The sequence below is a fragment of the Caldicellulosiruptor bescii DSM 6725 genome (assembly GCF_000022325.1).
Lineage (GTDB): Bacteria > Bacillota > Thermoanaerobacteria > Caldicellulosiruptorales > Caldicellulosiruptoraceae > Caldicellulosiruptor > Caldicellulosiruptor bescii.
Genome location: NC_012034.1, coordinates 1,663,601 through 1,721,271, shown reverse-complemented (window position 1 = coordinate 1,721,271; position 57,671 = coordinate 1,663,601). Strand labels below are relative to the sequence as shown.

Annotated in this window: 41 protein-coding genes and 4 pseudogenes (2 of these 45 running past the window's edge); 41 read left to right on the top strand and 4 right to left on the bottom strand. The window is 33.2% G+C overall.

Annotated elements, in window-relative coordinates; translation table 11 throughout:
* The 5 genes from ATHE_RS08110 to cysK all read left to right on the top strand — a co-directional run.
* Positions 1-804, top strand: the 3' portion of a protein-coding gene (locus tag ATHE_RS08110; RefSeq protein WP_015908052.1) for a Nif3-like dinuclear metal center hexameric protein. 297 nt of this gene lie to the left of the window's left edge; only the last 804 of its 1,101 coding nucleotides appear in the window; the start codon falls outside the window, past its left edge; it ends in the stop codon at positions 802-804.
* 43 nt (positions 805-847) lie between these two features.
* Positions 848-2,869 carry an NAD-dependent DNA ligase LigA gene (ligA, locus tag ATHE_RS08105; protein ID WP_015908051.1) on the top strand — a complete coding sequence of 674 codons (2,022 nt, stop codon included), beginning with the start codon at positions 848-850 and terminating at the stop codon, positions 2,867-2,869.
* A gap of 6 nt (positions 2,870-2,875) precedes the next feature.
* Entirely contained in the window at positions 2,876-4,519 is a 1,644-nt protein-coding gene (locus ATHE_RS08100) for an ABC1 kinase family protein (RefSeq protein ID WP_015908050.1), read from the top strand.
* 20 nt (positions 4,520-4,539) lie between these two features.
* Complete coding sequence (locus ATHE_RS08095) at positions 4,540-4,848, top strand: phasin family protein (protein WP_015908049.1); 309 nt, start codon at positions 4,540-4,542, stop codon at positions 4,846-4,848.
* A 97-nt stretch (positions 4,849-4,945) separates the two neighbouring features.
* Positions 4,946-5,872, top strand: a complete 927-nt coding sequence (gene cysK, locus ATHE_RS08090; RefSeq protein WP_015908048.1) for a cysteine synthase A — start codon at positions 4,946-4,948, stop codon at positions 5,870-5,872.
* Between the two features lie 10 nt (positions 5,873-5,882).
* Here the strand turns inward: cysK and ATHE_RS08085 are convergent, their stop codons facing one another.
* A complete protein-coding gene (locus ATHE_RS08085; protein WP_013430092.1) occupies positions 5,883-6,266 on the bottom strand; it encodes a hypothetical protein in 384 nt (127 codons plus the stop codon).
* A gap of 35 nt (positions 6,267-6,301) precedes the next feature.
* Positions 6,302-7,240 carry a KaiC domain-containing protein gene (locus ATHE_RS08080; protein ID WP_015908047.1) on the bottom strand — a complete coding sequence of 313 codons (939 nt, stop codon included), beginning with the start codon at positions 7,238-7,240 and terminating at the stop codon, positions 6,302-6,304.
* A gap of 299 nt (positions 7,241-7,539) precedes the next feature.
* Between ATHE_RS08080 and ATHE_RS08075 the strand changes: the two genes are divergently transcribed.
* The 17 genes and pseudogenes from ATHE_RS08075 to ATHE_RS07995 form a co-directional block, all read left to right on the top strand.
* Positions 7,540-7,743 carry a hypothetical protein gene (locus ATHE_RS08075; RefSeq protein WP_015908046.1) on the top strand — a complete coding sequence of 68 codons (204 nt, stop codon included), beginning with the start codon at positions 7,540-7,542 and terminating at the stop codon, positions 7,741-7,743.
* Positions 7,744-7,973: 230 nt separating this feature from the next.
* A complete protein-coding gene (locus tag ATHE_RS08070; RefSeq protein ID WP_015908045.1) occupies positions 7,974-8,270 on the top strand; it encodes a UPF0175 family protein in 297 nt (98 codons plus the stop codon).
* Positions 8,254-8,748: a DUF3368 domain-containing protein gene (locus tag ATHE_RS08065; protein ID WP_015908044.1), complete on the top strand. Its 495-nt coding sequence runs from the start codon at positions 8,254-8,256 to the stop codon at positions 8,746-8,748. The genes ATHE_RS08070 and ATHE_RS08065 overlap by 17 nt, the downstream gene beginning before the upstream one ends.
* An 83-nt stretch (positions 8,749-8,831) precedes the next feature.
* A complete protein-coding gene (locus ATHE_RS08060; protein ID WP_015908043.1) occupies positions 8,832-9,035 on the top strand; it encodes a hypothetical protein in 204 nt (67 codons plus the stop codon).
* Positions 9,036-9,049: 14 nt separating this feature from the next.
* Positions 9,050-9,988, top strand: a complete 939-nt coding sequence (locus ATHE_RS08055) for a DUF4846 domain-containing protein (protein WP_015908042.1) — start codon at positions 9,050-9,052, stop codon at positions 9,986-9,988.
* 333 nt (positions 9,989-10,321) lie between these two features.
* Positions 10,322-10,957 (top strand): nuclease-related domain-containing protein, encoded by a 636-nt coding sequence (locus ATHE_RS08050; protein ID WP_013403044.1) that lies wholly within the window; start codon positions 10,322-10,324, stop codon positions 10,955-10,957.
* Positions 10,958-11,018: 61 nt separating this feature from the next.
* Entirely contained in the window at positions 11,019-11,774 is a 756-nt protein-coding gene (locus tag ATHE_RS08045) for a hypothetical protein (RefSeq protein ID WP_013403045.1), read from the top strand.
* 241 nt (positions 11,775-12,015) lie between these two features.
* Positions 12,016-15,213 (top strand): NACHT domain-containing protein, encoded by a 3,198-nt coding sequence (locus ATHE_RS08040; protein ID WP_015908041.1) that lies wholly within the window; start codon positions 12,016-12,018, stop codon positions 15,211-15,213.
* A gap of 36 nt (positions 15,214-15,249) precedes the next feature.
* Entirely contained in the window at positions 15,250-17,307 is a 2,058-nt protein-coding gene (locus tag ATHE_RS08035; protein WP_013403047.1) for an ATP-dependent nuclease, read from the top strand.
* Positions 17,273-19,198, top strand: a complete 1,926-nt coding sequence (locus tag ATHE_RS08030) for a UvrD-helicase domain-containing protein (RefSeq protein ID WP_013403048.1) — start codon at positions 17,273-17,275, stop codon at positions 19,196-19,198. The genes ATHE_RS08035 and ATHE_RS08030 overlap by 35 nt, the downstream gene beginning before the upstream one ends.
* A 238-nt stretch (positions 19,199-19,436) precedes the next feature.
* Entirely contained in the window at positions 19,437-22,679 is a 3,243-nt protein-coding gene (locus ATHE_RS08025) for a DUF499 domain-containing protein (protein WP_015908040.1), read from the top strand.
* Positions 22,672-23,274 carry a DUF3780 domain-containing protein gene (locus ATHE_RS08020; protein ID WP_015908039.1) on the top strand — a complete coding sequence of 201 codons (603 nt, stop codon included), beginning with the start codon at positions 22,672-22,674 and terminating at the stop codon, positions 23,272-23,274. The genes ATHE_RS08025 and ATHE_RS08020 overlap by 8 nt, the downstream gene beginning before the upstream one ends.
* Positions 23,275-23,314: 40 nt before the next feature.
* Positions 23,315-26,209 carry an anti-phage-associated DUF1156 domain-containing protein gene (locus ATHE_RS08015; protein ID WP_015908038.1) on the top strand — a complete coding sequence of 965 codons (2,895 nt, stop codon included), beginning with the start codon at positions 23,315-23,317 and terminating at the stop codon, positions 26,207-26,209.
* Positions 26,210-26,288: 79 nt separating this feature from the next.
* On the top strand, positions 26,289-28,958 hold the full coding sequence (locus ATHE_RS08010) for a phospholipase D-like domain-containing anti-phage protein (protein WP_015908037.1): 2,670 nt from the start codon (positions 26,289-26,291) through the stop codon (positions 28,956-28,958).
* Complete coding sequence (locus ATHE_RS08005; RefSeq protein ID WP_015908036.1) at positions 28,958-30,706, top strand: DUF262 domain-containing protein; 1,749 nt, start codon at positions 28,958-28,960, stop codon at positions 30,704-30,706. The genes ATHE_RS08010 and ATHE_RS08005 overlap by 1 nt, the downstream gene beginning before the upstream one ends.
* Before the next feature lie 273 nt (positions 30,707-30,979).
* A complete protein-coding gene (locus tag ATHE_RS08000) occupies positions 30,980-32,923 on the top strand; it encodes an ATP-dependent nuclease (protein ID WP_256861317.1) in 1,944 nt (647 codons plus the stop codon).
* A 344-nt stretch (positions 32,924-33,267) separates the two neighbouring features.
* Positions 33,268-33,543 (top strand): annotated as a pseudogene (locus ATHE_RS07995) (UPF0236 family transposase-like protein); the annotation flags it as partial.
* Positions 33,544-33,551: 8 nt separating this feature from the next.
* Here the strand turns inward: ATHE_RS07995 and ATHE_RS07990 are convergent.
* Positions 33,552-34,793: pseudogene (locus ATHE_RS07990) on the bottom strand (IS256 family transposase).
* 71 nt (positions 34,794-34,864) lie between these two features.
* Between ATHE_RS07990 and ATHE_RS07985 the strand changes: the two are divergent.
* From ATHE_RS07985 to ATHE_RS07955, 6 genes and pseudogenes are all read left to right on the top strand, one after another.
* Positions 34,865-35,297 (top strand): annotated as a pseudogene (locus ATHE_RS07985) (UPF0236 family transposase-like protein); the annotation flags it as partial.
* Between the two features lie 116 nt (positions 35,298-35,413).
* Entirely contained in the window at positions 35,414-36,808 is a 1,395-nt protein-coding gene (locus tag ATHE_RS07980; RefSeq protein ID WP_041727155.1) for an ATP-binding protein, read from the top strand.
* 19 nt (positions 36,809-36,827) lie between these two features.
* The gene (locus ATHE_RS07975) at positions 36,828-37,376 is read left to right on the top strand and encodes a hypothetical protein (protein ID WP_015908030.1); all 549 of its coding nucleotides are present in this window, start codon (positions 36,828-36,830) and stop codon (positions 37,374-37,376) included.
* A 3-nt stretch (positions 37,377-37,379) separates the two neighbouring features.
* Positions 37,380-38,264 carry a tetratricopeptide repeat protein gene (locus ATHE_RS07970; RefSeq protein ID WP_015908029.1) on the top strand — a complete coding sequence of 295 codons (885 nt, stop codon included), beginning with the start codon at positions 37,380-37,382 and terminating at the stop codon, positions 38,262-38,264.
* Positions 38,265-38,836: 572 nt separating this feature from the next.
* Positions 38,837-39,710, top strand: a pseudogene (locus ATHE_RS07960) (DNA adenine methylase).
* 15 nt (positions 39,711-39,725) lie between these two features.
* Positions 39,726-40,019 (top strand): PD-(D/E)XK nuclease superfamily protein, encoded by a 294-nt coding sequence (locus ATHE_RS07955; RefSeq protein WP_015908027.1) that lies wholly within the window; start codon positions 39,726-39,728, stop codon positions 40,017-40,019.
* A 186-nt stretch (positions 40,020-40,205) separates the two neighbouring features.
* Here ATHE_RS07955 and ATHE_RS07950 read toward each other — a convergent pair whose 3' ends face one another.
* Positions 40,206-41,528 (bottom strand): ATP-binding protein, encoded by a 1,323-nt coding sequence (locus ATHE_RS07950; protein ID WP_015908026.1) that lies wholly within the window; start codon positions 41,526-41,528, stop codon positions 40,206-40,208.
* A 446-nt stretch (positions 41,529-41,974) separates the two neighbouring features.
* Between ATHE_RS07950 and ATHE_RS07945 the strand changes: the two genes are divergently transcribed.
* From ATHE_RS07945 to ATHE_RS07890, 13 genes are all read left to right on the top strand, one after another.
* Positions 41,975-42,340, top strand: a complete 366-nt coding sequence (locus tag ATHE_RS07945; protein ID WP_015908025.1) for a hypothetical protein — start codon at positions 41,975-41,977, stop codon at positions 42,338-42,340.
* A gap of 185 nt (positions 42,341-42,525) precedes the next feature.
* Positions 42,526-43,161, top strand: coding sequence for a TetR/AcrR family transcriptional regulator (locus ATHE_RS07940; protein ID WP_015908024.1), 636 nt, complete (start codon positions 42,526-42,528; stop codon positions 43,159-43,161).
* Between the two features lie 82 nt (positions 43,162-43,243).
* A complete protein-coding gene (locus ATHE_RS07935; protein WP_015908023.1) occupies positions 43,244-43,942 on the top strand; it encodes an ABC transporter ATP-binding protein in 699 nt (232 codons plus the stop codon).
* Entirely contained in the window at positions 43,942-46,173 is a 2,232-nt protein-coding gene (locus ATHE_RS07930; RefSeq protein WP_015908022.1) for an ABC transporter permease, read from the top strand. Before ATHE_RS07935 ends, ATHE_RS07930 begins: the two co-directional genes overlap by 1 nt.
* Positions 46,174-46,932: 759 nt before the next feature.
* Complete coding sequence (locus tag ATHE_RS15140; RefSeq protein ID WP_015908021.1) at positions 46,933-47,067, top strand: hypothetical protein; 135 nt, start codon at positions 46,933-46,935, stop codon at positions 47,065-47,067.
* A gap of 81 nt (positions 47,068-47,148) precedes the next feature.
* Complete coding sequence (locus tag ATHE_RS07925; protein ID WP_015908020.1) at positions 47,149-48,438, top strand: radical SAM/SPASM domain-containing protein; 1,290 nt, start codon at positions 47,149-47,151, stop codon at positions 48,436-48,438.
* Entirely contained in the window at positions 48,439-49,149 is a 711-nt protein-coding gene (locus tag ATHE_RS07920) for a CPBP family intramembrane glutamic endopeptidase (protein WP_015908019.1), read from the top strand.
* A 47-nt stretch (positions 49,150-49,196) separates the two neighbouring features.
* Complete coding sequence (locus tag ATHE_RS07915) at positions 49,197-50,882, top strand: ABC transporter ATP-binding protein (RefSeq protein WP_015908018.1); 1,686 nt, start codon at positions 49,197-49,199, stop codon at positions 50,880-50,882.
* A 40-nt stretch (positions 50,883-50,922) separates the two neighbouring features.
* A complete protein-coding gene (locus ATHE_RS07910) occupies positions 50,923-51,384 on the top strand; it encodes a hypothetical protein (RefSeq protein WP_015908017.1) in 462 nt (153 codons plus the stop codon).
* A gap of 34 nt (positions 51,385-51,418) precedes the next feature.
* Positions 51,419-53,035, top strand: coding sequence for an efflux RND transporter periplasmic adaptor subunit (locus ATHE_RS07905; protein WP_015908016.1), 1,617 nt, complete (start codon positions 51,419-51,421; stop codon positions 53,033-53,035).
* 19 nt (positions 53,036-53,054) lie between these two features.
* Positions 53,055-54,263, top strand: coding sequence for an ABC transporter permease (locus tag ATHE_RS07900; RefSeq protein WP_015908015.1), 1,209 nt, complete (start codon positions 53,055-53,057; stop codon positions 54,261-54,263).
* Positions 54,264-54,291: 28 nt separating this feature from the next.
* The gene (locus ATHE_RS07895; RefSeq protein ID WP_015908014.1) at positions 54,292-54,969 is read left to right on the top strand and encodes an ABC transporter ATP-binding protein; all 678 of its coding nucleotides are present in this window, start codon (positions 54,292-54,294) and stop codon (positions 54,967-54,969) included.
* A gap of 40 nt (positions 54,970-55,009) precedes the next feature.
* Positions 55,010-57,671, top strand: partial view of a hypothetical protein gene (locus ATHE_RS07890; RefSeq protein ID WP_015908013.1) — the 5' portion only. It continues 506 nt past the right edge of the window; only the first 2,662 of its 3,168 coding nucleotides appear in the window; the start codon lies at positions 55,010-55,012; the stop codon falls past the right edge of the window.

The window sequence follows — 57,671 nt, the reverse complement described above, 5'->3', positions numbered from 1 at the left end:
CACACCAGTGCAGATGTCTCGAAACATGGTATAAACTACTGGCTTGCCAATCTCATAGGTCTTGAAAACATTGAGGGTTTGAACATCAAACAAAAAAGTGGGTATTTTAAAGTTGTTGTGTATGTACCAGTAGACTATGTACAAAATGTGTTAGAGGCAATGGCAAATGAAGGTGCGGGCTTTGTTGGGAAATACAGCCATTGCTTTTTTGCAGTCGAAGGTGAAGGAAGTTTTAAACCTCAAGAAGGTGCAAAACCTTTTTTAGGACAGGTGGGGAGGCTTGAAAAGGTTAAAGAGGTAAGACTTGAGAGCATAGTGCCTGAAGATAAGCTCAAAAATGTAATAAAATCGATGTTAAAAGCTCATCCTTATGAAGAAGTTGCATATGACATATACCGGCTTGAAAATGATATATCATATGAAAGTTTAGGAGTTGTTGGAGAGAGAGAGGTTTTGGCAAAAGAACTTATCTTAGAGCTAAAACAAAAACTAAACCTTGATTTTGTAAAAGCAAGCATTCAAAAAGATGCTTTTAAGAAGATAGCCATTGTCAGTGGTTCTGGTAAAGACCTTATAAAAGATGCATATTTCAAAGGTGCAGACTGTCTTATCACAGGCGAAGTTGGTCACCACGGGATTTTGCTGGCAAAGTCGCTATCGATGAGTATAATAGAGCTTGGACATTATGAGAGCGAGAAGGTGTTTGTGGATATCGTTTACAGCCTTTTTGAAGACTTTAAGAAAAAAGATGATCTGAAAATATATAAATCCAAAATCAATACCAGCTTTACAAACATTTACTAAACCTAAATTTTAAAATTGTAAACAAAGAGGGTGAAAAAGGCACATGAGCGAGTTTATAAGAAAGAGAATAAGAGAACTTGTTGATCTTATCAATTATCATGATTATAAATACTATGTTGAAGATAATCCAGAGATCAGCGACTATGAATATGATATGTTATATCGTGAGCTTGTTGAGCTTGAAAAGCAATACCCTGAATATGTGTTTCCAGATTCTCCTACTCAAAGGGTTGGTGGAAAGGTAAAAGAAGGTTTTAAAGAGGTTGTGCATCGTGTGCCGCTTCTTTCGCTTTCAAATGTGTTCAATGAAGGGGAACTTTACGATTTTGACAGAAGACTAAAGGAACTTATTGGTACATCTAATTTTGACTATGTTGTTGAATACAAGATTGACGGGCTATCTGTTGCGCTTGAATATGAGAATGGTCTTTTTATCAGGGGTGCAACTCGTGGAGATGGCAATGTAGGTGAGGATGTGACAGAAAACTTAAAGACTATAAGGTCTATTCCGCTAAGGCTAAAAGAAGACATCTCCATTGTTGTTCGTGGAGAGGTGTTCATGCCCAAGGATGAGTTTATAAAGCTCAACCAGGAAAGGGAAGAGAATGAAGAACCTCTTTTTGCAAATCCACGAAATGCAGCGGCAGGGTCGCTTCGTCAGCTTGACCCAAAAATAACAGCCCAAAGAAAACTTGATATATTTGTCTTCAATATCCAGTGGTGTGAAAAAGAGCTTGAAACACATGCACAAGCGCTTGAGTTTTTAAAGCATCTTGGTTTTAAAGTTTCACCTGACTATGTTGTTTGCAGGGATATTAAAGAAGCATTTGAAGCTATAAAGAAAATTGAAGAAAAAAGGGACTTGCTTCCTTTTGAGATAGACGGTGCTGTTGTGAAGCTGAACCAGCTAAGACTGAGAGATGTTGCGGGGGAGACTGCAAAGTCGCCCAGATGGGCTGTTGCTTACAAATTTCCGCCTGAGAAAAAAGAAACAAAGCTATTGGATATTGAGGTCAATGTTGGACGCACAGGTATTCTAACACCCACGGCAATTTTGGAGCCTGTAAGAATTTCAGGTTCTGTTGTTTCAAGGGCAACTCTTCATAACATGGATTATATAAGGCAAAAGGACATTAGAATTGGCGATACAGTAATAGTGCAAAAAGCTGCAGAGATTATCCCTGAGGTTGTTGAGGTTGTGTTTTCAAAACGAACGGGGCAAGAAAGAATTTTTGAGATGCCAAAGAAATGTCCTGTTTGCGGAGCAGATGTTATAAAATTTGAAGATGAGGTTGCATACAGGTGTACAGGTGTTGAATGCCCTGCTAAAAGTTACAGGTTAATCTTACACTTTGTTTCGCGCGATGCAATGGACATCGCCGGCATGGGCGAAATGGTTGTAAAAACCTTGTTTGAAAAAGGTCTTATAAAGACTCCTGCTGATATTTATTATTTGAAGTTTGAAGACTTGGTAAATTTAGAGCGTTTTGGAGTAAAGTCTACAAATAATTTGTTGAAAGCTATACAAGCATCTAAAAACAGACCATTAGACAGGCTAATATATGCGCTTGGGATAAGGCACATTGGGCAAAAAGCTGCAAAAACTCTTGCTGAGCATATATCGTCTATAGATGACCTTTTTACTATAACAGAAGAGCAGCTTTTATGTCTTCCTGACTTTGGTGAAAAGATGGCAAAAAGCGTTGTGACATTTTTCAGGCAGGAGCAGACAAGACACCTAATAGAAAGGCTAAAAGCTGCTGGTGTAAATACAGTTTCTGAAAAGAAAGCAAAATCGGATATTTTAAAAGGCTACACATTTGTTTTGACAGGGGCTTTGTCAAAGTATAGCAGAAATGAGGCAAAAGAGATTTTAGAAAGTCTTGGTGCAAAAGTGACAGAAAGTGTATCTAAAAAGACAACAGCTGTGATTGTAGGTCAGGACCCTGGTAGCAAATTTACAAAAGCTCAGCAGCTTGGTGTTAAAATTTTGAACGAAGAAGATTTTGAAAAGTTAGTAAAAGCTTTGTCGCGCGAGGAAGCAGAAAAGATTTTAATGGAGTGAGTTTGTTTGCAAAACAATAGAAGAAAAACAATTAACAGGTTGAGACATATAATAAATGTCTTTGTAAAACACGGGTTTGGCTATGTCTTTAGTAGCACTCCGCTTGTAAAATTTAAAAGGTTTTCTGAAAACAAAGTAAATAGAGGACAGAGGCTTAAAAATGCTTTAGAAGAGCTTGGAACAACATTTATCAAAATGGGTCAGCTTCTTGCTAACAGACCTGACCTTGTGCCAGAAGACATTATAGCAGAGCTTAAAAATCTTCAGGAAAACGTAAAATCATTTTCCTTTGCTGAGGCAAAAACTATTTTGGTCCGAAATGGTATCTTTGATAAGTTTGAATATATAGAAAGAGAACCAATTGCAACAGCTTCAATTGGTCAGGTCCATATAGGTTATATAGATGGCAAAAAGGTTGCTGTGAAAATAAGAAGACCTAATGTTGATAATGAGGTTAAAACTGATATAGAGATATTAAAAAGAATAAGTGCAATTTTGGACAAGTACTCACCAGTAAAAAATATTGTCAGTTTTTCGGATATAGTAAACGAAGTTGCAAATGTGCTTTTAAAAGAGATAGATTTCAGGTTTGAACAAAACAACATAAAAAAGTTAAGGAAAGCTTTTTCAACCAAGGTGGTTATTATTCCTGATGTGTATGATGATCTTTGCTCCGAAGAGGTTCTTGTTACAAGTTTTGTTGAGGCAAATACTCTGGGAAGCATAGATGCAGAAAAAATTCCACTTGATAAGAGGCTGAAGCTTGGCAAAAAGCTTGTAAATCTGTATCTTTCACAGATATTTGAGCTGGGAGTATTTCATGCTGACCCTCATCCAGGTAATATTTTAATTACAGATAATCACGATATTGCCTTTGTAGACTTTGGAATGGTAGGTTACCTTAGCAAACAAGATAGAGAAGGTCTTTCTAACTTGCTTTTGGGAATAGTTCTGAATGATAAGAAAAGAGCAATAAAGGCTTTCAAAGAGCTTGGAATAATTCAAAAAGGCATTGATGCCAACAAATTTTACAATGATATTGAAAGTATAGTGAATCATTATATAAACCAGCCCATCAGTTCTATAAAGGTAACAGATGTGTTCAATGATGTCTTTAAGCTTACGTTTAAGTACAAGCTAAAAATTCCCCACCAGTTTGTTTTTTTTGGCAGGACGCTCAGCCTTCTTGAAAATGACATTGCTCTTTTGAAAGTTGATTTAAATATTTTAGAGGCGATTTTGCCGTATGTAAGCAGGCTTGTGTTAAAAAATAGGCTGTCTAAACTTAGCATTTCAAATTTGTTTGAGATTCTGGTATCTTACCTTAGTTTGTTTGAATTTTTGCCTAAAAAGACAGAGACAATATTAGAAAAGCTTGAAGAGGACGAACTTACAGTTAACATCGAGATTAAAAACATAGACAAGATTCTGCACCAGATGGAAAGACTTGCAAACAAAGTTTCGCTTTCGGTTATTTTTCTTTCAGTTAGTATAATAATTGCAGGCATGACAGTTGGAGGTTTGCTTTCTCCCGCCTTGTACAAAACAATCTTATCAGCATGGTATTTATGGGCTTTGAGATTGGGTATATTAATATTGATTGTTCTTATTATCATCATGCTTGTTATGATTATCAGAAAAGAAAAATAATATTTGTGGAGGTGTGAGAAGTGAAGGATTTATTAGAAAAGGTTATCAACATCGGACTTGGAGTTTTTGCCATCTCAAAAGAGAAAGTAGAAAAATTTGTGAATGAGCTTGCTGAAAAAGGTGAGATTAGCAAAAATGAAGTACAAGAAATGGTAAATAAGATTATGGAGAAGGGCGAAGAGCAGAGAAAGGACCTCAACGACTATATTGCAAAACAAGTTGAGAACATTTTAAACAAGATGAACCTTGCAACAAAGTCAGAAGTTATTTCAGAGGAGAGAATAAGAGAGATAATAAGAGAAGAGCTGTCAAAACAAAAGAATGAATAGAAAAACTTTTCTTTTTAATTTTTTTTGACATTTTGAAAAAAAAGTAATATAATTAAATTAAAACATACTATTTCGATTGGAATTAGGGGGTATACAGGTGATATATAACAGTATCGTGGAGCTAATTGGGAAAACGCCTCTTGTGAGGCTAAATAAGCTTTCAAAAGATCTTGATGCAGAAATAGTAGCAAAAATAGAATATTTTAATCCCGGTGGAAGTGTAAAGGATAGAATTGGTCTTGCTATGATTGAAGATGCTGAAAAAAGAGGCCTCATAAACAAAGAAACTGTAATTGTTGAACCAACAAGCGGTAATACAGGAATTGCTCTTGCAATGGTTTGCGCTGTTAAAGGTTATAAGCTTATTTTGACAATGCCAGAGACAATGAGTATCGAAAGAAGAAAACTGCTTCGGGCATATGGGGCTCAAATTGTTTTGACACCTGGTGAGAAGGGTATGAAAGGTGCAATTGAAAAAGCTTTTGAAATTTATAATTCAACCCCTAATGCATTTATGCCACAACAGTTTGAAAACCTTTCAAATCCTGAAATTCACAGAAAAACAACTGCACTTGAGATTTGGAATGATACAAATGGTAAAATTGATATATTTGTTGCTGGAGTTGGCACAGGTGGAACAATCACAGGAGTTGGTGAAGTTTTGAAGGAGAAAAAGCCGTCTGTTAAGGTTGTGGCAGTTGAACCTTATGACTCTGCAGTTTTGTCAGGAGAAAAGCCTCGTCCTCACAAAATACAGGGGATTGGTGCAGGGTTTGTGCCGAAGGTATTAAATACAAAAATATATGACCAAATAGTCAAGGTAAAAGCCGAAGATGCATATGAGATGTCAAGATATTTAGCAAGAGAAGAAGGCATCTTGGTGGGGATATCATCTGGTGCAGCACTCTATGGTGCTTTAGAGGTTGCAAAAAAGCAAGAAAATAAAAAGAAGATGATTGTTGTTCTTCTTCCAGACACAGGAGAAAGGTATTTGTCTACTGATTTGTTTGATGTCGGGATGTAAAATTTTGGCTCTATGCCTCTTGATGCGACATAGAGCCTTTTTCATTTTCTTCTTTCCATTTTTTATATGCAATCTTTGCTATACCGCCTGCAATATGTGTCTTTTCGCTACTTTCACCACTTTCTAACTTGATTTTTGCATATTCAGGTTTGCTTTGCAAAATTGCCTTTGCTGTTTGACTGCTGATTCCTAAAAACTCAGCAATTTCATCTGCTGATTTATTCTCTTCGTTATGAAGATAAATCACAAATATTGCTTCCATCAACGATGCAAGCCATGTAAGTCTTTTATACTCAACAAGTTTTTTAGGACCACCTAAGATGTCTATAGCAATCATAAATATTTCTTTTATCACCTTGTCCATGTCTTGTTTTAAAAGCTCAATCCTTTTCATGGCTTGCACCTCCTTTGTTTTACCAGTTTTTTATCTCATTCCTTTTCACCAGAGTTTTGGTTGGTGAGAGTAGAAAGAGGATACAGCACTTTGATAAGCCCAGTTTGGTCTATTTCAAACACATATGTCTTTGAGTCATGACCGCACATTCTGCAGCCATCAACCCTCAAAAGACGTATAACCTCACCAATTGGTTTTTTGAAAGTAGAACTGTCAAACTTGTTCATGATAATCTGTTTTGAAAATACAATTGTACCATCTACAATGTGGCTCACAGCATATCCACCTGCAGCTTCAGCTGATAGGTGTTCTTGTCCACTTCTCTTTTGTGAAATCATAAGAGTGGTGAGTTTTTTAGACTTTAAGAAATTATAAATTGTCCTCACAATCTCACGGGCGTAAATTTCCTTTGATTCAAAAAATCCAGTAATAGAGTCAATAACAACATTTTTTACATTAAACTTTGATGCGGCATTATCAATAGTCTTTATAAAGTTATTTATATTTCCGCGGATGTTAAAATCTCTTGTCACGTCAAGTATATAGATATTTTCTTCCACTTTAGATTTGTCAATGTTCATTGCATTTGCGCGAAATAACAATGATGAGTACAAAAACTCAGCAGGTGTCTCAACAGTAACATACAGAACACTATTTCCCTCATTTGCCTGCACTACAGCAAACTGTTCAGCAAAAAGGCTTTTACCTGTATCTGCAACACCACTTACGTTTATCACCGAGTACGCAGGAATTCCGCCAAGTGGTTTTATTACAGGTTTTCCCTGGTCTTTCGAAAACTCAAGCTTGTAAAATAGTTTGTCTATCCCTTCAACTCCTGTCTTTACGCCAAAAAGTTCAGGTGCAGCTTTAGATAGGTCTTTGAGCTTCACAGCATCTTGTATGTGATCCATCTCTTGGGTTTTTGGAGTTGCTGACTCATGAGTTTTCTGAGCTGTGGTCTCCTTTGCTGCCATTTGATGCCACCTCCTTTCTTTCTTTAAAGGAGGATTATACAACCTTCCAATATTAAATATTATTACAAATTAATACTTTGTCAAGGTCAGAAAAAGTCAAATTTCTTAAAATTTTTTTGATTTTTTCGGACATTTGCTCTTTATTGGGGTTTTTTCTTCTGAAAATTATTATTTGCTCTTTTTCTTAATTTCTGAAATGCAAAACTATTGATGTTGATTCGAAGGATTTTTTGTTATAAAATGTTATTACTATAAATATTCGAGGTTGGTTTTTATATTTCCAATTAGGGAGAGATAAAATAAAATTTGGTATGAGAAAACCAAGCATAAGAAAGAGCATAGCTGCAAGGACAAGCGTCAAAAGGTTTGTCAGGCATAATTTGGGATTGAAAGCACCAAGAGGATATGGATGGATAACAAATCCTAAAAAATACATGTACAACAAAATCTATAACAGAACAACTTTTAACATATTTCCACTTTTGAAAAAGTTGTTTAAATGAAGTTCCAATACAATGCATACACGATTGAGAATAGCAATATTTAGTATTCAATAAACTTTTTAATAGCACCTTAAGTGGCAGTTTATAAAAGTTAAGGTGTATGGGTTTGGGGAGCAGGAAAAACATTTTTAGTAGAGAGTCTTTTTTGGTAAAATAAAGATGCTGGATGAAAAAGATGTTTCTGAGTGAAAAATATGATTTAATTAAGATTATAAAGGAGATGATTTTAGATGGAAACAAGCAAATTTGAGTTTGAACTTCCTAAGGAAATTATTAATTATTTGCCAAGTAATGATGAAGAGTTTTTAAAGAAAATTAAGGAACTTATAGTTTACACATTAGTAAAGGAAGAAAGGATTTCATTTGGTAAGGCAGCTGAAATACTTGGGATGAATAAAATAGATTATTTGGCTGATTTAGGTGCCTTGGGCATAAACTATTTTGACCAAACCATTGAAGAAGTAATTAAAGATAAAGAGAATTTAGACAAGTTGTTGGAGGATTACAAAAGTGATAGTAGTTTCTAACACAACTCCAATTATTGCCTTTGCAAAAATAAACAGATTGGAAATTTTAGAGTATTTATTTGGAAGAATTTATATTTCAGAAGGAGTCTACAAAGAACTTATATCTAATAAAAAGTTCATCTTCGAGATTGAACAGATAACCAAGAGTAGTTTTATAATTGTAAAAGAAGCCAAAAATCGGTTAGCAGTGGAATTAATTCAAAAAATGCATGGTTTAAACATGGGTGAAAGCGAATCAATAATACTATTTAAGGAATTAGGTGGAGACCTTTTAATCATGGATGAAAAGAAAGGCAGGAAAGTAGCATCTTCTTTGGATATAGAACTTACAGGAACATTAGGTATTTTATTGAAGGCAAAACAGGAAGGCATAATCATTGAGTTAAAACCCATATTAGAAAAGTTAATTGAATCAAATATTAGGATAAGCCATGAGCTATATAAGGAAATTTTGAAAAGTGCTAACGAAATGTTCTAATTTAAATATTTCAAGAAACTTTTTAAATCAAATGATATGATTAAGAAAATGGTAGAAAAATAATTAGAAAGGTGGTCAATAAAATGAAATTTGGTATGAGAAAACCAAGCATAAGAAAGAGCATAGCTGCAAGGACAAGCGTCAAAAGGTTTGTAAGACATAATTTGGGCTTGAAAGCACCAAGAGGATATGGATGGATAACAAATCCTAAAAAATACATGTACAACAAAATCTATAACAGAACAACTTTTAGCATATTCTCACTTTTGAAAAAGTTGTTTAAGTAAGGAGCTTAAGTAAAATGTCGATGTTGAGAAGGCTGATATATTTTTCAACAGCAGCTGTTTTTATTTTTTCTTTAATGGTTGGTTGTACAACTGAACGATCTCACTTGAAAAAAACTGAAATTGCAAAAAAGCCAAGCTTAGAAGAAAATGAAAATATTACTTTTACAACCAATAAATCGGAGCAAAGTTACAAAGAAAGTCTGATAAATAGCCATGGTAAAACAATAAGTGAAAGAATAAAAGTACCAGAAGGATATGAAAGAGTTAAAGTTCAGAGAGGTTCTTTTGCTGAATTTTTGAGGAATCTACCACTCAAGCCCCATGGCGCAAAGGTAAAGTACTACAATGGTGAAGAAAAACCAAACGACGTATATGCTGCAGTAATTGACATGGATGTTGGTCCAAGAGATTTGCAACAGTGTGCTGATGCTGTCATAAGGCTCTATTCAGAGTATCTTTATAAAAATAAGCAGTATGATAGAATTCACTTTAACTTCACAAATGGTTTTAGAGCTGATTTTAAAAAGTGGATGCAGGGGTATAGAATAAAAGTTGAAGGTAATAGAGCTTATTGGATAAAAGCTACTGGATATGATGATAGTTATGAATGTTTTAGAAAGTATCTTGACATGGTATTTGCATATGCTGGAACACTGTCACTTTCTCGGGAAATGCAAAAAATACCTCTGAGTGATTTGCAAATTGGAGATGTATTTTTAAAAGGTAGCGACCCTGGTCATTGCGCTATTGTGGTTGATGTGGCCCAGAATCCGAAGACAGGTGAGAAGATATTCTTGCTTGCACAAAGCTATATGCCAGCCCAAGACATCCACATCTTAAAAAACCCAGCAAATGATGATGACAATCCATGGTATTCAATAAACTTTGGTGATGTCTTAATAACACCAGAGTGGCAGTTTACAAAAGATCAGGTATATAGATTTGGGGAGTAGAGAGATGAGCTGAATATCCAAGAACATTTAGCTTTTGTACCCATTTTGTTTCCATGCGACACGTTTAAAATTTGAATGATAGAAAGACCAAAGTTTTTCTGAGTAATTTAAAAAAATTTAGTTTAAAAGATTATAATAATTCTTTCTTCATTGAGATATAAACACAAATATTTCAAGCTCATCGATACAGTTAATTTTAATATATCTATTTTACTAAGTTATGGTATAATGTAAATAAGATAGTAATTTTATGCTTTTTATATTAGTTTGTTAGAGAAAATAATGTATACTGTCTAATAAAGCCGAATTTTGTTTGTCGAAGGAGGTAAGAGATTGAAGTTAGCTTTTGATCTGCTTTTAGATTTATGGTACATATGGGTTTTGCTAATTATAAGCGCAATATTATCATTGTTGAGACCGAAGATAAAAGGAGCAATAGGTGAAAAATCAGTTTCGTTTTTTCTGGCTCGATTAGACCCTAAAAAGTATAAAGTTTTGAATAACCTTTTGATTAAAGTTGGTTCTAAAACAGTTCAAATAGATCATGTTGTTGTTTCAAATTATGGAATATTTGTTATTGAGACAAAGAATTATCAGGGTTGGATTTATGGTAAAGAATATGATGAATACTGGACGCAAGTTATATACAAAAGAAAAGAAAAATTTTACAATCCGATTAGGCAAAATTATGGTCACATCCAAGCGCTTAAAGAAATATTATCATATTTAGGTGATATAAAATTTATCTCAGTGATAGTTTTTACCACAAAGGCTGATTTGAAAGTTGAGACAAAAACAGATGTTGTTTGGACAACTAAACTTATAAAAACGATAAAGAAGTATAATCAAGAATGTTTGACTGATGAACAAAAAGAGAGAATTTTTCAGAGGCTTTGTTCAATGAATGTTAATAGTTACAAAAATATGAGAGAGCATGTGAGAAGTGTTAATAGAAATAAAGTAAGATAGAGTACAATTAATAAAAATTACTTCAGAAAAAATACCATAATTTTCAGGAGTGGTGTCTTATATGGCTGGATACGATTTTGAGTTTAAGATTAACAATAGACATTTTTCTTTAGCTTTTGATTTTCTCAGATATATGAAAGCTTTTTATGAATTATATGGCTTAGAGTTACAATTTATTTTAACTCGAAAAAGAAGGTTAGTTATTTATGTGACTGTTGATGGAGATTTAGCAGTTATGCAATTGATGAACATGAGTATAAAAAATGCTATAAAATTCTATCTATTAAGATACGAGAAAAAGAAGAAGCTAAAAAGTGTAGCAGTAAATCTAACTGCTCTTTTCTACAAATCGAACTACGAAGGAGTAAAGAAAATCACAGAAGGAATATTTGAAATTGCGACAAGTTTGAATGCACAACCTCATCCATTAGCTCTGCAACCTTCTTTATTGACGAATATGGAATCAAACAAAAAGGCTTCAAAAGAAGTTAGAATAGTAAAGAAAATTCTATTTTTAATTAGTAAGTGGTTTTCAGGTGAGAGTAGTAATAGTGAGATAATAATTTTGCTTGATCAATGTATTGAAACGTGGTTAAAATACAGATTGGGTTTACATAAGAATGCTTCATATGGTTTTAAGAAAGTAGTAAAGGAAGCATTTGAAAAAGGTTTAATTTCAAACAATGAAAAATTAGAATTGGAATATTTACATACTATTAGAAATAGAGTTCAGCATAGAGGTGGTTCTGCAAACAAAGGAAAAGTTATTTTTGTTATTAAATGTTGTATAAAACTCATCAATAAGTACTGTGTATAAAAATCAAACAATGTACAGAAGAAGAAGGTACTGCGAAAACTCTTGGAGAAATGTGCACTCCAATGAAAATTTTTTATAACATGTAGCTTAGAAGATGTCCAAGCAATTTCCAATTTACTTTCTGATGAGATCAACCCGACAAATGTTTTAGACCGTGCTCAAGTTCCAAATAATTGAAATATTTTTTAATGAAGTTTTTAGGAAATTTTACAAGGTATCAATAATGAGGGGTGAAATTTTTATGAGAAAACAACTATATGATGGATTAGTAAGTATATCTGATGATAAGTTTCATAGGTTATGTGATGAAATTTTGGAACATTACAATCCTGAATATTCTAACCTTGACTCACATGGTATGCATTTATATAAAGATAAGCCCGTGCCAGGTACTCCGGATTCAATAAAATTTTTTCCTGACGGAAGCATATATGCTTTTCAATATACAACTTCTGATGAGAAAAGTTTAAAAAATAAACTTCTTAGAGATATAAAAGAAGTGGGTTATTGGGAATATGCTAAAGATGTGCGAAGAGTTGTTTTATGCTGCAATTCAAAGGTCAAAGATGATATTAGAAGAGAATGTAGGGCAGAATGCTCAAAGTATGGTTGGGATTTAGACATAGTAGATATTGATTTAATAATTTCTCTTATTCTTAACAATTATGATGTAAGAGTCAAAGCTAGTAAATATTTTGAGGTCGATGTTTTCTCAATTAACTTGGAAAGCGAACTAAAATATTATATCGAAAATAAGTATCCTCTGCTTGCTTCGAGGGAAATAAGGGAAAACTATCATCGAAAGCTTCTGGAATTTGATATTTATGCACTTGAATTAAAGGCTGTCTCTGTTTCAAATGGGACGGAGATTGACTTTAAAACAAAACAGAACATTATATTGACAGGGGAAGCTGGAGCAGGCAAAAGTACGTTCGTTAAGAGATGGTTTTTAGAATGTTTAAAAGAAAAGAATTTAAAATCTATACCAGTATTTTGTGAACTTAGGAGTTATTGTGGCGAAGCTTTGCCTGAATATATAAAAATTAATATCGAAAAGGGTTTTAATCAGATTAACATAGAGCTTATAAATAGGCTCTTATTAGAAGGTCGTTTTCAAATATTTCTTGATGGTTTTGATGAATTATCTGAAAAATATTTTGAGGAATTTAAGATAAAATGTCTTCAAAACCTAAAGTATAATAAAAACACATTTGTTATTACTTGTAGAAATAATCAAGTTAGTAAAATTGAAAACGTAAATTTTGAAAAGTATATAATGAAACCATTAGAATATAATGCTATATTGAATTTTGTTTCAAGAGTTGTGCCAGAAAAGTTAAATATTATTAAAGATTTTTGTAATAATAATACAAACATCTTAAAATTATTATCAAATCCATTTAATCTGACTATAGTTGTGTCTATAATTAAGACATTAAAACAAGAAAAAAGTATTATTGTTTTCTTAGAAGAAATTAGTAGCAAACCACATTATTTTTATAAAGAATTATTTAATCAAATGCTTAAATGGAATCGTGACATAATAAATAAGTTTAAATTAAAGGAAAAGTTTTTAGCTTATCTTGTTTCATATATTGCTTTCAAAACATTAAATGATATGGAAGTGCGTTTAAATTTATGCTATATTAACAGGCTCATTGCAGATGCTTTAAATGAATTTTCCCTTTTTGGCCAAATTAACATAGATGATGTAAGAGATTGTTTGGTTAGTTGCAAATTTATACAAGAATTAAACGATTATTATCAGTTTGAACATAATAATCTTGTAGATTTTTTTGCTAGTGTGTATATCTTAGAAAAAAAAGATGATTCTGATTTTCTTGCTGATGTTTTCAAAAATCCAGTATTAATGGAGCCTCTATTGATAGCATTTGAAAATGAAAATTCATTTTTTGAAAAAAATATTGAAAATATACCATCCAGCCTTTTTCAAAAAGCAGTCGAAAGAATTGATGATTTTGTAAGTGAGAGAGTAGTAGATTTCGTTAGAAAAGTATTTTCAAATGATGAAGAAAATAATGAAAACTTTGACAAGGCATTATGTATTTGCAGCCGTTTTTATTATGATAAAAGGTTATTAATGGCTGTGTTTGAATATTTGAAAAGTAAAGAGGAGAAGGGTTATAAAGATTTTAGTAGTTTCAGGTTTAAAAATAGTGATATTAATGCCATTTTCAACAGCATGCCTGGAATAGAGGTTTTTAGAAGAATGCGTCTTGCTGAAGTCCTGGACTTATTAACCAATCCTTTTAAATATGGTAAAGCCGCTACAATACTCGCCGCAAGATTTATTAAACATCTTGATAAAGCAAGTGATGAACAATGGGATAAGGTTAAGGATTTTTATTTGAAGTGCTTTAAGTATAAGGATAAGGATTTTTTATATTATATACTTTTAGAGCTAGATTCATATTTTAGAATCAAACCTAAAGGTGTAGAAGAGGTTTATGAGATGTTTAAAAAAACATATAAAGGACATTTTTGGGGTCTTGCAAACAATCTTATTATAGAGGTAATGGAGTTAATGGGAGAACTTAAGCCGTGTGATAATGATGAATTTATAAGAGAACTTGTTGAAAGAGCTTTAAACTGTGAAAAAAATAATGATTATTACATTGGTCAGCAATTGGCAACATTAAACTTTGAAGAAATTGAGTATTTATGGAGTGCTCCTGCCAAGGTACGAAAAATCATTGGGGATGAAGCATATAAGAAAGCTTTACAATTCGCATTTAACGATCCGAAATTGAATGAAAATGAAATAATTTTATCTGATATGTTATTTTATATATCTGAATTTAACGATGATAATACCCTTAAAATATTGAGGAGATACTGTTATTATACATCTGAACACTATTTTTATAATGGGAAATGGGATGGGGTTAGAACATATGCGCTTGAAGGACTATATAGGAAACCTAATGCCCAAAAATTAAATATTTTGCTTTCTGAATTTAAGAACAGCAAGGAATATACCTATAAGATATTTTTCTTGTATGGTATTTATAAGATGTTTATATCTAACGAATCCGAAAAGCTACCTATGATAGCTGCTGAGTATAAAAAGGCAAAAGAATGCTTATTGGATGAATTGGAAAATCCTAATAATCTAAGAGAGGCAATAATTCAAGTATCTGATTTTTATGTACCATTTCGTAGCAGCTATTATTTAACTTACTTTATTCAAGAAATATTATCTTCACTTTTCCAAGAATATGTTTTTGAAATATGCTTTGAGATTTTGAATTCAGAGAATAAAAAAGACTTTTGGGACTATGTTTTAACGATCATAGACTATGTTGGAAATGAAGATTGGTTGAAAAATTTAAATTGCTTCGGTTTAAAAAATCCTGATTACGCAGATAAAGTTGCTAATATTATAAGACAATGGCGGACAAAAAACAGTTGCAAATAAAAGAAGATATAAGTAATTACACAGGAGTGAAATAAAGTGTATATTGATAAAATAAAAATCAGAAATTTTAGATGCTTTGGTCCTGAGGAAACAGTAATTGAATTTGATAAGCTAACTGCTTTAATAGGTGCAAATAGCTGTGGAAAAACAGCAGTTTTACATGCATTAATGAAAATATTTGGGAGTGACAATAAAGAGATTAAACGTTCTGATTTCCATGTACCTAAAAGCATGGATCCGCAAGAAATTGAAAATAACGACTTATACATAGAGGTAAAATTAAGTTTTCCAGAATTGCGGCAAGAGAATACTGAACTCAATAGTATACCATCTTTTTGGAATTATATGGTTATTAGAGAACCTGGCGTTTTACCATATGTAAGGATATGTTTGAAATCTTCATGGCAAAAAAGTAATACTCCTGATGGAGATATTGAAACAGAAATATTATTTATTAAAGCCCCGGAAGGTAGAGAAAAAGACAGCGATTACGAAAAAGCAAAACGAGAGCATTTATCAAGAATTCTATTTGTATATGTTCCGGCTATAAGAGATGTCTCTCCTCAATTAAGAAATGTTTCGAACTCTATACTCTGGAAAATACTCAATAGCATAGAATGGGAGGAAGATTTCAAAAGTAAGATAAGGGAGAAGACGGAAGAGATTGACAAACTTTTTGCAAAAAATCCAGGAGTATCTTTAGTAAAAGAAATTATTAGTAATACGTGGAAGAAATATCATAGGGATTATAGGTATAAAGAGGCACACATGCGTTTTAGTAGGGGAGACTTGGATACTGTTTTAAAGAAAGTTGAAATAGAATTTTATCCAACTTCTGAACCTAAGTCTTATACAGTAAATGAATTGGGCGATGGATTGCGCTCGCTATTTTATTTAACATTGGTAAATTCCCTTCTTGAATTTGAGAATAGAATCCTACAGTCAAAACATTCTTCTAAAAGTCCTTTTAACAAAGAACCTTCGACACTTGTTTTGCTTGCAATAGAAGAGCCAGAAAATCATGTTTGTCCTCATTTATTAGGACGTATTATGGATAACCTAAAAGATATTTCCTCAAAGCAAAATGCACAGGTTATACTTACTTCACATTCGGCAAGTATTATAAGTAGAATTGAGCCTACAGAAATACGTCACCTAAGAATAAAAAATGAGGATTTATGTACTAAAGTTTCAAGGATTATTTTACCAGAACAAATTGATGAAGCATTTAAATATGTAAAGGAGGCTGTAAAAGCTTATCCTGAGATATACTTTTCCAGGTTGGTAATATTAGGTGAAGGTGATAGTGAAGAACTAATAATCAAGAAAATGATTGAAAAGAGCGGTTTGTCAGCTGATAGCTGTGCAATAAGTATTGTGCCACTTGGAGGAAGATTTGTAAATCATTTTTGGAGACTTCTGCAAGATATTGGTATTAATTATATAACATTGCTTGATATGGATATCGAAAGAAATACAGGGGGATGGGAAAAGTTGCATTATATAATGAATCAGCTTATACAAAGTGGCTATGATGAAAAAAGTGTTTTAGCAGATTTATCTAAAGAAGAATTTGACAATATGCCAAATTGGTCATATGACGAATATAGCAGAGAGAAAATAGAAAAGTTTGCAAAACATCTTCAACAATTTGATATATTTTTTTCATTTCCACTTGATATAGATTTTTCAATGTTAAGTACTTATGAGGAAGCATATAAAAAACTTATACCTAAAAAAGGTGGTCCAAGAATTCCTGATAAAATTACAAAAAAAGAAGACTATGCACGTTATATTGACAATGTTGTAAAAAGTGTTTTGAAATCAGATAATGCTACTGGTATAACTTATTCAGATAATGAAAAGGAGTTGATGGTCTGGTATAAATATTTATTTTTGGGTAGAGGTAAGCCAAATACTCATTTTCAAGCTTTGATAGAACTTGGGGATAGTATAAAATCAAACATGCCAGATGTTTTTAAAAACCTTATAAACAGGGCTAAAGAATTATTAGAAAATGACCCCTACTCTGATATATCTAATTTAGGAGATGAAAAATATGCTGATACCAAAGGAACAATGGAAACCTGCTGATGGAATTGAACTTGAAAAAAATGCAGAGATAGTAGTTAAAAGTAATTGCAACTATTTAGTAATAGCTGGACCTGGCTCAGGTAAAACAGAGTTGCTTGCTCAAAGGGCTTGTTTTTTACTTCAAACGGGTATTTGCTATTCACCAAAAAGGATACTTGCAATCAGCTATAAAAAAGAAGCTGCCAAAAATTTAGCAGAAAGGGTTCAAAAAAGATGTGGTCAGAAATTGGCGAATAGATTTGTATCACTAACTTTTGATGCTTTTGCTAAGAGCCTTTTGGATAGATTTCTGTATGGACTTCCTGAAGTATACAGACCTGATGTTAATTATGATATTAATCCTTCTGTATTAAGAGAGGGGAAGCGAAGCATTTTGTTAAGATTTGAGGGAAAAGAACCGAAACATTTACTTACAGGTGATTATGTTGATGGAATTCATAGTCTTTCAATAGAAAATATTATTAATAAAAAAATGACAGATAAAAAGCTTCCCTTTAATAATGAACCTAACAATTTAGAAGAATGGATGATTAACGAATTATGGAAATTATTTTTGAAAGGAGATAAAGATTTTAAACCTGCTCTGACTTTTCCAATGATTTCAAGACTTGCTGAATATATCTTGAGGGAAAATCCTTTTGTTCTTAAAGCATTGCGAGCGACATATTCACATGTATTTTTAGATGAATTTCAGGATATAACAGGAGTACAATATGATTTATTGAAAACTTGTTTTCTCGGGTCTAATGCCGTAATAACTGCAGTAGGAGATAATAAACAGCGAATTATGGAATGGGCAGGAGCACTAAGAAATTCATTTGAATTGTTTGAAAAAGATTTCAATGCCCAAAGAATAAATTTACTGATGAATCATAGGTCTGCGCCGCGTTTAGTTGAATTGCAAAAAGTTTTTATAAAAGAAGCATTTGGTGAAAAAATAGATTTGTCCGATTTAAAAATAGAGAATAGCAAAAAATGGAGTAAAGATGATGGAATATGTGAAGTTTGGATTTTTAATGATTATATTAAAGAAGCTCAAATTTTATCTGAAAACATAAAGAAGTGGCTAAATTCAGAAGATTTAAGTCATAGAGATATTTGTGTTTTGGTAAAACAACGTCCTTCTAAATACACAAATATGCTGATTAAAACATTAGCTGAAAATAGCATGAATGCAAGAGATGAAGGCGAAGTTTCAGATTTATTAAATGAGGAAATAATTCAGTTTATAATTAATTTATTTTCATTAGCATTAAATATTAATGGAAATAATTCATACACATTTGTATACGATTTTATAAAAATATTAAATGGATATGATGATGACACTCCAGAGAGGTTTTTAATTAAACTTGAATCTGAAATAACAGAGTTATTGAGGTTTGCAAACGAAAAACTACTTAAGATTGATAATCAGAAACAAATTGTAGAATTATATAAAATTATAATTAGATATTTAAAAATGGATAGATTAATATCCTATTTTCCGCAGTATAGAAATACAGCATGGTTTAATGATTTAATGAATAAGTCTATTAAATTATTGTGGAATGAATTTGAAATAACAAATAATTGGTCAAAAGCAATAACTAACTTTATAGGAATAAACAGTATTCCTATTATGACTATTCATAAAAGTAAAGGGCTCGAATATGATACTGTTGTATTCATTGGTTTAGAAGATTCAGCATTTTGGAGTATTAAAAATCAACCTGAACAAGATACTTGCGCCTTTTTTGTAGCTTTATCGAGAGCGAAAAGACGTGTAATAATAACTTTTAGTAAATATAGAGATGTCGGAGCAAATCCTTGCCAAACTGCAGAAAATGTTAAAAAATTTTATGAATTACTTGCCAAATCGGGTATTGTAGAATATAGAGATTTTATGTAAGAGAATACTTGAATGTGATTGTTGGTTTAATCTTCGATGGAGAATTGGTATAATAAAATCAATAGCAATATACGAAACTTAACCTGTATTATACATGAGTGAGAAAGTAGAAAGATTTTGTTTAGTGCATCAACTAAATGTCTATAAATAAAAAAATAATTAATTGGCTAATTTAGGTATCGTAAGGATGATTCGTATTCTCATTGAAAAAAATAAAATTCACTGGAGGTAAACACTCATGAAAACTCTTTTCGAGCTTTGTAAACCCAGGGATGATGTGTTCACAACAAGAAGCTCAGAAGATGTTCAGGAAATCTCAGACCTTCTTTCTGACAAAATCAAGCCGGAAAAGTTTTTTGAACAAACATACATAACAAACGGTATGAGAAGATTATTTGATGTTGCATTCAAAAGATTTAGTGGAATTGATGATGAACAAGGTGTAATTGTTCTGCGACAGGCAATGGGTGGTGGCAAGACCCATAACATGATTGCTTTGGGGCTTTTGGCAAAGTATCCGGAAATCAGAAAAAAGATTTTAGGTGATGATTATCCATATATGTACACAGGTAGAATAAGACTTGCAGTATTTACTGGAAGATGGACAAATTCAATCCCATGGGTAGAAATAGCGAACCAGCTTGGCAAGCAAGAGGTTTTGAACAAGTCCCTTCAAAATCATATGTTTGCACCTGGCGATAGAGAGTGGACAGAGCTATTAGCAGGGGACCCGCTTTTGATACTGCTTGATGAGCTTCCGCTATATCTTGAGTATGTCCAGAGTATTCCAGTTGGTGAGAGTAACTTTGGAAAGGTTGTTTCAATTGGGCTTTCGAATCTTTTCAATGCAATCCAGAAAAAAGAGCTTTCAAACGTAATGGTGGTTGTGGCAGACCTTCAAGCAGCGTATGAGCAAGGAGGGAAACTTTTACAAAGTGCTTTAGCAACAGAGCTTGACAAAGAAGCAACCCGTGTTGCCTCTTCTATCCAGCCGGTTGATATGGTCACAAATGATGTATACTGTATTTTGAGAAAAAGATTTTTCAAAGAGTATCCTCAAAACCCTGAAAATGACCCAGATGTAGAAGAGATTGCAAAAGCCTACAAAGAGGTTATTGAAGAAGGTAATAGAAAAGGACAGACTACAGTTGAGCCAGAGCGAATTTACACTGAGATTAAGAGAACATATCCGTTTCATCCTGCAATAATGGAGCTTGTTAGCAGATTCAGGGAAAATGTCAATTTCCAGCAAACACGAGGACTTATTCGTCTTATGAGGCACTACATAAGATATCTTTACAGTGAAGAAGGGAAACTTGCAAAGCAGAAGTATTTAATTGAACCATACGACTTTGACCTGAGCGATTACAACACGCGCGAAGAGATTATAAATATAAAGCAGAGTTTAGAAAATGCCATTATGCACGATGTTTATTCAACAGCTCATATTACAACTGCAAAGGCTATTGACCAAAAGTACAATACTAACTTAGCAAGTGAAGTTGCAAAATTGATTTTGCTGTCTTCGCTGTCTGAAATTACAAAATCTCCATTAGGTCTTACAACAAGTGAGCTTTTTGCATATATGAGCTCTCCAAACAAAGATTTAAGCAGTCTTGCGAACATAATTGAAGAATTTAAGCAAAATTCATTACATACAAGAATTGATGCAAATGACAGAATATATATTACACCAATGGAAAATGTAGTTGCGCGCATGAGAAAATTCAAAAGTATGTATACATTAGATGAAGCGGAGGCAGTGTTAGAGAGGCTTCTTTATGAATATTTTTCACCAAGGAATCTAAACTGCTATCAGAAGGTGTACCAAAAGATTGTCGCTTTGCCAAATGACATATCAAAAATCAATGTGGATATGAACAATGTAACGCTAATTATTTCAAAGCCTTATGACTCAAAAGGGTCTCTTAACCCAGCACTGATTGGTTTTTGGCAAAATCAAACTTACAAAAATAGACTTCTCTTTTTAACAGGTTCTACTACCATGTATAATACGCTTTTAGAGAAAATAAGAGAGTATATGTGTTGGGAAAACGTGCTAAATGAGCTCAGAAAAGAGGGTGTTCCAGAGACTGACACAGAATATCAACGAGCAGAAAATGAACAGAGCAAGATGAAAACTGCAGTTTTAGAAGTCTTGAGAGAGACTTTTAACAAGATTTACTATCCACAGAGGCCATATACTAAACAGAACGCTGAACTTATTTCTGAAGATTTAAAATATCTGCCAGCGAGTGAAAATAGTGATTCTCAAGGTTCAAAAGGGATAGACAGAGTTAGAGCTCTTCTTGGCAACAACCGAGATGGAGAGATTGTCATTCAAAAAGTGTTGCTTAACAAAAAGTATATAGAAGTAAATGACATTGATGAATTTCGCGAAAAGGTAGAGAATTTGCTCTTCACAAGAGAGTCAATGTCTTGGTCCGAGATTGTTGAAAGAGCAGCGCGAGATGCAAGGTGGTTTTGGCATCCACCAGAGGCCCTGGAGAATTTAAAGCGCGAGATGCTTTCAAAAGGTTTGTGGAAAGAAAGTGGAGGGATTGTTTTAAGAGGTGAGGCAGCAAAGGACAAAACAACAGTAAAAGTTCAGTTTGTATCCCCTGACTTTGACACAGGCGAGGTAGTTTTAAAGCTCATACCAATGTTTGGTGATGTTGTACATTATGAAGAGGGTGATAAGGAGGTATCAGAGAACTCACCGGTTGTGCCAAATATTAATGAGTTCAGGACAAAAGCAGTAAAGCTCAGTTTCCTTTGCATTGATTCAACAGGGTATCATCCAAAAGGTGATGTTGTAAAATATGAATGTGAAATTTTACTTGATGACAATATAAGATTTTGCGACCAAGAAGGCAGAGCTCACATAAAAATAAGAACAGCTCCGCAGGCAACTGTAAAGTATACAACAGATGGTTCAAACCCGCGCTATAATGGCAAAGTTGCCGAAAATGGTGATATTACAATTCCAGATAATACAAGGGTAATTAATGTGGTTGCAGAAAAAGATGGTGTTTTTTCAGAGATAAAAAATATTCCTGTGAGAAGAGATGTTACAGGAAACATAGTAATTAAGCAAATAGAACTTGATTATACAAAACCGGTTAAATTAAAACTTTCAGGTAGCAAGAAAATTCTGATTTTTAGTATAGAAGAACTTCAAAGAGAAATTGAACTATTGAAAAATTACAAAGGAAAGTTTGTTGCCTATTCTCTTGATATTTATAGAGATGATGATAACTATATTGTCCTGACATGTAAAAAGCCACAAGGGGTAGAACTAAGCGAGATTTTTACACATATTGAAAAGGTCAAAACCGACTTCTACAATGATGGGATTCAAAACGTGAGAGCTGTTATTACAGAACTGTTATTTGAAGATGCAAAAGACTTTGAAGAATGGATAAAGCAAAAAGGCAAGACGCTTCATGACTTCAAGGAGGCAATAACACAGAATGAGTAAATCTAAAAAGAAAGACGCTGCAGCCTCAATTGGCTTTGGATATGTACCATCTGAGACGCAGCACCATTTTATGGTGGTAATTCCTCAAGGGAAGAACGAGACAGTAAAGGTGTATGAAAGATTTATATGGCAAGAGGGGAAGGAAGCACAAGATATTGATGAGAACAGTCCTCTTCACAACCAGCTCAAAGTAATTGTTCCTAAATGGCTGTGGCAAAGAGTTGCACCGTATATTGCACAGGAGTTCAATTTTCGGCTTGAAAAGGAGGGTTTTAAGAAATCTAAGTGGAAAGTTGGGCAAAATCCCGTTCACAGACTTTTGGGGAAAGAACTTGTGGTTTTGCTCTGGGCACTGGAAGATTGCACTGATGATTCGCAGGTGCCTGTTGCAATTGTCAACTGGCAAGGTTTGCGACCAGAAGAGAGATGGTGGTTGTATGGTGTTACAAATGCTGCAACAGGCAGGGTAAATGACAGAAAAGGTTGGAGAATGGCACTAAAATATGCTTTGCTTGATAATCCAGTAAGTCAAAAACAAATTAAACAGCTTGACTTTGAAAGCATCAAAGAACAAAAAGTTATATATGAAGAGTAATACTGACAGAAATTCTTGACCTAAAAGGAGATGGAAGAAGATGGAGAAATCTTTAATAGAGGTTCAATTTCCAGTTTCAAAACTTTCAAAGGAGGCATTTAAAGAGCGAAAAGCAGGTGCAGGACAGACATTAACAGGACTTGGCAAATGGTGGGGCAGAAAACCTCTTGTGCTTGTGCGTGCACTACTTTTGGGAGTTCTTTTGCCTGCAACAGATGACCCCAAAAAAGATATGAAAATTTTTCTTAAGCTTATGACTATGGATGAAGAGGGCTTGAAGCTGAGAAGAAAAAGTAGCATATCAGCAAAGGATGCTTATGAGTTTGCAACAGAAGAAGAAAAGGCAAAATATTTTGATGTTGCAGATGAGGGGAAAATAAGCTACAAAAAAGATTTAAAAAAAGCTGAGAGGGAAGGATTTCAAGAAAGAATATTTAAAAGGATGCCATATGAACAGAAGCTAAGATATTGCAAGCGTCCCGAAGAGATAGAAAATCTGCCTAAGAGCGCTTGGGATGAGATAAATGAGCATCTTGGAACAAATGCATATTCATATCAAGCCCTTGTTGAAGAGCTTGGCAAAAAAAGATTTGGACAACTTCCAACAGTTGGAGATTGTTTTTGCGGTGGAGGGAGTATTCCATTTGAAGCAGCAAGGCTTGGGTTTGGTGTTTTTGCGTCAGACCTAAATCCAATTGCAATGCTTCTTACGTGGGCAGCTTTGAATCTTTTGAGCCTGCCCGAAGATGCGATTGAAAAGCTAAAAGATTTTCAAAAAAGAATATTTGAGCAGGCAGACAAGATTGTAACTCAGTGGCAGATTGAGCACAACTCAAAAGGGCATAGAGCAAATGCATATTTATACTGCGTTGAGACAATTTGTCCTGAATGTGGGTTCAAAGTTCCTCTACTACCTTCTTTGGTAATTGGCAAAAATTCTAAAACTATTGCTGTGTTGCACGAAAACCCAGCTAAAAAAGGGTTTGATATAGAAATCAAAACGAAAGTCAGCCAATCAGAGCTCGAACAAGCAGCTAAAAACGGAACTGTAAAGGATGGTTATTTAATTTGTCCACATTGTAAAATGGAAACAAGTATTTCGTCAATTAGGGGAGATAAGGTTGATGAGAGTAGCAAAACAATTTGGGGGCTAAGACGCTGGGAAAAACATGAATTTGTGCCAAGAGAAGATGATGTTTTTCAAGAAAGATTGTATTGCATAAGATATGAGGATGAAAAAGGGCAAAGATACTACAAAGCTCCGGATGATGAGGATTTTGAAAGGGAAAAGAAAGTTATAGAACTTTTGAAAGAAAGATTTGAGGAGTGGCAGCAAAAAGGATATATTCCAAGTGATATGATTGAAGAGGGTGAAGAAACAAGCAGATTGTACAGAGAAAGAGGTTGGGCATATTGGCATCAGCTTTTCAATCTACGACAGTTACTTTTACATGGGCTTTTGATGGAACTGATTGACAAAAAGGCAAAGACGAAAGAGGAGAAGATTGTGGGGCTACTGGGGGTTAATAGGTGTGTTACGTGGAATTCTAAGTTATGTCTATGGGACAATACGCGTGAGGATAATGGGAAGAACACATTTTACAATCAGGCATTGAATACGTTGTTCAATTTTAATGTAAGAGGATTGACTGTTTTACCATGGTTTTTAGACAGTTTAAAGCCTTATTTGTTGTCAAATAATCACAAAATAGTTTATCCTACCGATGCCCGCGATGTAAATCAAGCCTGCCACATTTGGATAACAGACCCGCCTTATGCTGATGCAATAAATTACCATGAGCTCTCTGAGTTCTTCTTAGCATGGGATAAGAAGTTTTTGAAAGAAGTTTTTCCAGATTGGTATACAGACAGCAAAAGGGCATTGGCAGTTCGGGGTGACCGCGAACTGTTTAAAACTGCTTTTACGGAGATTCTTAAAAACATAGTTTCTAATATGCCTGAAAATGGCTATTTTGTCCTCATGTTTACACACCAGGACTCACAGGTTTTTGCAGACCTAACAGAAATTTTGCTTAACTCAGGGCTTTTGTCTGTCAATGCATGGAGCATTGCAACAGAGACAGAGGACAATATGTCAGAGGGCAATTTTGTCCAGTCAACTGTGTGTGTTGTTTTAAAGAAGATTGATAGAACTCAACTTGAGCCTGTATTTATTGAAGAGCTATATCCTTTTGGCAAAGAAGAGGTAGAAAGACAGATAAAGCTCATGTATGAGCTTGACAAAGATGAAGCAGAGCCTAATTTTAGTCCAACAGATTTGGAGCTGTCAGGCTACTATGCAGCATTGCGTGTTTTGACATCCTGCAATCTTAAAGCAACAAACCAGAAGATTAAAGAGTTTTTGGATTCCATGCGCGAATATGCAAGCAGCTACATAGTACCAGAAGGTTTGAAATACCTTGGGTTTGACCAAGATACCATTTACGAAATTTGGCGCAAGATGGAAAGCTATGAGAAGTTTTATATAAGAGGCATCGAATTTGAAACAAGGGGTGAAAAAAGAATAGGTGCATATCAAGATGCTGCAAGGAGTCTTGGTGTTGCTGATTATGATGAACTTTTTGCAATTAAAAAATCAAATTCGGCAAGACTGAAGACAGCAAGCGAGCTTGGGCAGGGACTTCTTGATACCAAACATGCGTTTAGTACAACAATCTTGCGCTTGTGTCTTTTAGCGATAAATAGCGCAATAAAAAAAGACCAGGAAATAAATGACACTGCCGAGGCGGTTGCACTTTCACATGAGATGTTAAAGACCAAACTTGGAACAAAATACTGGAACAACAAAACCAAGATAGAGATAATATTCAGATACCTTGCAAGGCTTGAGAAAATTGATGGCATGGAACACTGGCAAAACGACTCAAAAATAGCTTCATATCTTGCTGAGCGTGTGGCAAACGATAGACTGTAAAATTTAAAGCAAGAAGGAGGTGCCAAAAAAGGCAGTATCCTGCAGAAAAAGGGTGCGGGGTATTGCCTTTTTGTAAAATATGCTTGAAAGATATTCGTCACGTCTTATTGACCTTGCAGAGGGATTTTTAAACAAACACCTGAAAAATGCTAAAAGCTATGATAGACTTGCTGGGTACTTTAGCTCATCTATCTTAGAGATAGCAGGTGAAGCAATTGAGAGTATAGAAGGAGTTGCAAGGGTTGTTTGCAACTCTGAGGTTGAGAGCAAGGACGTTTTGGTGGCAAAACTTGCAAAACAAAAGCTTGTCAGGGAATGGTTCAAATCAAAACCTGAGCTTAAGGCTGAACAGTTTCCAGAGAGGTTTAAAAAACTCTATGAACTTCTGAAAAGCGGTAAACTTCAGGTAAGAGTTGTACCAAATGATGTATATGGACTTGTACATGGCAAAGCCGGTGTCATAACTCTATCAGATGGTAGAAAGATTGCATTTGTTGGGAGTGTCAATGAAACCCTACCTGCCTGGAAAGGCAACTACGAGATACTTTGGGCAGATGACAGTATTGAGAGCGTGGAATGGGTGCAAAATGAGTTTGACTTTTTCTGGAATAATCCTTATGCTTGTGAGCTTTGTGATTTGATAATTGAAAATATAGGAAGATTGGCAGAAAGAAATATAGTTAGCATTGAGGAATGGAAAAAAGAGCCTGATCCTGCATCCCCTGTAATAGAAGCACCTGTTTACCGGGAAGGTTTTGGGCTTTGGAATCACCAAAAGTATTTTGTAAAAATGGTGTTTGAAGAGCACTGCAAAGATAGAGCAAGATACATTCTTGCAGATGAGGTTGGACTTGGCAAAACCGCCCAGCTTGGTATGATTGCTCAGATAACAGCGCTCTATGGAGACAAACCTGTTTTAATAATTGTTCCAAAGACACTTTTATGGCAGTGGCAGGATGAGCTCAAAACAATGCTTGATATACCTTCTGCTGTGTGGGATGGGAAAAGATGGATAGTTGAAACAGGGCAAGAGTACAGGCCACAGGCAAATGGCATACCCCCAATCTTACAGTGTCCAAGGCGAATAGGAATAATTTCACAAGGCTTGATTACCTCTAATTCGGATATTGTAGAGCCTCTTTTGGACCTTGAGTATGAATGTGTAATTGTTGATGAGGCGCACAGGGCAAGGCGCCAAAATTTAAATAAGCCCGCTGAAAAGCCAGAGCCTAACAACCTTATGAAGTTTTTACTTGAGCTATCACAAAAGACAAAGGCAATGATTTTAGCAACTGCAACTCCAATTCAGCTACATCCCATTGAGGGTTGGGACCTTCTGTATATACTTGCACAGGGCTCTCAAAAGGTTTTAGGCGATGCATTTAGCCTGTGGCAACTGAGACCTTTAGAAGGAATTGATTATGTGAGGGGAGAAAAAGAAATTTCAAGTAAGGCTTATTACTGGAGCTGGATAAGAAATCCTCTGCCTCCCTCAAGTGAAAATCCATTTACAATTGGGAAACTCAGAAGATCACTTGGTATGGGTGACAATGAGTATGTTTCATATGATGATTATGATGCACTTTTGCCATCCCAGCAGGATATCGTAGATGAGCTTATAGAAGAAAACTTCATGGAAAAGTATAATCCTTTTATCAGACATATTGTCAAGAGGAAAAGAAGTACACTTGAAAATACAGTTGATCCAGAAACAGGTGAGCCGTATCTTAAGAAGATTGATGTTGTCCTTTTTGGTGAAGGTGATGATGAAGGTCTTGTACTTTCTGCACCACTCAAAAAAGCTTATGAATATGCTGAAGAATTTACAAATTTACTAAGGCAGAAAACAGGCGCGAAAGGGTTTTACAAGACACTACTTTTGCGAAGGATGGGCTCTTCTATGCAAGCAGGCTTGAACACTGCGAAAGCAATTTATGAAAAGAGAGCAATTGTTAAAGACGACTTTTCTGAAGAGGATGAAGACGATGAAATGCCTGATAGAATTAGTATCACAGGCAGGGATGAACTTTTCTGTTTGGAAGAAATAATAGATCTTCTTGAATATAACAAAGACAAAGATCCAAAGCTAAACAAAATTTTGCATATCTTAAACGACATGGGGTGGCTTAAAAGAGGCTGCATAATCTTTTCTGAGTACTTTGACACAGCATGGACCATTGCACAAAAGTTGTCTTCAGCTATGCCAGACAAGAACATAGCAATTTATGCGGGTGGTGATAAATCTGGCATAATCAAGAATGGAGTTTATTCAAAGGTAGAACGGGATGAGATAAAAGAGCTTGTGTTAGACGGTAAAATTAAACTTATGATAGGAACAGATGCTGCGGCAGAAGGTTTGAACTTGCAAACGCTTGGTGCTCTTATAAACGTTGACCTTCCATGGAACCCAATAAGACTTGAGCAGCGCCAGGGAAGAATAAGAAGAATAGGTCAGCAATTTGACAAGGTTTATGTGTATAACTTAAGATACAAAGATTCTATTGAAGATAGAATTCATGCAGTTCTGTCTGGCAGAATAAAACTCACCTATGATATGATTGGCTCACTTCCAGAGATTATAAAAGATGAGTGGATGGAAATTGTCAAAACAGTTGAAGTTTTAAATTCCGAGCATCCATTTGATATAAAATATAGAGAGCATGTCGAAAAAGTCGACTGGGAAAGCTGCAAAAAGGTTTTGGACAATGAGCAAAGAAAGGAGTGGCTGTATAGGGGGTGGAGTAATTGATGAATCTCCAGCAAGGACAGATGAACTTATTGGACTTAGTTAGAAAGGCTTATAATGGTGAATGTATGCTTCCCGATTTTCAAAGAAATTTTGTTTGGACAAGATATGACATTGAAGAGCTTATAAAATCACTTCTTCAAGGTATGTTTATAGGAACTTTTTTGATTTTAGAAACAAATCCACAAAGTGTTCCTTTTAAGGTGATTTTTGTAGAAGGGGCAGAGAAAGTAAATCCCCAAATATGTGAGCAACCCAAGATATTAATTTTAGATGGACAACAAAGACTTACATCTTTATTTTACGCTATATATAGTCCTGATATTCCTCTACGCAATTCTGAGAATCCTTATGCATTCTTTATTGATTTAGAAAAACTTGCTGAAGATAACATTGAGGACGCGGTATTCAGCTGGTCAAAAAAATGGAGAGAGTTCAAGGAGATTATTGATGAAAACGGAGATTACAATCTTGAGGTTTTAAAGGCGAAGAAAGTATTGCCATTGACAGTGTTTAAAGATATCCCTGAGTTCTATAGATTATGGTTTGGGGAGTATAAATTGTTATTTAAAGACCAGGAAGCAAATAAAATATTTGCTTATATTGATAACATGATAAAATATAACATTTTTACTCTATCGCTTGGTCTTTCGTATAATGACAAACCCGATGAAATTGCTGCTCTATTTGAAAAAATCAATAGAAGTGGTGTAAAACTTTCTATTTATGATCTTCTTGTAGCAAGATTTTACAAGTTCATAAGACTTCGTGAAAAGTGGGAAGAAGTATTTGAAAATAGTGTTAATATTAAAAAACTTGCAGGAAGAATAGATAACACCACAGTTCCCTATTCATTTATTCAAGCTCTTGCTTTAGCGGCGGACAAAAATATCAGTTCACGAGAAATGCTAAAGATAGATAATAACATTCTTTCAGACCAGAGCTGGGCCAAAGTGGTTGATATTGCAGAAAACAAGGTATTGCCTTATTTGCTTCAGATAAATAACTTTGGCATTGTGGATTTTGAAAAGTGGCTACCTTACTATCCCATTGTCACGATGATGATTGCACTCTTTTTGAAATTTGAGCATCCTGACACAGATAAAATTGAAAAATGGTACTGGAGTGCAGTTTTTTCTGAACGATATTCAGGTTCTACTGAAACTGCTATGGCAAAAGACTTCAAAGAAGTATGTGTCTGGTTTAATAATAATAACTTTTTACCTGAGGTTGTGGAAAAATTAAGAAATCAATTAGAGAGTAATGTATATACCTTGAAAGAGGTAAGGAGAAAGGGAAGTTCAAAATATATCGGAATTTTCAATCTTTTATTTAAAAACGGAGCAAAGGATTTTTATTATCCTGAGAACATTGCTTTTAACCAGCTTGATGACCATCATATTTTTCCAGTGAGCTTTTTGAAAGTCAAAGGTGTGGAGGTTGATGTTGACTCAATTATGAACAGGACATTGATTTTTGAAAATACTAACAGAAGCATATCTCGTCGCAGTCCCGGTGATTACATAAGAAAGATGATTGAAATTCAAAAATCAAAAGGGCTCTCAGAGCAAGAAGCAGAACACAAGGTAAAAGAGATATTAAGGGGCCATTTCATTGATGAAGAAATGTATATATTATTGAAAAACACTACTGATAATCTGACACCTTCTGAGATTAAAGAGAATTTTGAAAGATTTATAAGTAAACGAGAAAAGTTAATTTTGAATGAGATAAAAAGGCTGATATGGTAAGCCAAAAAACTTTTAAGAGAAGCCTGAACGTGATGAAATATGGAAAGTATAGGGAACATATCAAAAAAGTCGACTGGGAAAGCTGCAAGAAAGTTTTGAACAATGAACAAAGAAAAGAATGGCTGATGAGTGGGGGGAGTGAGGAGAGGTGAAAATATAGTGATTTTCGACAGGATTCGACAAATTTTAATTTAAGTAATACGTTATAATAAAAGCCAAATATAACAAATCTAATACTTAGAGAGGAGAAGTATTCAAGTGTATATTAGTAAGATGAGAATAAGGAATTATAAATCATTTTTAGATTCAGGGGAGATAATGTTGGACGAAAAAATTTTTGCATTTATTGGACAAAATAATACTGGAAAATCCACTATATTAGATGCTGTAAAAGTATTTTTTCCCAACTATAAGAAACAAGTTGACAAGAAGGATATTCATAGAGGTATTAATGATAGCATTATTATTGAAATGTGGTTAGGCGGAGTAGAGTCTTTTTTTGAAAATACCCGTACAGATGAAGTTGATAGACAGGTAGAGAAATTGTTAAGTAAAGCTGATGACAATTCTCTATATATAAAGTTAGTATTAAATATTGAAGACGGTACCAACAAAAATATTAGAAAATATTTTGACAAAGACGGAGAAGAGATAAAAGAAGCTACTTTAAAAAAATTACTTCCTGAGTTAGTAGTAATACCTGCCATACGAGATCCAGAAAAAGAAAGTACAGCTGACCGCAAATCATATTTGAGGAGTTTAATTGATATCTTAGATAGTGAATATAAAACTGATATTTTAATAAAAGATGAAGGGGTAGAAAAAAGAGTTAATTACAGTCAATTGAATGATATTCTTACCAAAGAAGCAAGGAAAAGGTGTGAAAGTTTGTCACAAAAAATAACGGAATATTATAACAGTACATTAGGAAACAACAATTTTAGAATAAATTTAGAACCAACAGTGGATATATATAGCGCAACAAAATATAACACTAGCATAGTGGAGATAATAGGGAATGAAAAAATAGAAAATGACATCTTAAATTTCGGAACGGGTTATCAAAGTGTACTTATTCTTTCTATACTACAGACGTATGTGGAAATAGCCCGTAGCGTAGGAAAGTATATATTTGTAATTGAAGAACCAGAAATTTATTTACACCCAAATCTTCAGAGAAAAATGATTGAAACATTAATAAATATTTCAGAAAGAAATCAGGTAATTTTTACCTCACACTCGCCTATAACAATCAGTAATCTACCAAAGAAGAATGTAAAACTTGTCTTAAGAGAAAGAGAGAAATCAATTGTTAAAGAGATAAATCCCAAAGAGGTTATAAATGAATTAGGAATTAAAGCTGATGATTTTCTCGGTAGCAAAGGGATCATCTTTGTTGAAGGTAAAGATGATTTTGAAGTTGTGCGAGAATTAATTTGTAAGCTTGACGATAACTTATTAAACATGATTAACGTAATTCCTGTAAATTCATGTTGTAATCTAAAATTCTTTGCAAATGCAGAATTGTTTCTCAATAAATATTTTGAAATACCTGTTGTTATAATAAGAGATGCTGATACAAATGATCCTGAAAAGCTTAAAAGTGATTTTTTAAAGGAAATGTTTGAATTTATTAAGCAATATGAATTTGCTGATTCGGAAATTGTTGAGAAAAAGAAAAAATTAGTGCAAAATACAAATATTCTTCAGCATTATTCGATAGAATATTATTTTCTTAATGAGCTTTTTTTAAAAGATTATTATGATTATTATCATGATAACCCGAAAAGCTTAGAAATAGCAATTACCTGTTATAAGTGTAAGTACAATCTATTAATAGATAAAGTCCGTAAAAATCAAATGAGTAAAGAAGAATTTGCTAAATTATATCAACCAAAAAGATTTTTAAAAGGGTTTCTGGATAAAAATACTAATGAAAGAGAAAGATATGAGATGTATTTTAAAGAAAAATGGGAAAAATTGTTTGATAGTTGTGCTTGTGAGGATGTTGACGAAAGAAAAAATAATTTCTTCAAAGTGAGAGATAATATTATCCAGAACATATCGATTAAAAGAAAAGGTGAAAAGTCAACCTTTTATACTGATGTTTTAAGGAAACATCATTTGCAGGAATTAGAAATGACGGAACTTAACGAAGTAATTCAGATACTTAAGAATTTTGTTAATACATTAATCAAGAATAATAACAAAAGTTAGTTTGTAGTTATCACTGCTAATTATAAGAAAAGTAACTAATATGCTTTTAATTACCTTTTATAAATATCTTACGGTTAGACAATATATTTGAGTGTCAGAATACCTGAAAGGATTAGCAAATTACTTAAAGTTTTTTCTGGCACTTTAAAAGATGAGAAATGAAATGTTTTTATCATACACTTAATAGAAGAGTAAGGAAAGATACTTAGTGTAAAATATTTATAGGACTTGAGATGGAAAAAATGCTTCCTCCTCTTGGGAAAAATGAGAGAATGATATAAAATAATGAGTAAAAAAAAGAAGAAGAAAACTGAAAGGAAAAACAAACCAAAGGAAGGAGCAAAATGTTTGATAATATTATAGCAAAAATAGAGGAACTTTTAAATAGATTTGGAGAAGGGATAGTGGAGATATTAAGAGGTGAGAAAGATATAGCGATGTATTCAATGGAATTGAAGGAGAAGATGGATGAGATAGGGAAGGAGATGATAAAAGAGGCATGCGGACTTGTAGATGAGATTGTAAGGAATGAAAAGAAGAGGAAGGCAAGGTATGAGGTTGTAAGGAAAGATAAGAGGAGCGTAAAGACAATATTTGGAGATGTGGAATATATAAGGACGGAGACTTGTCAAGAATTTTGTGTTTCCAATTTATAACGCAAATTGTAGAGTTGGGTTATGTTGTTAACGCATTTTCTAATGCTGGGAACTCCATTTTTCTATTTTGTACGGCGTAAGTTCTCCCGCTGTAAGTAAATATTAATTTCTAAGACTTTGGCAGCCTTAAAAGTATCCACCTGAATTTACTTCTTGCCTTTTCAATCATGCTGTTTACACGCAAGGCGGCGTCTGTAGCAAAGAATCTGCTTTCTTAATTCCTCAGGGTATTTCATATGAACAGAATAAAACTCTGCTTTTTCTGATATTGCAGCAATAAAATTGAGGATATTTTGAAAGGTATCCATTACAAAGTTCTTTAAATTTCAGTACAGCTTCGTCAAAATCGAAGGAAGAAATTCTAACTCTGTCTAAACTCTTGTTAAAAGCTGAAAGCTTTATCCTTTGTCATATGTTTTCAGCTATTTCATTGGAGGTGGACAAAAGCAAGCTCAAGGTCAGCAAGAGGATAAGCAAGTTTGACAGCATCTATAATACCAGGGAAGTCATCACTTATGACAATTAGAATCTCTTTTAGCCCTCTTGTAATTAAGTCTTCAAATACTTTCATCCAATCAGCCTTATTTTCTTTGCCGAAGAAAGTGTAGACACCGAAAATGTCTTTTTTACCTTCTAAGTCGATACCGAGGCTGGCATTGCAAGTAGCTTGTTTAACTTTAGAATTGTCCTTAACTTCACTTCTGAATAACCATCGATGATGAGAGCAAAAGCACTTGTTGGTAGTTCTCTTTGTTTGAATAACTGAAGCTCATTTTTAAGGTCTTCTTTGATTTTTAGTATTTCATTTTCGGAATATGGAAGATTCAAAGCTTTCAAAGTTTGAATAAGGGAACGCTCAAGAATAACCATTGATGTACTTGCGACATAAGAAGGGAAGTAGATAAGCTATCAACTCTTTTGTAGCGGAAAGAAGAGAATAGAAGGTCGGAAATTCTAAGGGCGTGTACGAGGGACAGAGATTTCAAGACACAAGGCAGGTGTTGCAAGTTTTCTATCGTAAAAACCATTGCCTTTGTCGTTTTCGTTTTTAGCAAGGTAAACAGTTCTTTCTGATAACATAAAGCAATCGAGCAAGTTTTACTTTTAGCTGTTTTAGAGCTGGGCGAGTAGGATCATCACAGGAAGCAATACATATTTAGCACTTGTTCGATAGCCATATTTTTAGCGGTCTCAAAAATTTCATTTTTCTCCATAATCGTGAACCCCCTTTGGTGATTATTTCAATACTAATTATACAGTGGACACAATTTTATTTTAACTCCCGAAGAGGATAAGTGAAAGTAGGAGATATATAGCTAATTATTGGGATAATATAGTATTAGAGTTAGATAATAGGATTATAAAAGGATGTAGTGCAGAAGGGCATGTAAGCCATGTATTAGCAGATAGGATGAGTTCAAGACTAAGAGGATGGAGCGAAGAAGGAGCAGAGGTTATGGTAAAGTTATTGAGCTTGAAGTATAATGGTGTAAACTTAAGAGAGGCGTATTTAAATGAGATTTGTCGGAAGGCAGAAAAGAGAGACGGAAGTGAACAAGTAGTGAAAGAGATCATGAGAAAAAATATTAAGAGGATAAAGAAGCAGGTTGAGGAAATGAGGAATAATATACTAATTCTGGAGAGGAAAAGTTGATTTATTGTTTAGGGTATTGAAAACCTTAGGTACTGGAGATTTTTTAAATGCAATAGTATTTTAATAAAAAGATTTTCCTACAAACTTCTTAACACTATCGCTTTTAATCCTCATATTGACATGTTGTCCAAGTATAGTATATAATTAAAGCAAATTTTACATACAAAATATAAAAATAAAATGAGTAAGATAGAAGTGCTTCAAAAATTACTTCAAGAAATGCCTGAAAAAAGTGAAGTACTTTATTTGCTTGGGCTTGAATATGCGGAAAATGGTGATAGTACTGCTGCTATGAATTATTTTATAGCAGCGTTGAAGAATTGCAATGAGAAAGATCTTAAGCTTTTAATTGTAGAGGCTATGAGTAGTGTTGTTAAAGAAGAGAAGGCTACAAAAATGGATTTAAAAGAGAATTCTAAAATTTCAGATATACAAGAGGACGAAAAGGTGGTGAAAATTGAAGAGTATTCAAATTCCCAAAAAGAGTGCTTGGAAGTAGACCATGAATTTGAGGCAAATGATGAATTTGATAAGGATGAAGAAATTGTGAAAGAAGAGAAATATGAAGAAGCTGAAAGGGAAGAATTAGAAGAGGAATTTGAAGAAGTCGAAGAAGCAAGCGATAATGATAAATATTTAGAAAATGTTATTGATTTTCAAGTTTTTAGAACTAAAAGAGAAATGTACAAATTTATTAAAGAAAGGGAAGAAAAAGTTACTTTTAGTGATATCGGCGGCTATGAGGAGCTAAAAAACATACTAACTATAAGGATTATAAAACCTCTTTTTAATCCATCTATTTTCCAGAAATTTAGGAAAAGGATAGGTGGGGGTATTCTCTTTTATGGGCCACCAGGCTGTGGCAAGACATTTTTTGCACGGGCTTTAGCAGGTGAGTGTAATTTGCCTTTTTTAGCTGTTAACATTTCTGATATACTTGATCCATATCTTGGGCAAAGCGAAAAAAACTTGAAAGAAGTTTTTGAGTATGCTCGCTTTCACAAACCGTGTGTACTTTTCTTTGATGAAGTTGATACATTTGGCTATAGCAGAGTAAAACAAAGACAGGAGTCCTTACGAGTGCTCACAGATGAATTACTGTTGCAGATGGACGGATTTAAATCTGAAAATGAAGGAATACTTATTATTGGTGCTACCAATACTCCATGGGATTTAGACATGGCTTTATTAAGACAAGGAAGATTTGACAGGCTGATATTTGTTCCACCTCCTGATTTAGAAGCTCGAAAAGAAATTTTCAGAGTAAAGTTGATGGGAAGACCTGTGGATGGTGAGATAAATTACGATTTATTAGCGCAAAGGACTTCTTTTTTCTCAGGAGCAGATATTGAAAATGTAGTAGAAACTGCTGCAGAAGCGATTATAGATGACATATTGAGTGGAGGGAAAGAAAGAGGAATAACTACTGAAGATTTGCTTAAAGCAATTGAAATGGTTAAACCTTCAACTATTGAATGGCTGCGCATCATGAAAAACTATATTACTTTCGCAAATGAAGATGGAAGGTTTGATGATGTTGCAAAGTTTATTAACAAATACTGCAAACATTTATAAATATGGGTGGTGAGAAGAGATGGAGAGGAACCAGAAACTTTTTGAACCCGTATTAGGAAATTATGAGAGTAAAAGAATTTATAAATCTCAAAACTTTTGGTGGGTAGCTATTCTTGCGGGCATTATACCTTTAGCAGCTGTTTGTATTGGAAATTTAAAGACAATGGGTGTCAGCAAGAAAATAATTAATTTGTTTGTATTATTAGCTATTCTATTATATGCCGCTGAAGCTTGTGTTATTACTTATGAAACAATTACAGCAATAAGAGAGAGAAAGACTAAAGAGCAAATTGTTGACATCAGAGAACGGTTAAAGAAATCAAATGAGATTGCGAATGAAAAAAGAAATGATATTAAATCTTACAGGAAAATTATTGTAAGATTATTTAATGTACTATATTTACTCCTTTATAGAATCTTAGAAAAGAGACAGATTGTATATTATAATGCTGTAAAAAATGGTTTTTACAAATCAATGGCAGCTGTTGTGTTTGTAGGAATTATAATACAAGTAGGCATAGGATTAGCTATAGGAGCGGTAGTTGCTGAATTAGTATGGGGGTCATGAGATATGCGGAGAGACCTTGTCTTGCATTATTTAGAAAGTGGAAATTATAAAAAAGCACGTGAAGTTATTCAAAACATTTTACAAGAAGACCCTTTAAATGCAGAAGCATATATTCAACTTTCAGCTATAGAATTGGAATCTGGTAATCTGAAAAAAGCAGAAGATTATGCTAAAGAAGCTCTGAAAATTGATTCTAATAATAAAGTTGCATGGGCTGTTTTAGGGCAGATTTATCACCATCAAAAAGATTATTCTCAGGCTGAGAGATGTTATTTGCAGGCTTTAAAGATAGATAATGTTTATGTAGAAGTCTTAGCTTGTTACAGCGAACTTTTAATTGAAACAGGTTTTATTGAAAAGGGCTTAGAAATTTTAAAATATGCCAAGTCTTTGGAACCCACAAATGATTTAATTTTAGAAAATGAATTCTTTGTAAATCTTTACAATAGAAATTTTGAAAAGGCTAACAAGACAATTAAAAAATTGTTTACATCTTCAAGTAAAATTGGTAGTATATATAAGTTATTAGTTTTGTATGAAGTCAATAGAGGAAACTTCAAAAAGGCGTATAATTATGCTAAGCTTGCTTGGCAAGAATATCCAAATGACCAAGATATGCTTATGGTTTTGGAGTATTTGAAAATGCTAAACTCACCTTTGCTTTATTTTAACCGCCTCTTTTTGAAATTACCACATGAATTATTTTATATCTTATTTTTGGGTGGCTTTTTGTTATTAAGTCTAATAAAAATGTATATACTGGCTGCTGTTTGGGTTACTATATTTGGCTTTGTTTATATGATGATATTTGTAATGCCGATTGTATATAAATTTAGCAGATTTGTTAAAAAAGCTTTTATAGGATTATTTTGTAAAAGGAAATATTAATATTATTGCCATATTTACTTTACATATGACTAACTAAATGAACATCCCAGAGACATTTTCTTGTCATATTAGCACTTTCGACACAGGTGCAAAGATTTTTTTGGATGCTCAAACACAAAATTTTGACTTGAGTGATATTCGCAACTTAAAAATGTTCCAGGTTATAATCTCTTTACATGAGGTGTTTTGAGAGAGATTTTTGAGTTTGAAGAGTATGCTACAAGCATTGCTATAATTAAAGCATGGAAGATTTTATATACTGTAATTCAATCGATGAAGTAAAACAAAAACAACAAATCGGTACTTCATCTGCTAATTTGAAAGTAAAGAGGAAAAATAGACTTATAGAAAGAGAAATTCTGGTCAGAACAGAAAATATAAGTGAATATTCTAAGCTAAATCAGATAGTTATTGATTACTTAAAAGGATTTTAATGGCAATTTGAGTATGAGAGCAACTCATAGATTAAAATTTTGTTTGATATCAAATAAGATATTAATCCTTGCACACCAAACAAATGTATGGTATAATCAAATCAATAGTTAATTTTAAATCTGGAGTATGGTTTTGCAATGAGGACTCAAATAACTTTTTTTTCGCCAAAAAGTTGTGCCCATAGTGAAATGGGCGGGTGGCAAAAGGCAGATAATAAAGAGTTTGCTTGAAAAACTGCCAAGCCATTTTTCCACATATTATGAACCTTTTTTAGGTGGCGGAGCACTTTTGATAGAGCTTTATAATAGAGGAATTTTAAAGAATGCTGTTGTTTCAGATATTAATCTTGAACTCATAAACCTTTACACTGCAATTAAAGATTGTCCAGATGAGGTAGTTTACTATATTAAAAATTTAGATTTTAAAAATGCTAAAGACGATTATTACAAGGCAAGAGAACTTTACAATTCTATTAAAATAAAAAATATGGGTACAATTGAAAATGAAAACTTACTCAAAGCAGTGTTATTGCTCTATTTGAACAGACATTGTTACAATGGGCTTTACAGGGTGAATTCAAAAGGCGAATTCAATGTTCCTTTTGGAAGATATAAAAATCCTAAAATGCCAACCAGCGAAGAAATATTTGCCTTTTCAGAAATGCTACAATCTGTTGAAATTTTACATGCAGACTTTGAAGAAGCAGTAAAAAAAGCATCAAGGTTTGATTTTGTGTATTTTGACCCTCCATACATGCCTGTGTCCAAAACAGCTAATTTTACTGATTACACAGTTGCAGGTTTTTCAAAAGAGGAACAAGTAAGACTGAAAAATGTTTGTGATAACCTGAGCAAAAAGGGTTGTTTTGTTATGGTAAGCAACTCAGATTCAGAGTTTATAAGAGATCTTTATAGAAGTTACAACATTGAGGTAATAGAGGCAAAAAGACTCATTAATTCAAGTACAGAGAAAAAGACTGGTCATAAAGAAGTTATTATAACTAATTATTGAAAAGAAGGTGTTATTGTGTTACCTGGTGGAAGAGGTACTCGGACAGGGAAGGTTCATGAAAAATTGATTCAACAAGCATTGTTAGAAAATTACCCTGATGCATTTAAGGAACAAGTTGTGGTTGGCAATGATCTCTTTGGGAATAAATATAAAGCTGATTTTGTTTTAAATGACGAGATAATTATGAGTGCTAAATGGCAGCAAACACGTGGAACAGCAGAGCAAAAAGTAGATTATGAGATAATCACCTTGGTTAAAATTTTAAAGGAAAATCCAAAGTATAAAAAAGCTTATATTATAATTAGTTGAACAGGATATACTAAGAAAGCAAAAGATTTTTATTTAAATCAAAAACATGTTGACTATATAAAAGAGGGGAACTTGGTAGAAATAATATCTTTTGAAGATTTTGTCAAAAGATCGAATTTGAAATTACTGTAAAAGTAGAGAGATATTAAAAAGCTCAAAAGGGCTAAGTGCGAATCTGTCAGTGTCTTAGCCCTTTTCTATTTTAACCTGTGCCTCATACCAGTCAACAAACTGCTTAGCTGTTCTTGCTGAGCGACCGTTGTAATTCATCTCCCACTGCAGAGCAAGCCTGTGAAGCTTTTCTGTAATCTCAATTCCTCTTTTCTTTGCAATTTCATTAACAATTGCAAGGTATTCTTGCTGGGTTGGGGATGGGTATGTGACTATTATTCCGAATCTGTCGACAAGAGAAAGTTTTTCTTCTAAAGTATCTCTAAAGTGTACTTCATCATCAGAAAGACTGCTTCTGTCGCTGAACCTTTCTTTTACCAAGTGTCTTCTGTTTGAAGTTGCATATATCACAACGTTTTGAGGCATTGCCTCTAAAGACCCTTCTAAAATGGCTTTTAGTTTGGTATAATTTTCCTCAATGTCTTCAAAAGATAAATCGTCTACAAAAATTATGAATTTAAGCGGGACATCTCTTAAGATTCTAATTAGCCTCGGAAAAGTGTAAAGCTGGTCTTTAAACACTTCAACAACTCTCAAACCCTTGTGAGAAAACTCGTTCAAAAGTGCCTTTACAGTTGATGACTTTCCAGTTCCTCTGCTGCCATAAAGCAGGATGTTGTTGACTCTTTGACCATTTAAAAACGCTAAAGTGTTTTCAACAACAATCTTCTTCTGCCTGTCAATATTTACAAGGCTATCTAATCTTATTGGGTCTAAGTTCTCAATGCCAATTAGCTTCTCGCCATCCCATGAAAAACCTTTGTATTTTGCAAAGATTCCAAAGCCATTTTGCCTGTGGAATTCTACAAGCTCTTCAATTAAACTGCTCCAGCAAGTTTCTTTCAAAAATTTTTCAATGATGGTTTTTGTAGAATTGTCAATGGTGTTGTGCAACATGGTATTTGTGTCTTTGAGCTCTAAAAAACTTTCAGCTAAAAAGTTTGGCAAGGCAGCAGATTCTTTTAAATAATCTTTTATCTCTTTTGCAGAAAAGTTTGATATAAACTCAAGGCAGTCTAAATCATAAGCTGCAGCTTTTTTAAGACTTTCGTCTATTGCTATGTTGTTAATACTTTTTGCTGCTAATTTCGTAAAAGTATTTTCGCTAAAGAGAATTTTCTCAATAATGTATTCCTTTAAACTACAGCCTTTCCCAGTTTCTAAAAGATTGTAATAAACTGTGCTATAAAGATTTGCAATTCTTGCAAAATCGTGATTTCCATCGTCGATGAAGCAGATAAGATTGTACAGATTTTCAAGAACATTATCATGCATAAGGTTTCGATAGACTTTTAGGTTTTCAAAACACAGTCTGTAGATCTTTATTTTCTCATTCATCGTTGGTATATCTCCTTTTGTCTATAAATTAAATCTTTTGTAAAGTTTTTAAGTCAGTTATGATTTATTGTCTTTTAATTTTATTTTAGGACAACAGATATCTCTTGAAAAGCTTTTTATTCAAAATAAGTATTTATGTTTTTTTTAACTTCGCATAAAATTTGAACTTTTTCAGAAAAGCGGTTTGAATATAATAAAAAATTAGCTGCAATTTTCCCTTTCTTGTTCAAGTCATTTGGCAGCATGACAGGTTTGTCTTAAACCGACGTAGTACAGTTCCTATCGGAGCAAATTAAAATCCCTCCAAAAATTGAAAATAAAATAAAAGAAAGGAGGTAGATTTAATAAAATGTAAGTTTAAATGTTTCTTGAAAAAGTTGAAGTAAAATTCAAAACAACAACATGAATATCTATGGTATAATAAAATTTCGAAGGAGTGTGATAGTTTGGCAAATGTTTTTTTGTTTTTTATAGGGTTCGTAGGGGGAGTAGCAAGTTTACTTTTGTATCTGAAATTTCATTTTCCAAAAGTGTCAAAAAAATCTTCTATCAAACTTGGACCGACTGTAAGGTCATTTGATGAATTAAAAGAGATGTTCAGCTCTACAAAAGAAGATGTAGAAAATGAGCTAAACAGCTATTTAGAGTTTTCCACAATTGAAAAAGGAAAAAAACTTGCTGAGAGAGTATTTTGCCATGTGACAGTGTGTTTGGGAATACTTGCCTCGTTGGAGAGATTTGGTGTAAATCCAAGTGAAGTTTTAGAAAAATTGAAGAATGAAAATATAGTTCAAGAAAAGTGCAAAAGATAAAGAAACTAATAACAATGACAAGATTGCTGGAGCTGTCCAAGCAGATGAATTGGCAGCTCCATTTGTTTTATATAGCTAACTTACTTCTTGTTATTTTTGCTATGTTACATCATAGAGCTCAATCAAAATAAAATTTTCTTTACATCACATGACCAAAAAGTCATAATAATCTTGAGGTGAGATTTATGCCTAAGCAAACATTCTTAAACCTTCCAGAAGAAAAGAGGAATCTTATAACAGATACGTTAATAAAGTACTTTTCACAAAAACCTTATCATGAGGTTGATATATCAGATATTGCAAAAGAGTGCAACGTTGCAAAAGGGAGCATGTATCAGTATTTTGAAAACAAGAAAGATATGTACTTTTATGCACTAGAAGTTTCTTACCAGAGGTTTTTAGAACTTCTTGAAAAACTTGATATGATGCATGTAAATCTCTTTGATTATTATGAGAATTCATTAGAAACTATTTGGATTGCAATGAAAGAGCTCAAGAGTGAGTACCTGCTTTTGGAAAGAGCGTTTTTTTCACAGGACTCACCTTTTAAAGATGAGATAAATGAGAAATTTTTGAAGCAGTCGAGAGAATTTTTAGTAAAAATTATAAAGTACAATCAGCAGAAAGGATATATAAGGGACGATATTGATCCTGTTATAATTTCTATTTTCTTAGAAGGTGCAAGTTTTTATATGAAAAAATTTGTAATCGAAGAAGCACTAAGCAGAACATCAACAACACTTGATCTTGACATAAGTTATTTTAAAGATGCACTGTCTCAATTTATAAAACTTTTGAAAGAAGGAATAGGGAAAAAATAAATTTCATATTATGACTTGACAGTCATATGACCAGTGAGTCATAATATATTGTACAGGTGAAAAATAAAGGGGATGATTTGGTGTGTTTGTAAAGGTTGAGAATCTTTCAAAGGTCTACAGGATGGGCCAAAATACAATCAAGGCGCTCGATAGAGTAAGTTTTGAGCTCGAAAAAGGAAAAATCTACACTGTGATAGGTCCATCTGGGTCAGGTAAAAGCACGCTTTTTAACATCCTTGGTGGGCTTGACAGGGCAGATGAAGGCAGAGTTTTTGTAGATAGCAAAGAGATAACTGCAATGGACCAAAAAAGGCTTTCTGAGTATAGGCGCGACTATGTGGGTTTTGTATTTCAGTTTTTTAACCTCATAAATGGTCTTACGGTATATGAAAATGTGCTCTCAAGTGCACATCTTAGCAAAAATCCCTTGGATATTGATATGGTATTAAAAATGATGGATGTCTATTCTGAAAAGGACAAATTTCCTTTTGAACTGTCTGGCGGACAACAGCAAAGGGTGGCAATTGCAAGAGCTGTTGTCAAAAACCCTGCATTGATTTTGTGCGATGAGCCAACAGGTGCTCTTGACTATGACAGCAGCAAACTTGTGTTAAAACTTTTAGAAGATGTAAATAAAAAGTTTGGCACAACCATTTTGATAATTACACACAATCTTGCAATTTCTAAAATGGCAGATGCTACGTTGAGGCTGAGGTCAGGTAGGCTTGTAGAATTTTCGGAAAATTCTCAAAAGATTTCTGCTCAAGAGGTGACATGGTGATGGTCATCAAAAAAATTCCCCTGCGAGTAATCAAGAGAGAGTTTTTACAGTTCTTTTCTATAATGCTGCTTGTTGCTATTGCCACAATGACATATACACTTTTTGCTGTGTCAATGCAGGATATAGATTATAACTATGAAATGTTCAAAAACAAATACAATCAGGAAGATGGGAATTTTATTACTACAAAAGAGGTTGATATAAAACTTCTACAAGAAAAATTTAAAATTAATGTAGAACAAAGGCTATTTACTGATGTCCAAAATGACCATTTTACGCTGAGAGTTTTTTCAGTGCCAAAAGAAATAAACAAACCATATATCGAAAAAGGCAGAATGCCATCAAAAGGCGAAATACTCATAGACCCTGCTTTTTACAAAAAACACAAGCTCAAAATAGGGTCAGTGTTGACTGTCGGTAGAGAAAATTTCAAGGTTTCAGGCATTGCTTATCTTCCAGATTATATTTACATCATTAAAAATGACCAAGACTTACTTCCTGATCCTGAGCATTTTGGTTTTGCTCTTATGAATGAAGATGAGATGAGAAGACTTTTCAACATTTTTCCTGTTCATTATTATTGTTTCAAAGGCAAAGTTGAAAACATTGACAAGTTTAAAGAGTTTTTAAATAGCAACTGGGTGCTTTTGAAATTTGTACAAAGAGACCAGAATCCGCGAATAATGTATACAGAGATAAAAGTTAAAAATGCAAAGAACTTAACTCTGCCACTCAGTCTTTTTATAATTCTTGTATCATCTTTTATACTCTTTATTGTCATGCGAAGGGTAATAAATACTATACATGCTGAAATTGGTACAATCTATTCAATGGGATATACACAAAAAGATGTACTAAAAGTCTTCATGAGGTTTCCACTTTATATTTGGCTTTTTGGTTCCATCTTCGGTGTTGTACTTGGGGCTATTGAAGCATCTCCTTTTGCACAGTTTTACAGGTCATATTTTACATTACCAAAGATAAAGTCAATTTTGCCATGGCAGCACATATTTGTTGCGATGCTTCTCCCAGCCATATTTATATTTCTTTCAGGTTACCTTGCAATCAAGAACTTTTTCAACCTCACAATTGTTCAGATGCTTCACGGCGTTGATGAATTAAAATTTGGCAAGCTTCCTTCAATAAAGTTTTTTGACAGATTTGAGTTTGGAACAAGGATTATGCTAAAATATGGCTGGCGTCATATTGGCAGGGAACTAATTTTGGCAGTTGGGATAATCTTTTCAACAATCCTTATGATGTATGGTATGACTGCAAAAGATTCGATCATAACTGCAATAGAAAGAACATATGAAAAAAATTTTAAGTACAATTATCTTTATTCTTTGAATTCTTCTTCTGCCCATCCTGAGATTAAGTTAAAAGCTACATCTGAGCCATACAACCTTTTATCTTTTGACATTGAAGGGACAAAACTGAGTATTACAATTTACGGTATTAAAAGTAACTCAGATATGATAAAGCTGTATGATGAAAATGGAAAAGAAATCTCTGTGTCAAGTGAACTTATCATAACCAAACCTCTTGCAAGCAAACTTGGTATTGGCGAAGGAGATAAGGTCAAACTAAAAAACAAATTTACAGGCAAAGAATATACTTTAAAAGTGAAAAAAGTTGCCGACCTTCTTGTTGGGAACAATGGGTATATGGAACTTGAAAGTTTTAATAAGCTTTTTGGATATAGCAGTGGAGAGTATATTGGAATATTCTCAAAAGAAAAGTTGGAAATTCCACAGAGCTTAATTTTTGAAAGTTACACAAAATCTGAACTTGTAAATACAATAAAGGCATCTGCTGGCGATTTATCAAAGACTATAGGTGTTATGGCGCTAATTGCTGCTGTGCTTGCTCTTTTGATTGTGTATGTTCTGTCTACTTTGACTTTAAATGAAAACAAGAAAAATATAGGAATTTTAAAAATGCTGGGGCACAGTGAAAGAAGTATTTTTAAAATGATTCTCGGTTTTAACTACATTTCGTTTTTTATAGGATTTGTTGCAGGAATTCCACTATCTAAAATTACAATGGATGGGCTTATGAGCACAGTGACAAAAGATATAGATTTTGCAATGAGCCTTGATTTGAGCGTGCAGAGTGTATTGTCTACATTTGTAATACTTCTTTTAGTCTTTCTAATTTCAAGGTTTTTAGCAAGACAGAAAATAGCAAGGGTAATGCCGGTTGAGATATTAAAAGGGCAGCTTGATTGATGTCAAAAGGGCTGGCTTGCAAGAGAAAAAAGCTCAGCCCTTTTTGTTATGTCAAGTCCTTTTTGTCAAACCTTTTACCAGAACAATTTTATTTTAACATCCTGTTCCAAATTTAAATTTAACAAATATTTTACATGATTTTTATTTAGATTTAAAATCTATTTGCTATATATATAGGCGAAAGAAAAAATGGTAGAGAAGAAGTAATTAAAAATAGGTTTTTCTACTGTATACCTTAAAATGAATTTTAACTATATTTAATAGCCACAATTTGCAAATTTACCTTTGTTATAAACCAAAGAAAATTGAAGAAATTTTAAGCTATTTAAAGAAAAGTGTATTCTGAGCTCAAAATTTAGTTGAAAATGGGCTAAAAAAAAAAAAAAAAAAAAAAAAAAAAACGGGATTGACAGAGTGAAAATGTATAAGATAAAATTTGCATAGAAATTCCAAGAAGAAGTTTACAGAAAAAATAGTTCAAGTACAAAATAGCCTAAATAAGAGAATAAAGAAGGCAACATACTAAAAATCAAGTGCGATAAAGAGATGAGGAAAAGATACTATTGTGTAAAGCAGCATGATATAACAGATTGTGCAGCGGCAAGTTTGGCAACAATTTGCTTACAATATAGATAAATTTTACACTATGTATGAGGAGGAAGTGAGATCTTTTTGAAAGTTTTAAAAAGTTTGATAACGCTCATATGAGCGTTTATGCAAAAGACTATATAGATTCGAGTAGAAAGGAGGTGAAGAAAGATGTTGGCAAAAAAGAACACAAAGGTGGGTTGTTCAAGTATTAATATTAAGATTTTTAAATTCGACATAGGATATACAAGGACAGAGACTGAAAAAAGAGGCAACAAGACCATTACTACTACTATTAAGATCTAAGAATTGATACTTTCCAAGGACAAGCCCCTCTCTACAGTGAGAGGGGCTTATTTAAGACTTTTGAAAGAGGAGGATATCTATATGATTAAATCTTACAAAATCAATAAAGATGTTATTATGTTCGCTATAGACGAAATACCTTTTATTGGAAACTATAGAACTGGTTCTATAATTGCTTTAAATGAAAAAGAATTAAGTTTTGTTAAGAGCATTTTGGCTGGTAAGCTAAATAATGAAGATGAATTAGATGACAAAAAGAAAGAGTGGCTTAGTATTTTGAAAGAATGTGATATAATTTGTGACATCAAGGAGTCAATTTGTATGAATGACATAGAAATAGAAAGTATATATTTACATTATACTAACAAATGCAATTTATACTGTAAGGGCTGTTATTCATATGATCAAAATAGAAATGATGAAAGTCAAGACTTATCAATGGAATATTTTTTAGAAGCTGTAAAACAACTAAAGACATACGGTTTGGATAAAATTATTATTTCGGGAGGCGAGCCAACATTAAGGAATGATTTGGATGAGTTTATTAAATATTTGAAAGAAATACTGGATATAAATTATATAGTATTAATAACCAATGGGACAAATTTACCGCATAATTTGTTACATACTATCCGAGAATATGTAGATGATGTTGCTGTCTCGATTGATGGGTATGAGGAAGGAATAACTTTTATAAGACCCACTGGGATACATAAAATTGTTATGAACAACATAGCTTTGTTAAAGGAAGCAGGTATTAATGTAAGCATGATAGCAACTTTACATAGAAAGAATGTAAATTTAATGGACAAATATCAAAAACTAAGTGAAGAAATGGGTATACCCTTAAGCTATAGTATTTTGACTTGCAATAATCAAAATAGAGAAGAATGTAAGGATTTTATGTTTAGTGAAGATATTCTGTCAAGTATAAAGTGGGAAGACATTCTATCAAGTATAAAATGGAATGAAAACATAGATAATACAAATATAAAAAACTTTAGCTTTGAAACTCGATTAAGTTGTGAAGCTGGAAGGAAAATGCTAAGTATAGCAGCTAATGGGGATGTTTATCCGTGTCACATGCTTCACGTTGAGGAATTTAAATTAGGAAATATAAAAGATATGACAGTGGGTGAAATTCTTTGCAGTTCAAAAAGACTAATTTGGAAAAATATAAGCGTTGATATGATTGATGGATGTAATATCTGTAAATTCAAGTATTTGTGTGGTGGTGCATGTAGAGCAAACGCTTATTATTTAAACGCTACTCTGAAAAAGAAAGACCCATACTGCCCTCTTTATTATAATTTTTATGAAACAATCATTAATTTGATAAGAGAATATAATCGAAAGGAAAGAGAGGAGTAAATGAAAAAAGTTAAAAATAATATTGTAAAAAATATAATAACGAACATGGTTTGTAATCTTAAAAATAAAAAGGAAAAAATCTTATATTTATATTTAGAAATAAGCGCACTAATTTTTGTACCTACTATAGTGTATTTGGCTTGGCTTTTGCTTTATTGCGCAATAATGGACAAATCTTATGTGTCTTATGTAGAATATTCTTCTTTAAAGGAGCTATTATTGCAATACTCAATACCATTCACAATTTGCTTTGGATTATTTCCCTTATTATTTATGGTGTTGATAAAAAAGAAAAAGATAAATGAACTGAATTTAACAATTAAAAATAATAAATGGTACTATTTTACATTGATTGTATCTCTATTAGTGGCCAGCTTTGTGTTTTTCTTAGCGAGTAAAAACACAGACATGAATACATTTAGAGAAGTAATTACACACAATTTTTTTGTAAGTTTAACCGAAGAATTGTTAACAAGGGGTATTATATTGAATGAATTGTTAGGTGTGTTTAATCCTTTTACAAGCATTGTCCTTGATGGGTTAGTATTTGGATTTATTCTCCACTGTGGTGGAGATATGACGATTAATACTTTAGTACGTTTTCCCATTGGTTTGATTTTGTCTTTTATATCATATAAAACAAAAAGCATTCATTCATGTATTATTTTGCATTGGACTTATAATGTGGGAGTAGAATTACTAGGATTATAAAAGTTGCTCTAATCTATAGTGATATCAAACGGGGGTATTTTTTGGGAATGGAGAAGTTAAAGTCAATAAAATCATTAATGCCTTTTGTTAAACCGCATGTTAGGATAGGTTTAATTGGATTTCTCATTCTACAAATTTATACAATATTAATAAATGTTGCTCCGATTATTTCAAAACAATTAGTTGAAGATTTGATAACAAGAATATCTTTACAAAAATTAATGAAACAGTTAATCATGTTTTCTTTGGTGTGGCTTTTGCAACCAGTGACCTCATACTTAAGTTCCTTGATGATAATACGATTTAAGGAAAGAATAGTGCAGGAGTTAAGAAATGAATTTTTTAAAAAAGTTCTTTATTCTCCTATCACTGTTTTCGAAAAAAGTCCTCCGGGAACTATATTAACACGTATTTTGAATGAGACAGAAGAGATTGGAGAATTTATTCAAGATTTAATCAACAATTTTACGAAAAATATAATTATAATTATATTTTCCTTTTCTATAATGCTTTGGTTATCACCATTTTTGACCGTTGTTTTAGCGATGATTTTGTTTTTATTTGCTGTTTTCATACTTAAGAAAGGACATCAAATAGGAATATTGCAAAAAGAGTCTCAGCTTTTGATAGATAGAATGAATACTTTTGTACCAAGTGTAATTAGAAATATAGTTTCGATTAATTTAAACAATGCCCAGAATTTTATATTTAACAAATTTAATGAAATAAACAGTAAATTGAGAGATTTATCAGTTCAGATTTTTGCTAAAATAATGTTGTTATCTACCTATACTGCTCTGTTTGCTATAGTGGCTATTATCATTATATATGTTGGGGGCTCAATAGTAATTATAAATGGGCATTCAACTGTGGGAATGATCGTAGCTTTAAGTATGTATTTTCAGAATCTTATTGCTGCAAGTAGTGAGCTGTTTGATAGTGGAATTGAATTTAGAAGATTATTTCCTTTAATTGAAAGGCTAAATGAATTTTTATTAAATAATACCAACAATATTAAAATAGAAAATACTTCTGAAATGTTGCATTTTGGAGAATTGGATTTTAAAATTGTTATAGAGGATTTGTGGTTTAAATATGAAAATTCTGACTCTTATGTACTTCAAGGAATAAACTTGATAATAGAACCAAATTCAATAATTGGAATAATCGGTGAGTCTGGGTGCGGCAAATCAACTTTTCTGAAGTTACTGTGTGGCTTGTATAAACCTGAGAGAGGAAGTATTACAATTTGCGGGAAGAATATTTCCAAAATTGATTTTAGAGAATTTTGGAGATATGTAAGTTATATACCTCAAGAAGCAGAATTGATTTACAACTTATCTATAAGAGAGAATATAAAATTATCAAATCTGAATAAAGTGGACAATGATATAGAAAATATTTGTGAAATTTTAAAAATAAATAAAAAAATTATTAAGCTTCCTTATGGTTATGACACTATGTATGATGAAAAAATTAATTTTTCTGGAGGTGAGAAGCAAAGAATACTCCTTGCAAGGGAGTTATTAAAAGAGGCAAAAATTTTGCTTTTTGATGAACCAACTTCTTCGCTTGATGAGGAAAATGAGAGAATTTTATGTGAGATATTGAAAGAGCTCAAAGAGAATAGAATTATAATTATTGTAAGTCATAGAAAAAAGATATTAGAATATGCAGATAAGATTTTTACTTTAAACAATGGCAGACTGTTTGAAATGAATTTTACGTTTTAATGTATTTTTACTCATTTGAATACGGAGAGGAGAGAATGTGATGAGAAAAATAATAATCTACATCTTTGCTGGGTTAGTAATTCTATATCAAGTTATTATTCTAACGTGGTGTGTATTTAATAAAAAATCAATATCGGTTGGAGGAATTCTTATTGCTGAACTTTCCGCATTTGGAATTTTAGCATTTATGAGTTTACTAAATAGTATATTCAGTAGAGGTAAATTTACCAATATTTTGGCGTTTAATATCTTTATCAGTCTTACCACAGAACTTATAATGGATATTATTAGCTACTTTTATAAACCTCTTATATTAACAGATGATGTCAAAGAAAGGTTACTTTTAGAAGCTAAAAAGAAAGGAATAGAAATTTCACTGGATAATGGTGATGTTGGTAGTATTATATCCACACTTATGATATTATCATTGATAATTGCCTTGATGACATTTATTGGATATAATGTAGGAAAGTTAATAAGGAGAGATAAAAAGAGCAAATAAAACTTGTTATTTATGGAAGTAGGTGAATAAAAAAGTGAAGAAAAACAAAAGGAGTTTTTTCATAGTTGGATATTTTGTAATTATAATTCTCATTCTGAGCAGTGTGTATTTATTTACTAGATATCTTAGTAAATTTGCTGAAAAAAGTACAGTTTCGAATCAAAAGACAGTAAAAGTTATTAGAATGCCAATTAAAGAGAAGATTGTACTAAGAGGTATTGTCAGAGCAGAGGAAAAAGCAATTTATAGTTTAGTTTCTGGGATGGTTCGTAAGGTGTATGTTCGTGAAGGAGATTACGTCAAAAAGGGAAAGCTGTTAGCTTATATAGATGCTTCTAATAAGGTATCTGAACTCAAAAAGAAAGAAAAGGAATTGGAAAAACTCTCAAATGAAATTAAAAAGTTTCAAGATAAATTAGAAAAATACAAATTTAGCTCTACTTTTGATGGACAGGTGCAAGAAATATATGTGACCGAGGGAGAGAGTGTTTCTTTGGGAGCTAATCTTTTCAAAATTGTAAATAATAAATCTTTATTTTTAACAGTAGCGTTTCCTTCGTGGCTATTTAATAGTATTCGTGTTGGCCAAAGATTAAAAGTTGTTCTTACTGAATATGATATAGAGACAGAAGGATTTGTTGATGCAAAGAGTTCTTTATTTTACGTAAACGACAATGGGCAATCGGTATTTGATGTTAAAATTTGTGTTGACAATGAAGGAAGAAGTTTGCCATCTGGAGCAAAGGCCTTTTGTGTTATAACATCAAAAAATCCTTATCAAGAAATAAGAAGTGTTAATGAAGGTATTTTAAAAATGGACGAGATAGTTATAAAATCCGAGGTTGAAGGAAGGATAAAGAAAATATTTGTAAAACAATATGACAGGATAAAAAAAGGGGATATTTTAATTGAATTCTTTGACCAAGATATTAAAGAGCAGATAGATGGACTAAAAGATCAGATTGACGAAACTAAAGAGGCAATAGAGACCTTGAAAAAAGAGATAAATAATTGTAAGGTAATGTCACCCATAAATGGAGTGATTAGCAATCTCAATATTTCTGAAGGTAAGCTAATTAATATGGGTGATAGTATTTGTTCTGTATGGAGCACAAATGACTTAATATTTGAATCTAAGATATCGGAGTATGATGTTTACAAAGTAAAAAAAGGTGATAGAGTGAAGATAAATTTTGCACCTCATAGTAGCTATATACCTGAAAGTGAGATAGACGGGATTGTGGAATCAATTAATCCAAGACCATTAGATGAAGAGTTATCTCAGAATGTTTCATGGTTTAACATAAAAATAAGATTTTACAATGAAAATATCAAGAGAGGGACACATGCCACAGCAGAAATAGAAGTTATAAGAAAAAAGAATGCAATTTGTGTACCCATTGAAGCTGTAAGGAAAGAAGGAGATAAGTACTTTGTATATGTAAAAAAATTTAATAATGAGAGCTTGAAAAAAATTAAAGAAGACGATAAAATCTCTGATGAACTTGGCACAAAAGAAAGTTACTATGCAGGCTGTGAAAAAAGAGAAGTTAAACTTGGTATTAGTGATGAGCATCACGTAGAAATTTTAGAAGGTTTAAAAGAAGGTGAGGAAGTAGTACTTCCTCAGACCTACAAAACTACACCTTAAAAACAGAGAGGGAATATATATGCAGTTTATTAAAGTTTATGAAATTTTAAAGATGGCAATAAAATCACTTTATGAAAACAGGGTTCGAACCTTTCTAAGTGTACTTGGAGTGGTTATAGGGACAAGTTCTATAATTGCAGCTGTTGGGCTTGTCCAAACAGTTAGCAGTAGTTTTGCAAAACAAGTTAAAGAGAGCGGTGTAGATAGTCTGGTTCTTTTTCTCTCTTATCTGCCAGAACATCAAAACGATTATTATGAATTGTCAGAGTATTTGTGGAAACACAAAGATTTAGTATTGACAATTACACCTAAGAAAAGTCTCTCGTTTGAGGTCTTGAGTTCGGATAACAACAAAAAAAGATGCGAAATTCTGTTGGTAAAACCTAATTATTATATCACAGAAAGTCTTCAACTTGTTGAGGGAAGGTTTTTAAGTTATTTAGACGAAGATAGAAATAACAAAGTTGCAGTAGTGTTTGATGATCAAAAGGATAAACTTTTTGGGAAGGGGCAGCAGGTTTTAGGTAAGAAGTTATGGATTAAAGGAAATGAATTTGAAGTTGTAGGCGTAGTAAAAAAGAAACAGAGATTGGCAAATATATCTATTGGAAGTGCTTCTGATATTAGTATTTTAGTACCTTTCAACGTGGGCGAAAGTTTATTTAGTTCAGAGATATCATCACAACAATTTTTTATAAAATGTGTAAGTTCAGAAAAAAATAAGGAGGTTCAAAAAATTATAGAAGAATTTTTGACTCAAAAAGGATTTGAAAAAGATGATTACTCTTTTATAGACGGAGGAGAAATTTTGCAAGGTGTTATTTCAGTTTCGTACTTACTCAGTGCGCTACTTGGAGGAGTTGCTACGGTATCTCTTATTGTCAGTGGAATAGGAATTACAAATATCATCTTAGTATCTGTTACTGAGAGGACAAAAGAGATAGGTATACGAAAAGCTGTTGGAGCTAAAATAAGAGATATTCGTTTTCAATTTTTAGTTGAATCTTCCATAATTTCTATTTTAGGTGGTATAATGGGCATAGTGTTAGGAATAGTAGTTGTATATGCTGTTATTCCTAATCTAATGAACGATGTTCAACCCACAATTTCAACATTTTGGATCTTACTTGCTCTGGGTGTATCGGGCTTTGTTGGTGTATTTTCTGGCTGGGCTCCAGCCGAAAGGGCAGCACGCCTTGAACCAAGTATTGCATTACGATATGAATAGTAACTTTTGACAAAAGGTGATGATATATATGATAGAACTTAATGATATCTTTAAAATATACAAAGTGGGCGAAATAGATGTTTATGCTTTAAATGGAGTAAATCTTAAAATTGATGCACATGAGTTTGTTGCGATTATTGGACCTTCTGGTTCAGGAAAGTCAACATTGATGAATATAATGGGATGCCTTGACGTACCAACATCAGGAAAATACATCTTAGATGGAAAAGAAGTTAGTTGCCTTTCAGACAATCAGCTTGCAGAGATTCGAAACAGCAAGATAGGCTTTGTATTTCAGCAGTTCAATTTAATTCCACAGTTAACTGCTCTTGAGAATGTTGAACTGCCTTTAATATACAAAGGGATGTCGGCATCAAAAAGACACAAGATTGCAAAAGAAGCACTTGAACGCGTAGGGCTTTCTGACAGGATAAATCACAGACCTCGACAGCTATCTGGTGGGCAGCAACAGAGGGTTGCCATTGCAAGAGCAATTGTGACAAATCCTTCAATAATTTTAGCTGATGAACCGACGGGAAACTTAGATTCAAAATCTGGCGAAGAAATTATGCAAATTTTCAAACAACTTCATAACCAAGGATGTACTGTGGTGTTAATTACACATGACAATCACATTGCCTCTCAGGCAAAAAGGATTGTAAGAATTCATGATGGGAAAATAATAGAAGATAGAAAAATTGCTTAAATTTTTTAGATTTATTGTTTGCAAGGGGTGATATAAGAAAATGAAATATAAAAATAGACACAGATTTTTATTTTTGGTTATCTGTGTTATTACTCAACTTTTAATAATGAAAACTGTGAGTGCACAAACAAAAGAATATTTATCGATTGATATGTACAAGCTTGCAGTGGAAAAGTTGTCTAAGATAGGTGTTGTATCATCAAAAGATTATCTCAAGCCAAACAGTTACGTGACTCGTCAGGAGTTTGTTAGGGCTATTGCAAAAATTTCAAATGTTGATGAAAAAACTTTAGTTCAACAACCATTTTCATACTGTATTGATGTAAAATCTAATACAGAACTTTGTGGTTATGTGAATTGGGCCGTTAAAAATAAGTATTTGAATATTTCAATAGATGGGAAATTTAGACCATTTGAAGAAATTACATTTTCTCATGCAGTAACTGCAATGGTAAAAATGCTAAATTATACTGATTCAGATATAGAGGGTATCTGGCCTTATAACTATATCAGAAAGGCTTCTGAACTTGGACTGTTGAAAGGCTTAAATGTGTCGGCTAAGAAAAAAGTTACAAAATATGATTTGGCCATTATGCTATATAGGCTGCTTGAAACAAATGTAAAAAATACAAATACAAAATTTTCTGAATATGTTGGGCTTTACAAATCATACGTTGTGCTTGATACTGGCAAGACATCATCAAAGCTTCTTCCAAATGAGGTTTTGACAGACAGCAGAGTGCTTGTGAATGCAACAAAGACGCAACTTGAAGTTGGGAAAAAGTACATGCTTCAGGTTGATACCAATAAAATCACGAAAGTGTTTGGCACTGAAGCTGATTCTTTCCAGATTGTCAGCACAAAGGTAAGCAGCAGGACTGTATATTACAAGGAAAGTGGAAAGACAAAATCAATAACTTTGCCATCTTCGGCAACATACTATTACAACGGCTCAAAGCAGAGCTATGATGCAGTAGAAAATGTGCTAAAACCGAACCAGAAAATAAGCTTTATATATTCTGAAGATAGGAGCAAAATGGACTTTGTTGTAATTTCCGACATATATGCACAAGAGATTTATGGAAACTACGATGAGGTTTTGATTTTGGCAACTCCAAAAACATCATCAGCACTGGATGCAAACCAGGTTCAGACAGACAAGGGAATATACTTTGTTGCATCTTCAATAAAACCTGAAAACCTTGAAATTGGAGCAAAGTATGGAGTGTATATAAAAGATGATACAATCACTGCAGCTTTGCAAAAAGTGTGGGTATCAGAAAAGTTTACAATTACAAATATAGATGATTACACACTTGATGCTGCTCAAAACGGCAAAACACAAAGGATTCAGCTGACAAGCAAACCTTTATATTACTATCAGGGAACAAAACAGAGCTATGAAAATTTACCGAACATTTTAAAAGAAGACCAGATACTCTATGTATCAAAAGACCCTGACACAGGCAAGGTTATGGCATATGTTATACAAGACCCATATGGTACACAGTATGGAAACTATATTGAGGCAATAGTTTTGCAGGATGCACTTTTAAACTCAAGCCTTGAGAACAACCAGGTTGTGACTGACAAAGGTATTTTTTACCTTCCATCTGCCGAGACAAAACTTGAAATAGGTGCAAAGTACGGACTTTATGTTAAAGACGATAAGATAACGCTTGTTGTAAGGAAGTTGAATAATACTCAGCAATATGAGGTAACAGATGTTGTAGGTGATACTAACGTCAAGCTAAAAGGTACTCAGGGGCAGGAGAACATTATTCTACCTCAAAAGCCGGTTTATTATTACAATGGTGCAAAAACAAACTACCTTGAGCTCAAGAATGTGCTAAAAGTGGGTCAGAAAATCTATTTTGGTTTTGCAAAGGACGGCAAGACATACGAATATGTTGTAATTCAGGACCCATACTCTTTTGAGTATGGCACATACACAGAGGTCATAGTGATGGCAGATAGCATTTCGTCAAGCAAGCTTGCAACAAACGAGGTTCTAACAGACAAGGGCATATATGTTGTGGGAAGATCTGCAGGAAAGCTTTCTGTTGGTGCAAAGTATGGTGTGTACATCAAAAATGATACAATCACCAAGGTTGTGAAAAAGCTCAACAACGTGGAGTCAGCAGAGATTACAGCAGTTGTGAGCGCTACATCCGTGAAGCTCAAAAAAAGCAGCACTGAGAATGCGCTGCCTCTTCCTCAAAAACCTACGTACTATTACAATGGAAATAAGCTCAGCTATGACCAGCTAAAGAGTATTCTCAAAACAGGTCAGAAAATCTATTTTGGCTACAACCAGGCAGGAAATTCGTATGAGTATGCAATCATCCAGGACCCATATTATGATGAGTATGGGACATACATGGAAGTTATTGTAATGGGAACAAGCAAGGTAACAAAAGGTCTTGCAGACAATGAAGTTCTAACAGACAAAGGCATTTTGACCCTGCCGTCAAACCAGAATATAAACTTGGAGCTTGGCGCAAAATATGGGCTTTATGTTGATTCAGATAATCAAATAACTCTTGTCTACAAAAAATTCAACTCAACAGATAGCATGACAGTTGTGTATGCTCTTGGAAGCAAAGTAACAGTTGACAAAGGCGGAACACAGGTTGAGATGACCTTGCCACAAAACATAATCTACTACTACAGCGGCACAAAGATTGACTACTCACAGGTGC

Bases quoted from the DNA above. Each gene is read 5' to 3' on its own strand.
- ATHE_RS08010 (WP_015908037.1), top strand. From the start codon at position 26,289: ATGCTTGAAAGATATTCGTCACGTCTTATTGACCTTGCAGAGGGATTT.
- ATHE_RS07980 (WP_041727155.1), top strand. From the start codon at position 35,414: ATGAGTAAGATAGAAGTGCTTCAAAAATTACTTCAAGAAATGCCTGAA.
- ATHE_RS07970 (WP_015908029.1), top strand. From the start codon at position 37,380: ATGCGGAGAGACCTTGTCTTGCATTATTTAGAAAGTGGAAATTATAAA.
- ATHE_RS07910 (WP_015908017.1), top strand. From the start codon at position 50,923: ATGAGAAAAATAATAATCTACATCTTTGCTGGGTTAGTAATTCTATAT.
- ATHE_RS08015 (WP_015908038.1), top strand. From the start codon at position 23,315: ATGGAGAAATCTTTAATAGAGGTTCAATTTCCAGTTTCAAAACTTTCA.
- ATHE_RS07940 (WP_015908024.1), top strand. From the start codon at position 42,526: ATGCCTAAGCAAACATTCTTAAACCTTCCAGAAGAAAAGAGGAATCTT.
- ATHE_RS07915 (WP_015908018.1), top strand. From the start codon at position 49,197: ATGGAGAAGTTAAAGTCAATAAAATCATTAATGCCTTTTGTTAAACCG.
- ATHE_RS08025 (WP_015908040.1), top strand. From the start codon at position 19,437: ATGAAAACTCTTTTCGAGCTTTGTAAACCCAGGGATGATGTGTTCACA.
- ATHE_RS08020 (WP_015908039.1), top strand. From the start codon at position 22,672: ATGAGTAAATCTAAAAAGAAAGACGCTGCAGCCTCAATTGGCTTTGGA.
- ATHE_RS07950 (WP_015908026.1), bottom strand. From the start codon at position 41,528: ATGAATGAGAAAATAAAGATCTACAGACTGTGTTTTGAAAACCTAAAA.
- ATHE_RS08070 (WP_015908045.1), top strand. From the start codon at position 7,974: ATGGAAACAAGCAAATTTGAGTTTGAACTTCCTAAGGAAATTATTAAT.
- ATHE_RS08040 (WP_015908041.1), top strand. From the start codon at position 12,016: ATGAGAAAACAACTATATGATGGATTAGTAAGTATATCTGATGATAAG.
- ligA (WP_015908051.1), top strand. From the start codon at position 848: ATGAGCGAGTTTATAAGAAAGAGAATAAGAGAACTTGTTGATCTTATC.
- ATHE_RS07900 (WP_015908015.1), top strand. From the start codon at position 53,055: ATGCAGTTTATTAAAGTTTATGAAATTTTAAAGATGGCAATAAAATCA.
- ATHE_RS07930 (WP_015908022.1), top strand. From the start codon at position 43,942: ATGGTCATCAAAAAAATTCCCCTGCGAGTAATCAAGAGAGAGTTTTTA.
- ATHE_RS08055 (WP_015908042.1), top strand. From the start codon at position 9,050: ATGTCGATGTTGAGAAGGCTGATATATTTTTCAACAGCAGCTGTTTTT.
- ATHE_RS07895 (WP_015908014.1), top strand. From the start codon at position 54,292: ATGATAGAACTTAATGATATCTTTAAAATATACAAAGTGGGCGAAATA.
- ATHE_RS15140 (WP_015908021.1), top strand. From the start codon at position 46,933: ATGTTGGCAAAAAAGAACACAAAGGTGGGTTGTTCAAGTATTAATATT.
- ATHE_RS08005 (WP_015908036.1), top strand. From the start codon at position 28,958: ATGAATCTCCAGCAAGGACAGATGAACTTATTGGACTTAGTTAGAAAG.
- ATHE_RS08085 (WP_013430092.1), bottom strand. From the start codon at position 6,266: ATGAAAAGGATTGAGCTTTTAAAACAAGACATGGACAAGGTGATAAAA.
- ATHE_RS08030 (WP_013403048.1), top strand. From the start codon at position 17,273: ATGCTGATACCAAAGGAACAATGGAAACCTGCTGATGGAATTGAACTT.
- ATHE_RS08000 (WP_256861317.1), top strand. From the start codon at position 30,980: ATGAGAATAAGGAATTATAAATCATTTTTAGATTCAGGGGAGATAATG.
- ATHE_RS07975 (WP_015908030.1), top strand. From the start codon at position 36,828: ATGGAGAGGAACCAGAAACTTTTTGAACCCGTATTAGGAAATTATGAG.
- ATHE_RS07925 (WP_015908020.1), top strand. From the start codon at position 47,149: ATGATTAAATCTTACAAAATCAATAAAGATGTTATTATGTTCGCTATA.
- ATHE_RS08060 (WP_015908043.1), top strand. From the start codon at position 8,832: ATGAAATTTGGTATGAGAAAACCAAGCATAAGAAAGAGCATAGCTGCA.
- ATHE_RS07920 (WP_015908019.1), top strand. From the start codon at position 48,439: ATGAAAAAAGTTAAAAATAATATTGTAAAAAATATAATAACGAACATG.
- ATHE_RS08045 (WP_013403045.1), top strand. From the start codon at position 11,019: ATGGCTGGATACGATTTTGAGTTTAAGATTAACAATAGACATTTTTCT.
- ATHE_RS08080 (WP_015908047.1), bottom strand. From the start codon at position 7,240: ATGGCAGCAAAGGAGACCACAGCTCAGAAAACTCATGAGTCAGCAACT.